This is a genomic window from Rhodanobacter sp. 7MK24 (assembly GCF_014842995.1).
Classification (GTDB): domain Bacteria; phylum Pseudomonadota; class Gammaproteobacteria; order Xanthomonadales; family Rhodanobacteraceae; genus Rhodanobacter_A.
The window spans coordinates 114,852-169,692 of sequence record NZ_JACYXL010000011.1; the positions used below are offsets into that span (position 1 = coordinate 114,852).

General features: G+C 65.7%; 54 protein-coding genes, 1 tRNA gene and 1 pseudogene (1 of these 56 running past the window's edge). 21 read left to right on the forward strand and 35 right to left on the reverse strand.

Going from position 1 to position 54,841, the window contains the following annotated elements:
- From IHE49_RS15975 to IHE49_RS15995, 5 genes are all read right to left on the reverse strand, one after another.
- Window positions 1-548 carry the 5' portion of a DoxX family membrane protein gene (locus tag IHE49_RS15975; RefSeq protein ID WP_192159729.1) on the reverse strand. It extends 238 nt beyond the left edge of the window, so only the first 548 of its 786 coding nucleotides appear in the window; its start codon is at window positions 546-548; the stop codon falls past the left edge of the window.
- Between the two features lie 34 nt (window positions 549-582).
- Complete coding sequence (locus IHE49_RS15980) at window positions 583-1,776, reverse strand: serine hydrolase domain-containing protein (protein ID WP_192159731.1); 1,194 nt, start codon at window positions 1,774-1,776, stop codon at window positions 583-585.
- A 110-nt stretch (window positions 1,777-1,886) separates the two neighbouring features.
- On the reverse strand, window positions 1,887-2,294 hold the full coding sequence (locus IHE49_RS15985) for a hypothetical protein (RefSeq protein ID WP_192159733.1): 408 nt from the start codon (window positions 2,292-2,294) through the stop codon (window positions 1,887-1,889).
- Window positions 2,295-2,433: 139 nt separating this feature from the next.
- Window positions 2,434-2,844 (reverse strand): GFA family protein, encoded by a 411-nt coding sequence (locus tag IHE49_RS15990; RefSeq protein ID WP_192159735.1) that lies wholly within the window; start codon window positions 2,842-2,844, stop codon window positions 2,434-2,436.
- 139 nt (window positions 2,845-2,983) lie between these two features.
- Entirely contained in the window at window positions 2,984-3,355 is a 372-nt protein-coding gene (locus tag IHE49_RS15995; protein ID WP_225578495.1) for a DNA-binding protein, read from the reverse strand.
- A gap of 552 nt (window positions 3,356-3,907) precedes the next feature.
- Between IHE49_RS15995 and IHE49_RS16000 the strand changes: the two genes are divergently transcribed.
- Together IHE49_RS16000 and IHE49_RS16005 are read left to right on the forward strand one after the other, a co-directional pair.
- Window positions 3,908-6,316 carry a TonB-dependent receptor gene (locus IHE49_RS16000; protein WP_192159737.1) on the forward strand — a complete coding sequence of 803 codons (2,409 nt, stop codon included), beginning with the start codon at window positions 3,908-3,910 and terminating at the stop codon, window positions 6,314-6,316.
- Between the two features lie 56 nt (window positions 6,317-6,372).
- On the forward strand, window positions 6,373-8,460 hold the full coding sequence (locus IHE49_RS16005) for an Atxe2 family lasso peptide isopeptidase (protein ID WP_225578496.1): 2,088 nt from the start codon (window positions 6,373-6,375) through the stop codon (window positions 8,458-8,460).
- Between the two features lie 17 nt (window positions 8,461-8,477).
- Here the strand turns inward: IHE49_RS16005 and IHE49_RS16010 are convergent, their stop codons facing one another.
- The 5 genes from IHE49_RS16010 to IHE49_RS16030 form a co-directional block, all read right to left on the reverse strand.
- Entirely contained in the window at window positions 8,478-10,193 is a 1,716-nt protein-coding gene (locus IHE49_RS16010) for a lasso peptide isopeptide bond-forming cyclase (protein WP_192159739.1), read from the reverse strand.
- A complete protein-coding gene (locus IHE49_RS16015; RefSeq protein ID WP_192159741.1) occupies window positions 10,193-10,870 on the reverse strand; it encodes a lasso peptide biosynthesis B2 protein in 678 nt (225 codons plus the stop codon). The genes IHE49_RS16010 and IHE49_RS16015 overlap by 1 nt, the downstream gene beginning before the upstream one ends.
- Before the next feature lie 54 nt (window positions 10,871-10,924).
- Window positions 10,925-11,065, reverse strand: a complete 141-nt coding sequence (locus tag IHE49_RS16020; RefSeq protein ID WP_192159743.1) for a benenodin family lasso peptide — start codon at window positions 11,063-11,065, stop codon at window positions 10,925-10,927.
- Window positions 11,066-11,365: 300 nt separating this feature from the next.
- A complete protein-coding gene (locus IHE49_RS16025) occupies window positions 11,366-11,995 on the reverse strand; it encodes a GntR family transcriptional regulator (RefSeq protein ID WP_192159745.1) in 630 nt (209 codons plus the stop codon).
- Between the two features lie 170 nt (window positions 11,996-12,165).
- A complete protein-coding gene (locus IHE49_RS16030; protein WP_225578497.1) occupies window positions 12,166-13,515 on the reverse strand; it encodes a glycoside hydrolase family 2 in 1,350 nt (449 codons plus the stop codon).
- Window positions 13,516-13,581: 66 nt separating this feature from the next.
- On the opposite strand from IHE49_RS16030, the gene IHE49_RS16035 reads away from it, so the two are divergent.
- From IHE49_RS16035 to IHE49_RS16045, 3 genes are all read left to right on the forward strand, one after another.
- Window positions 13,582-14,190, forward strand: a complete 609-nt coding sequence (locus IHE49_RS16035) for an ABATE domain-containing protein (protein WP_192159754.1) — start codon at window positions 13,582-13,584, stop codon at window positions 14,188-14,190.
- A 280-nt stretch (window positions 14,191-14,470) separates the two neighbouring features.
- Window positions 14,471-15,082: an OmpH family outer membrane protein gene (locus IHE49_RS16040; RefSeq protein WP_192159756.1), complete on the forward strand. Its 612-nt coding sequence runs from the start codon at window positions 14,471-14,473 to the stop codon at window positions 15,080-15,082.
- A gap of 179 nt (window positions 15,083-15,261) precedes the next feature.
- Window positions 15,262-16,197 carry a M14 family metallocarboxypeptidase gene (locus IHE49_RS16045; RefSeq protein ID WP_192159758.1) on the forward strand — a complete coding sequence of 312 codons (936 nt, stop codon included), beginning with the start codon at window positions 15,262-15,264 and terminating at the stop codon, window positions 16,195-16,197.
- 56 nt (window positions 16,198-16,253) lie between these two features.
- Here the strand turns inward: IHE49_RS16045 and IHE49_RS16050 are convergent, their stop codons facing one another.
- Window positions 16,254-16,664, reverse strand: coding sequence for a DUF4087 domain-containing protein (locus tag IHE49_RS16050; protein WP_225578498.1), 411 nt, complete (start codon window positions 16,662-16,664; stop codon window positions 16,254-16,256).
- Window positions 16,665-16,800: 136 nt separating this feature from the next.
- Between IHE49_RS16050 and IHE49_RS16055 the strand changes: the two genes are divergently transcribed.
- Together IHE49_RS16055 and IHE49_RS16060 are read left to right on the forward strand one after the other, a co-directional pair.
- Window positions 16,801-17,103, forward strand: coding sequence for a hypothetical protein (locus IHE49_RS16055; protein WP_192159760.1), 303 nt, complete (start codon window positions 16,801-16,803; stop codon window positions 17,101-17,103).
- Window positions 17,104-17,200: 97 nt separating this feature from the next.
- Window positions 17,201-17,575: a YciI family protein gene (locus IHE49_RS16060; protein WP_192159762.1), complete on the forward strand. Its 375-nt coding sequence runs from the start codon at window positions 17,201-17,203 to the stop codon at window positions 17,573-17,575.
- 25 nt (window positions 17,576-17,600) lie between these two features.
- Here IHE49_RS16060 and IHE49_RS16065 read toward each other — a convergent pair whose 3' ends face one another.
- A complete protein-coding gene (locus tag IHE49_RS16065) occupies window positions 17,601-18,365 on the reverse strand; it encodes an META and DUF4377 domain-containing protein (protein WP_192159764.1) in 765 nt (254 codons plus the stop codon).
- A gap of 107 nt (window positions 18,366-18,472) precedes the next feature.
- Here IHE49_RS16065 and IHE49_RS16070 point away from each other — a divergent pair, with 107 nt between their 5' ends.
- Both IHE49_RS16070 and IHE49_RS16075 read left to right on the forward strand, forming a co-directional pair.
- Complete coding sequence (locus tag IHE49_RS16070; RefSeq protein WP_192159766.1) at window positions 18,473-19,186, forward strand: HAD family hydrolase; 714 nt, start codon at window positions 18,473-18,475, stop codon at window positions 19,184-19,186.
- Window positions 19,186-19,635, forward strand: coding sequence for a PIN domain-containing protein (locus IHE49_RS16075; protein ID WP_192159768.1), 450 nt, complete (start codon window positions 19,186-19,188; stop codon window positions 19,633-19,635). The genes IHE49_RS16070 and IHE49_RS16075 overlap by 1 nt, the downstream gene beginning before the upstream one ends.
- An 8-nt stretch (window positions 19,636-19,643) precedes the next feature.
- Here the strand turns inward: IHE49_RS16075 and IHE49_RS16080 are convergent, their stop codons facing one another.
- The 3 genes from IHE49_RS16080 to pncA all read right to left on the reverse strand — a co-directional run bounded on the left by IHE49_RS16080 (window position 19,644) and on the right by pncA (window position 21,586).
- Window positions 19,644-19,919, reverse strand: a complete 276-nt coding sequence (locus IHE49_RS16080) for a hypothetical protein (protein WP_192159770.1) — start codon at window positions 19,917-19,919, stop codon at window positions 19,644-19,646.
- Between the two features lie 64 nt (window positions 19,920-19,983).
- Complete coding sequence (locus tag IHE49_RS16085; protein ID WP_192159772.1) at window positions 19,984-20,892, reverse strand: ion channel; 909 nt, start codon at window positions 20,890-20,892, stop codon at window positions 19,984-19,986.
- A 40-nt stretch (window positions 20,893-20,932) separates the two neighbouring features.
- Window positions 20,933-21,586: a bifunctional nicotinamidase/pyrazinamidase gene (gene pncA / locus IHE49_RS16090; RefSeq protein ID WP_192159773.1), complete on the reverse strand. Its 654-nt coding sequence runs from the start codon at window positions 21,584-21,586 to the stop codon at window positions 20,933-20,935.
- 80 nt (window positions 21,587-21,666) lie between these two features.
- Here pncA and IHE49_RS16095 point away from each other — a divergent pair, with 80 nt between their 5' ends.
- Window positions 21,667-22,038, forward strand: a complete 372-nt coding sequence (locus IHE49_RS16095) for a hypothetical protein (protein WP_192159775.1) — start codon at window positions 21,667-21,669, stop codon at window positions 22,036-22,038.
- A gap of 383 nt (window positions 22,039-22,421) precedes the next feature.
- On the opposite strand, the gene cls is transcribed toward IHE49_RS16095, so the two are convergent.
- From cls to IHE49_RS16115, 4 genes are all read right to left on the reverse strand, one after another.
- Window positions 22,422-23,801 carry a cardiolipin synthase gene (gene cls, locus IHE49_RS16100; protein ID WP_192159777.1) on the reverse strand — a complete coding sequence of 460 codons (1,380 nt, stop codon included), beginning with the start codon at window positions 23,799-23,801 and terminating at the stop codon, window positions 22,422-22,424.
- Between the two features lie 14 nt (window positions 23,802-23,815).
- Entirely contained in the window at window positions 23,816-25,192 is a 1,377-nt protein-coding gene (locus tag IHE49_RS16105) for an FAD/NAD(P)-binding protein (protein ID WP_192159779.1), read from the reverse strand.
- Window positions 25,193-25,211: 19 nt separating this feature from the next.
- A complete protein-coding gene (locus IHE49_RS16110; protein ID WP_192159781.1) occupies window positions 25,212-25,778 on the reverse strand; it encodes a cysteine dioxygenase in 567 nt (188 codons plus the stop codon).
- Window positions 25,779-25,873: 95 nt separating this feature from the next.
- A complete protein-coding gene (locus tag IHE49_RS16115) occupies window positions 25,874-26,530 on the reverse strand; it encodes an energy transducer TonB (RefSeq protein WP_192159783.1) in 657 nt (218 codons plus the stop codon).
- A gap of 206 nt (window positions 26,531-26,736) precedes the next feature.
- Here IHE49_RS16115 and IHE49_RS16120 point away from each other — a divergent pair, with 206 nt between their 5' ends.
- On the forward strand, window positions 26,737-27,390 hold the full coding sequence (locus IHE49_RS16120; protein ID WP_192159785.1) for a hemolysin III family protein: 654 nt from the start codon (window positions 26,737-26,739) through the stop codon (window positions 27,388-27,390).
- A 14-nt stretch (window positions 27,391-27,404) separates the two neighbouring features.
- Window positions 27,405-27,713, forward strand: coding sequence for a hypothetical protein (locus IHE49_RS16125; RefSeq protein ID WP_192159786.1), 309 nt, complete (start codon window positions 27,405-27,407; stop codon window positions 27,711-27,713).
- Window positions 27,714-27,915: 202 nt separating this feature from the next.
- Here the strand turns inward: IHE49_RS16125 and IHE49_RS18535 are convergent, their stop codons facing one another.
- The 7 genes from IHE49_RS18535 to lptF all read right to left on the reverse strand — a co-directional run bounded on the left by IHE49_RS18535 (window position 27,916) and on the right by lptF (window position 33,200).
- Entirely contained in the window at window positions 27,916-28,098 is a 183-nt protein-coding gene (locus IHE49_RS18535; RefSeq protein WP_225578499.1) for a hypothetical protein, read from the reverse strand.
- Window positions 28,095-28,385, reverse strand: a complete 291-nt coding sequence (locus tag IHE49_RS16135; RefSeq protein WP_192159787.1) for a CopG family transcriptional regulator — start codon at window positions 28,383-28,385, stop codon at window positions 28,095-28,097. The genes IHE49_RS18535 and IHE49_RS16135 overlap by 4 nt, the downstream gene beginning before the upstream one ends.
- A 71-nt stretch (window positions 28,386-28,456) precedes the next feature.
- Window positions 28,457-28,945, reverse strand: a complete 489-nt coding sequence (locus IHE49_RS16140; protein WP_192159788.1) for a DUF456 family protein — start codon at window positions 28,943-28,945, stop codon at window positions 28,457-28,459.
- Between the two features lie 139 nt (window positions 28,946-29,084).
- Window positions 29,085-29,546, reverse strand: coding sequence for a DUF1456 family protein (locus IHE49_RS16145; protein WP_192159789.1), 462 nt, complete (start codon window positions 29,544-29,546; stop codon window positions 29,085-29,087).
- A 399-nt stretch (window positions 29,547-29,945) separates the two neighbouring features.
- Complete coding sequence (gene ltaE / locus IHE49_RS16150) at window positions 29,946-30,965, reverse strand: low-specificity L-threonine aldolase (RefSeq protein WP_192159790.1); 1,020 nt, start codon at window positions 30,963-30,965, stop codon at window positions 29,946-29,948.
- A 19-nt stretch (window positions 30,966-30,984) separates the two neighbouring features.
- The gene (gene lptG, locus IHE49_RS16155) at window positions 30,985-32,076 is read right to left on the reverse strand and encodes an LPS export ABC transporter permease LptG (RefSeq protein WP_192159791.1); all 1,092 of its coding nucleotides are present in this window, start codon (window positions 32,074-32,076) and stop codon (window positions 30,985-30,987) included.
- Window positions 32,073-33,200 (reverse strand): LPS export ABC transporter permease LptF, encoded by a 1,128-nt coding sequence (gene lptF / locus IHE49_RS16160; RefSeq protein WP_192159792.1) that lies wholly within the window; start codon window positions 33,198-33,200, stop codon window positions 32,073-32,075. The genes lptG and lptF overlap by 4 nt, the downstream gene beginning before the upstream one ends.
- Window positions 33,201-33,297: 97 nt before the next feature.
- Between lptF and IHE49_RS16165 the strand changes: the two genes are divergently transcribed.
- From IHE49_RS16165 to IHE49_RS16175, 3 genes and pseudogenes are all read left to right on the forward strand, one after another.
- Window positions 33,298-34,785 carry a leucyl aminopeptidase gene (locus IHE49_RS16165; RefSeq protein WP_192159793.1) on the forward strand — a complete coding sequence of 496 codons (1,488 nt, stop codon included), beginning with the start codon at window positions 33,298-33,300 and terminating at the stop codon, window positions 34,783-34,785.
- A 165-nt stretch (window positions 34,786-34,950) separates the two neighbouring features.
- Window positions 34,951-35,373 carry a DNA polymerase III subunit chi gene (locus IHE49_RS16170; RefSeq protein ID WP_192159795.1) on the forward strand — a complete coding sequence of 141 codons (423 nt, stop codon included), beginning with the start codon at window positions 34,951-34,953 and terminating at the stop codon, window positions 35,371-35,373.
- A gap of 331 nt (window positions 35,374-35,704) precedes the next feature.
- Window positions 35,705-35,926 (forward strand): annotated as a pseudogene (locus IHE49_RS16175) (transposase); the annotation flags it as partial.
- Here the strand turns inward: IHE49_RS16175 and IHE49_RS16180 are convergent.
- Entirely contained in the window at window positions 35,923-39,423 is a 3,501-nt protein-coding gene (locus tag IHE49_RS16180) for a hybrid sensor histidine kinase/response regulator (protein ID WP_225578515.1), read from the reverse strand. The pseudogene IHE49_RS16175 and the gene IHE49_RS16180 sit on opposite strands and share 4 nt — an antisense overlap.
- A 273-nt stretch (window positions 39,424-39,696) precedes the next feature.
- Between IHE49_RS16180 and IHE49_RS16185 the strand changes: the two genes are divergently transcribed.
- The gene (locus IHE49_RS16185; protein ID WP_192159797.1) at window positions 39,697-40,269 is read left to right on the forward strand and encodes a cytochrome b; all 573 of its coding nucleotides are present in this window, start codon (window positions 39,697-39,699) and stop codon (window positions 40,267-40,269) included.
- On the forward strand, window positions 40,266-40,823 hold the full coding sequence (locus IHE49_RS16190; protein WP_192159799.1) for a YceI family protein: 558 nt from the start codon (window positions 40,266-40,268) through the stop codon (window positions 40,821-40,823). Before IHE49_RS16185 ends, IHE49_RS16190 begins: the two co-directional genes overlap by 4 nt.
- 80 nt (window positions 40,824-40,903) lie before the next feature.
- Here IHE49_RS16190 and IHE49_RS16195 read toward each other — a convergent pair whose 3' ends face one another.
- Window positions 40,904-41,137, reverse strand: a complete 234-nt coding sequence (locus tag IHE49_RS16195) for a glutaredoxin family protein (RefSeq protein ID WP_192159801.1) — start codon at window positions 41,135-41,137, stop codon at window positions 40,904-40,906.
- A 74-nt stretch (window positions 41,138-41,211) separates the two neighbouring features.
- Between IHE49_RS16195 and IHE49_RS16200 the strand changes: the two genes are divergently transcribed.
- From IHE49_RS16200 to ybaL, 4 genes are all read left to right on the forward strand, one after another.
- Window positions 41,212-42,594 carry an L-serine ammonia-lyase gene (locus IHE49_RS16200; protein ID WP_192159803.1) on the forward strand — a complete coding sequence of 461 codons (1,383 nt, stop codon included), beginning with the start codon at window positions 41,212-41,214 and terminating at the stop codon, window positions 42,592-42,594.
- Between the two features lie 481 nt (window positions 42,595-43,075).
- On the forward strand, window positions 43,076-44,689 hold the full coding sequence (locus tag IHE49_RS16205) for an APC family permease (RefSeq protein ID WP_192159805.1): 1,614 nt from the start codon (window positions 43,076-43,078) through the stop codon (window positions 44,687-44,689).
- 811 nt (window positions 44,690-45,500) lie between these two features.
- A complete protein-coding gene (gene recQ / locus IHE49_RS16210; RefSeq protein WP_192159807.1) occupies window positions 45,501-47,315 on the forward strand; it encodes a DNA helicase RecQ in 1,815 nt (604 codons plus the stop codon).
- A gap of 82 nt (window positions 47,316-47,397) precedes the next feature.
- Window positions 47,398-49,077: a YbaL family putative K(+) efflux transporter gene (ybaL, locus tag IHE49_RS16215; RefSeq protein ID WP_192159809.1), complete on the forward strand. Its 1,680-nt coding sequence runs from the start codon at window positions 47,398-47,400 to the stop codon at window positions 49,075-49,077.
- A 182-nt stretch (window positions 49,078-49,259) separates the two neighbouring features.
- Here the strand turns inward: ybaL and IHE49_RS16220 are convergent, their stop codons facing one another.
- The 7 genes from IHE49_RS16220 to ftsY form a co-directional block, all read right to left on the reverse strand.
- Complete coding sequence (locus IHE49_RS16220; RefSeq protein WP_192159811.1) at window positions 49,260-49,517, reverse strand: hypothetical protein; 258 nt, start codon at window positions 49,515-49,517, stop codon at window positions 49,260-49,262.
- An 86-nt stretch (window positions 49,518-49,603) separates the two neighbouring features.
- On the reverse strand, window positions 49,604-50,695 hold the full coding sequence (locus IHE49_RS16225) for a diguanylate cyclase (protein ID WP_343227591.1): 1,092 nt from the start codon (window positions 50,693-50,695) through the stop codon (window positions 49,604-49,606).
- Between the two features lie 118 nt (window positions 50,696-50,813).
- Window positions 50,814-50,889, reverse strand: a tRNA-Phe gene (locus tag IHE49_RS16230).
- A 180-nt stretch (window positions 50,890-51,069) separates the two neighbouring features.
- Window positions 51,070-51,348 carry an oxidative damage protection protein gene (locus IHE49_RS16235; protein ID WP_192159822.1) on the reverse strand — a complete coding sequence of 93 codons (279 nt, stop codon included), beginning with the start codon at window positions 51,346-51,348 and terminating at the stop codon, window positions 51,070-51,072.
- Window positions 51,345-52,403, reverse strand: coding sequence for an A/G-specific adenine glycosylase (gene mutY / locus IHE49_RS16240; protein WP_192159824.1), 1,059 nt, complete (start codon window positions 52,401-52,403; stop codon window positions 51,345-51,347). The genes IHE49_RS16235 and mutY overlap by 4 nt, the downstream gene beginning before the upstream one ends.
- Complete coding sequence (locus tag IHE49_RS16245; protein WP_192159826.1) at window positions 52,400-53,476, reverse strand: membrane assembly protein AsmA; 1,077 nt, start codon at window positions 53,474-53,476, stop codon at window positions 52,400-52,402. The genes mutY and IHE49_RS16245 overlap by 4 nt, the downstream gene beginning before the upstream one ends.
- A gap of 12 nt (window positions 53,477-53,488) precedes the next feature.
- Window positions 53,489-54,544 (reverse strand): signal recognition particle-docking protein FtsY, encoded by a 1,056-nt coding sequence (ftsY, locus tag IHE49_RS16250; RefSeq protein WP_192159828.1) that lies wholly within the window; start codon window positions 54,542-54,544, stop codon window positions 53,489-53,491.
- Window positions 54,545-54,841: the final 297 nt, after the last annotated feature.

Sequence of the window (54,841 nt, forward strand, 5' to 3'; positions counted from 1 at the left end):
GCGGCACCGGTCAGGTAGGCCCAGAACACCGGTACATGTAGCCAGTGGGGAATCAGCGGGGCGGTGAGGTTGAGATAGACGAAGTGCGAGAAGCCGAAGGCGATTAACGCCAGGCCGTAGAGTACGCGTGCCATGCGCAGGCCTCGGTTGCCGACAGCGAAGTCGAGACGGCGCCGGTCTGCATCGGTGGCGAACCACGCATACAGTATCCATGCACCTGCCACGATCACTGCCATCTCACTGCAGTATTGATACGAGCCTTCCGTGAGCGGTGCCTGGGCGATCAGCGGCAACTTGAACACCAGCAGCCACAACAGCGCATAGAAAAACAGCACGCGCGCGGCCAGCGCAGTCGAGCGTGGCCAGAACAGGCCGAGGCCGCATGCCAGCGAAACCGCGGCGCAGAGATAGGCAAGAGGTTTTGCGGCCGGCACGTGATCGAACACCGGCTGCCATATGACAGTGAATCCGCCCTCGATCAGGCCCAGGATGCCGAGGGCAATCAGGGTCGCCGCAAACACTGTATGTCCCACGCTCGCAATACGCATCGCTTGATCCTCTCAATGATGTCGTGCTGCCACCCTAATGCGCCAACTCTTCTTCCACGGCACTGAAGGCCGATTTGCCGCCGATGCGTTGGTCTGGCATGCCGGTCGCAAACCACACCACGCCGGTCCCGTTTTTGCGGTCTACCCACAGGCCGGCTTGCAGCCCATAGGCCGAACCGGAATGCCCCACGCGCGCCACGCCGTCGCCGAACGGATCGTCGCGGCAGCCTTTTACTGGCGTGGCCAATGTCTGCACGGCGAGGCCGTAGCGGCAGAAGAAGCCTTGGTCGACGTCGCCGCTGTCTTCCTCGTAGGTCAGGCCGTCGCCGGGACGGTATTGCCACTCCGGGGTGATCATCGCCTGGATGGAGCTGGATTTGAGCAGGCGCTTGCCGTCGATCGTGCCATTGCCCAGCAGCAGTTCGCCGATGCGCGCCAGGCCCTTGGCGGAAATGCGCAAGCCACCCTGCGGCGAGAACAATGCGCCGTTGGTGCCGGCGTGCCAGCGCTTGAGGTCGCAGCTGCCGTCGCTGGCCGGTGTCACCGGGCAGGCGGGCTTCCGGCCGTGGTTGTCGTCCTTCACCGGCTTGCCACCGGCGTCGTACAGCACCACCGCACGGGAGGCGGTGGCGTCGCTGCACAACGCCCAGTTGAAGCAGGCGTCGATACCCAGCGGCCGCAGCACCAGACGCGCCATCAGTTGGTCGAAGCGCTCGCCGGTGGCGCGCTCCATGATCTGCGCCACCAGCGGAAAGTTGAGGTTGGTGTAGTGGAAGTAGCTGCCCGGCGCATGCCTGGTGTCCCAGGCGCGCGGGTCCTTGACGATGTCGCGCAGCTCGCCGCCCAACGGTGATTGCCAGTAGCCGGCGTTGTCGGTGAGGCTGGAGCGGTGCGACAGCAGCATGCGCAGGGTGATTGGCACCTGCGGAAAAGCTGGGTTGCGCAGCCGCCAGCCGAGCAGGCCGGATGCATCCGCATCCAGGTTCAGCTTGCCTGCCTCCACCAGGCGCATCACGCCCAGCGTGGTGACCAGCTTGGAGATGGAGGCGATGCGTACCGGGTCGTCCGCGGTGACCTCGCGACCCGCGGCCTTGTCGGCATAGCCGTGCACGCGGATGGCGGTGATGCCGTCGCGGTTGAAGGCGACGCGCACCGTGGCAACGGGGTCGCCGGCCCATGCATCGGCGCAAAGCAGGAGCAACAGACAGACGATCCAGCGCAAGGCCATGATCCGCTCCGCTCGCGGCAACAGGGGCGGAACGGATTAAGGCATAGCGGGGCGGCGATGGGAATCCGCCGGCGCGCGTCTATTCCGCGCCAGCTATCGCCACGGTTATCTCACGCGCCTGCAGAACCGCTGGCGGCCGTCGCGCTCGCGGGTGCGCCAGCGGAGGCCGGTGCGCCGGTCGTGGGGTTCTTGTGCGACTTCTTGTTCTTGCGCTTCGCTGCCTTCGTCCCCTTGGTCCTTTGCTTGTCGGCCTTCGCCGCCTGCTTGGCGGCCTTGCTGGCCTGCTTGGCAGCCTGCTTCTTGGCCTTCAGGGTTTGCTTGTTGGCTTTGGCGGTTTGCTTGGCGGCCTTGGAGGCGGCCTTGGAGGCGGCCTTGGAGGCGGAGTTCGATGTCGTCGCTGGTGCAGCGGCAGCCGGGGCGGACTGGGCCTGTTGAGCCTGTTGGGTCTGCGCCAGTGCAGGAACGGAAAGAGCCACGCCCGCGGCGAGCAGGGAGGCTATTGCAAGAGTGCGGATCATGGTTATCGGTCTCGGATTTTTTGGGGATTGCCGCGGAACCGGCGCAACATGCAAGCAAGCGCGGCAGGATCCGTCAACATTGCATGGGTGTCGACGTACCGTGACTGAACCGTCAATCGTGAGACCGAAGCCCTTCCCGCTACAGGTGCCGCGTCTCGGCGGGCGTTTCGTCCCAGTTGTCGTTGAGGCCGTCGTAATACGTTACGGGTGCCCGCAGCAACTCATCGACGTCGAGGCCGTCGAGGCACATGACGTTGATGTTGTAGTACTTGCTGCCGCTCATGTTGGGCATGTCGACCCATTCGAACGCCCGGATGCCGCAGTGCCTGCAGAACTGATGGTGCGCGACCGAGTTTCCGCGCCCCCGATAGTCCGTGAGATCGCTTTCGCCTGACAGCAGCCGGAATGCCTGCGGAAGGGCGTTGATCGACCATAGACGCATCTTGGTGCAGATCGTGCAGTTGCACTTGCCGGTGCCGGCGCTGACATCGAGATCCGCTTCGAAGCGGACGGCGCCGCAGTGACAGCTTCCGGTGTACGTCTTGAGCATGGGAACCCGCTGATCTTTTTTCAGAAACGTGCCAGGGATGTTTCTTGCGACAACGCGCGCTCCTTCGACGAGCCGTGTCTTGGCCGCAGAAAGCTATTGCGGGTACGACGGGCTCCGGGAGCTTGTCGTGCCCTGCGGTTCAATGCTCGCAGAGAAAGGCTATCAGGCCAGCGCGGCGCTTCGCGCTGAGCCCGCGCATGGCCGTGATCACGCTGCGCTCCTGCGGCGACAGCGTTTCGTAGCTGGAGGCTTGCTCGCCCACACCGGAAGTCGCCGGCTCGCGTCCCATCGCCAGCCAGTCCAGGCTGCAGCGGTATTCCACGGCCATCTCGATCAGTCGCGACAGTTCCGGCAGGGCGCGTCCGGCGAACCACAGTCTGGCGGTTTCACGGGCTACGCCGAAATGCGCGGCAACCGTGACCACGCGCTGGCGCCCGCCAGGCACGCCGGCTTCGTTGCAGGCGTGCTGCAGGCGGCCGGCGAAATCGACATAGGGTGCGGGACGGGGCATGCGGACCAGGACGTACAACGGGAACCCAAGTCATTCTTGCAAGCCGACCAATCACGTTTGGCAAGTTTTGCTTGTCAATACAAATTTGAATTGCTATTCTATAACCCTAACGTGACGCCGTTGCAGACAGAGCCAGTACTGCTCTTGATCGGCACACGCGCACGAACAGCTTCGGTGACAACGCCGGTGCGGGTCGGTACGGGGAATGTCCCTGCCTGAGGGCGGGGTGGCAGCCAGCAGCGAGCCGTCCAAGCACGGTTTGCGCGAGGGAAAACAATGGAAAGGCAATCGGAGAAGCCGCCTGGGCGCGGCTGGCGCGTCCGCGCGCGCCTCGAAGCAGCCGGCCCGGCACGAGCGGCCGGGTTGGCGGCGGCTGCTGTGTGTCGATCCGCGCCTGCAATGGGTACGACGACGAATGCCCATGGCTGGCGACCCCGTGCTGCCCATGCATGCCGGATGCCGTACCGGTCGCACCGAACGACTTTGCCTGGCTCGACTCGGGATCAACCCGGGTGCGGGCAGGGCCAACCTGGGGAAAGCAAAGGACGCAGCATGAAGACAAGCACGCTACGCAATGCCATTTCCATCGCCCTGCTCGTCGCCGCTGGCGGTGCGAGCGATTGGGCCGCAGCCCAAGACACCACGACAGAAGCAAGTGCGCAAGGCGCGGTATCGACAGTCGACACTCCGGCCAACAAGCAACCAAAAAAGGCGGCGAGCAAGACGGCGGTGCCAGCGGTGACGAACCTGGAGGCCACAACGGTCACCGGCACGCGTATCCGCGGCGGCAGCACACCATCGCCGGTCATCACGATCGGCAGCGAGCAGATGCAGGACGAGGGTTTCACGGATCTCGGTGAGGTGATTCGCAGCCTGCCGCAGAACTTCTCGGGAGGACAGAACCCAGGCGTGCTCAGCGGCAACCTGGCCGGCGCAGGCAACGCCAACCAGAACCTGACGGGCGGTTCGAGCCTGAACCTGCGTGGTCTCGGCGCCGATGCAACGTTGACGTTGCTCGACGGACGCCGCATGGCCTATGGCGGCTTCACCCAGGCGGTGGATATCAGCGCGATACCGGTGGCGGCGGTGGAGCGTATCGAGATAGTCCCGGATGGTGCGTCGGCGATCTACGGTTCCGATGCGGTGGGTGGCGTGGGCAACGTGATCCTCAAGCGAGACTACGACGGTGTAACTGTGGGCACGCGCTATGGCGAAGCCACCGACGGTGGGCTGATTACGCGGGAGTACGACATCACCGCCGGCACCACCTGGCGCAGCGGCGGTCTGATCGCAACCTACAAGGACGAATCGGTCGATCCCGTCTACAGCAGCCAGCGCAGCTACACCACGCAGCTGGTCAATCCGACGACCCTGTATCCGGGTAGTGACCTGCACAGCGGCCTGCTCAGCGTCCACCAGTCGCTTGGAGACTCTGCCGAATTGCGCCTGGATGCGTTGCGTACCGCGCGCGACCAACTGTTTCTGTACAACAACAGCGGTATCAACAGCCGGGCCGCGCCGGACACGACGACGACCCTCGTCTCGCCCAGTCTGGAGATCTGGCTGCCGAATGACTGGACGCTGTCGCTCGCTGCGACTTCCGGCTGGGACGAGCACCACGAATATCTGGTGCAGACCGTGGTCGCCAGCGGTGTGGCGGCGATCACCGATGCCTGCTACTGCAACGAAAGCCGCAGCTACGAGCTTGGCGCGGAAGGGCCCTTGTTCGCATTGCCCGGAGGCGACGCACGGTTGGCGGCCGGCATCGGCTACCGGGAGAACACGTTCCGCGATGTCGACCACGTCAATACGGTCGACACCTTCCGCGGTAGCGAAGGCGCCCGCTTTGCGTACGCGGAATTCAACCTTCCGCTGATCGGTCCCGACCAGCAGGTCCGCGGTGTCCAGCGCCTGGAGGTGACAGCTGCGGTGCGTGGCGAGGACTACAGCACTTTCGGTGGCGTGACCACGCCGAAGCTGGGCGTGATCTACGGTCCCAGTCCCGACTTCACCTTGAAGGCGTCCTGGGGCAAGTCCTTCAAAGCACCCACGCTCTTCGAGCAGGACTACGCGCAGAACGCATATCTCTTTTCGCCGCGCAGCTTCGGCGGCGTCGGCTATCCGGCCGATGCCACCGTGCTGGTTCTGGACGGCGGCAACCGGCAACTAAAGCCGGAACGTGCCTCCACGCAGTCGGCGTCGCTGGCGTTCCATCCCGAGTCGGTGCGCGAGCTGGAAGCGGAGTTGAGCTGGTTTCGCATCGACTACCACGATCGGGTGATCCAGCCGATCGCCAACTCCAGCCAGGCTTTGAACAACGCGATCTACGCACCGTACGTCGATCTTGCACCGACGCCGCAGGCGCAGGCGCAGGTGATTGCCAGTGCGCAATCGCTCTACGACTTTGCCGGAGCACCTTACGACCCGAGCAAGGTGGCAGCGATCATCTACACGCAATACGCCAACACCGCTCAGCAGCGTATTCAGGGCATCGACCTGTCGGGATCGTATCGGCTCGAACTGGGGCAGGGTGCGTTGATCCTGCGCGGGTCGACAAGCTGGCTGGACAGCACGCAGCAAACCCTTCCCACTGCGCCGGCCTATGCCTTGTCGGGCACGCTTTTCAATCCGCCGAAGGTCAGCGGACGCCTCGGCACGGACTGGAAGCGGGGAGGATTCACCGCGTCGCTCTTTGCCAACTACCGGAGCGGGGTCATCAACCGGATCGACAGCGTGAAATCCGCCTCGTTCACCACGTTCGATGCGGCGCTTCGCTATTCCGTCGGCAAGCGTGACGACGCATGGTCGGGAATGGAGTTCGCCCTGTCGCTGGACAATGCACTGGATCGCCATCCGCCGCTGTACCGCGTGGTCTCGCCTCGCTACGTGGCGCCCTACGACTCGACCAACTATTCGGCGATCGGTCGCTTCCTGAGTCTCTCCGTGTCCAAGCACTGGTGATGACTGCCGGCTGCCGGATGCAGTCCATGTTTCCTCGTTGTCGAAGAGGGCCGATCATGTCCATGCCGAAGTGCATCGTGTGGCACCTGCTGATTGCAGGTGCCTTGCTGGCAACCTCCGCGTCCGCGTGTCATGCGTCCGCGATCTCACCCCGCCGGCTGCTGGAAGTGGCCGATATCGCTGGTCCGACGATATCGCCGGATGGCCACAGTGTGGCGTTCCGGATCGAACGCGCGTCCGTGGGGCGGAATACCTACGACACTGTCTGGTACGTACAGGGTCTGGACGATGCGTTGCCTAGACGTGTCGCGGATGGCGGCATTCCGTTGCGCGATTCGGCAGGCGGATCCTTGCCGCCCAAGGTGGTTTGGTCCCCCGACAGTCGTTGGATCTACTACCGCGCCGTGGTCGACGGAAAAATCGACATATGGCGCGCGGAAGCCGACGGCTCCAGCGCGGAACCACTGACGCATGATGCGGCTGACGTGCGCGATTTCGCCTTGGTCGATGGCGGTCATGCCCTCAGATACAGTGTCGGTGCGATGCGCGAAGAGGTGTTGGCGGCGGAGCTGGCCGAATACGACAGCGGCATCCATATCGACGATACCGTGCCGATCGGCCAGGGGCTGTTCCGCTCCGGCGACGTCGCGGGCCGCCTGGTGACACAGCGCTTCGGCAAGGTCTGGTTCGACCGCGCTCCGCTGCTCGGCGATGTGCCGGATCGCTGGATGGAGATCGACCTCGCCTCAGGAACGAAACGAGCGCTTGCAGGCCCGGATGTGCCTGCAGAGCCATCGCTGGCTCCAGGCAAGGCAGGTGTCGATGGCGATCCCTGGGAATCCGTCCGCAATCCGCAGGACGGCAGAGTGGCCTGGCTTACGCGTATCGGCGATCGTGGCGGACAACAGCAGCGTCCGGATGTCCTGCTATCCGCGTTGCCCCGTGCACATGCGAGTCGCGCCGTTCGCTGCATCTCGGAGCTGTGTACGGGCAGGGCCATCAGCGGGATGCAGTGGCGTCCGGATCATGACGAAGTGCTGTTCACCGTCACCGATCCCCACCAAGGCCAGGCGCAGTCGATCCTTCGATGGAATGTGGCGACGGGGCAGGTACGCGTAGTCGTGGAGACCACGGGATTGGTCAACGGTGGCCGCGATCCAGCATGGAGCTGCGGCGTATCGGACGGCGCGCTGGCGTGTGTGACGGCAGAAGCCGACCAGCCGCCGCGATTGGAGAGGGTTGATCTGGAAAGTGGGGAGCGTCATGTCCTGTTCGATCCCAATGCAGCGCTCGCAAAGGACATGGCAGCGGTCGCGCCCGCACGCCTGCTGCGATGGCAGGACAAGCAAGGGCGATGGTTCGCCGGCCAGTTCTATTCGGCCCGACATGGTGGCGCTGGACCCGCTCCGCTGTTCGTCACCTATTACAGCTGCCCGGGATTTGTACGGGGCGGGGTAGGGGACGAATGGCCGCTAGCCACGTTGGCGCAGGCCGGCATCTCGGCGCTGTGCATCAACCACCCACCGGGTTACATCATGGACGCAGTGGCGCGATATGGAGAGGGATTGGCGGCGGTTGAAAGTGCGGTTGAGCTGCTGTCCCGGGAAGGTGAGATCGACCCCTCGCGCGTGGGGATGGGCGGATTGAGCTTTGGCAGCGAGGTGACAATGTGGACGCTCAGCCAATCCAATGTGCTTGCGGCTGCATCCGTCTCGACCCCGGTGCTGTCACCGTTTTACTACGTGATGGGCAGCATCAAGGGCAAAGCCTTCTTCAAAGGCCTGCGGGATCTGTGGGGGCTGGGTTCACCGAACGAGACACCGGAGCGCTGGAAGGTACTCTCGCCGGTTTTCCAAGTGGACAGGATCCACGCCCCGATCCTCTTTCAGCACTCCGAACAGGAGTACATGCTCGCGTTGGACTATGAGATTCCGTTGATCCGGAAGCACAAGGCGGATCTCTATGTGTTCCCGAACGAACCGCATCAGAAGTTCCAGCCGCGGCACAAGCTGGCCGTGTACGAAAGAAACCTCGACTGGTTTCGGTTCTGGCTGCAGGGCTACGAAGACCCGGACCCCTCGAAGAAGGTGCAGTACGCCCGCTGGCGGCAGATGAAGGCGGCCATGGCGGCGCGCGCACCGTGAGCTGGGCCGCATGACTTTCAGGTTTGATGTCGGACCCAGTTCTCGACAGCGCACAGGTCGAATATCCGCATGAACCTGTCGTCTCGCGAGGCCAGGTCGCGATCGAAGAATTGCCGGAGGGAGTCGGTGTCGAGAAGGCCTTGTCCTTCGAGCTGGCCAGTCAGGAGGTAATCCTGGAACAGGCGCTTGTTCCGGCGATAGACCGCGCCGGAGTAGTTCATGAAGCTTCCTTTGCTGCGTCGATGCAGAATTTCGGAGGGAAGCAGATCCGCAAACGCGTCACGGGCCACAGCTCGATTCCGGCCTCCGGTTATCCACATCCAGCTTGGAACCTTGAGGCAGGCTTCCACGACGGGTTGGGACAGCAGAGGCATTCGCAGATGCCACTTCGCGCCGCGCGCCAGCCCGTCCCTGAAGACCTGGGTGCCGGCCAGGTCGAAGATGCGTTCCCGATCGCCAGCCAACGCGTCGTCGGGCGCCTCAAACCAGGGATGGGGTTCCAGCATCGCTGGCGCTGGCTTGGTGGACAGGAATGACATGTCGGGCCTTCGCGGAGGCTTCGGCCGAACGAGCAGTTTCCTGAGGGACAGCCTGCCTGCCTTCCAGAAAGTGCATTGGTGGAGTTCGGCGAGATCGCGGATCGCACGGATGCCGGCAATCGTTCCACGTTCCCTGAGCGCGTCGGCTGCCGGTGCGGCGGTTCGTGTGTAGCAGAAGACGGTATCGCCGCCACCGCCGGAAAAGAAGCTGTTGATGCCAAGCCGCTTGCCGAACGCCTCGTTCAATTCATTGGCCGCATGCTGCAGGAACCACGTGCTCGGTGCTACCGCGTGCGCTGGAATCCGGAAGCCGGGCTGCGTTTCGTCGAAGCCCAGTCTTTCGACATGCAGTTCCGCACCCAGCACATCCGCCATCAATGACGCGTACCTTCGTTCATCGGCACCGGGTACGGGCGTGACTAGATTGCAACATGCCACGCGTGCGTTCGCGTCTTGCAGGCAGGCGGCGACGATGGAGGAGTCCAGTCCTCCGGACAGCTCAAGCAGAAGGGATTGATCCGTCTCGGCCCAGCGCTTCACCGTGGATGACACCGCACTTCGAACGTCGGCTTGAGCCTCAAACCTGTCGCGATGTCTGCGCGATGGGGCGACGAATGGCCATGGCGACCACGCTTGCTCCAAGGAATACCGGTTTCCCCGTACGTGGAGTTGGCAACCCGGCAGCAGTTCGCGCAGACCGGCAAGACCGGTGCGCCCGGCCTTGTGGTGCGGGTAGATCAGGTGGCCGCCGATGAAATCCCAGTCAATTGCCCTGCTGTACAGACCCGACCGCTCCGCGATCGTTATGTCCGAGGTGATGAAGCGCTTGCTGGGCGAGTAGACGCAGTCGACACCGCCAGACGGATCGCGCATGACCGTCGCGGCATCCGAATCACGTCCGGATGGCTGCAGAAGCAAGTATTCGCCCCAGAAATTGTCGACGAAGAAATCGACGAGTCGGCGTGGGGAGGAAAGGCGGGACAAATCCGAACTTCCATCCGCGCGCGGAAAGGCATGTCCGACCAGCGCGCCAACGGATGCAAGAGAGAGTACGGGTGTGTCTCCATCGGCATACAGGTCGATACACCCCAAGGCCAGCTTGTGGTGAAGCCCGAGCTCTTGCAGTCTCTCATCGATACATGCGCCATCCTCTCTCCGGCCACACCCGTCGAGCAATGCGATGTATCGGTACATCACACGATCCGTATCGGCGTGTGCGTGATGGCATTGCCCACGGTATCGTTCAAGACGATGTCATCCACCTGCACCCAGCAGTGTGCGGAGAAGGGATCGAGAGCGATTCCGAACACGACATGCGCATGAATCCGCCTTCTGAGCAGGAATTTCGTCATCGCGACGGAATCCAGCAGGCAACGCATCTCAATCGGTACATAAAGGCGTGCACGACGGAATATGGCGGCTGCTTCAGAGAGTCGTCGCTCCGAAAATTCTGCAAGCGCCCCAGTGCCCGCGGTCTGGATGCGCCTTTCAGCTGCAAGGCCGTCGAGGAGGTTCTTGAGCGTGGAAATCTTCAGCTTTATCCGTGTGATCAGGACGATTGCGAAAACCTCCATCAGCTCTGAGACGCGAAGTTTCCGCGACGGAAGCGATGCTTCCATGGCGCTGCGAATGACGGGCTCGATGCTTGGACTGTCGCCAGTCATCGGATGCAATGGTTCAACGAGGATGCGGCGTTCCACCAATGTGCTTATGTCCGGACCGGGACACTCAGCTCCATCCAGGTAGGCAACCAGCGCCTGTTCCATCAGGAATGGCAACTGGAAGTACCGATCATCGCCGACGTCCAGAAAGACCAGCCTATCGTCGACCCTGCAGTACGAAAGATCGTCACGCAACACGTAGCGGGTCATGCCCATATCCCTCGAAGGAGAAGGGACGCGCCCGGCGGGGCGCGTCCCTTGGACTCAGTCCTGAGAAATTCCCGCGGGGCTGAAGCCGCCAATGACTTCGTTCGTCAGCGGGCCGCCCTGGGTTTCGACGCTGGCGATGCCGAGCACGGTGACGTCTTCCGACGCGGTGGTGTCGATGTTTTCGTTTGTGTTCATCTCAGTCTCCTGCAGTCGCGTCATGGCAATTCCATGACGCATGCAGCGTAGGAGCCGGGAATTTTGATTTTCAAATGATTATTGCGCTGTCAGACGATGATTATTCCGGAGGCGTGATGGCTGTCCTCCTTACGGCGGATTCTGCCTCGATGCTTCTTCGGTTGGCGTGCGCCGGAGAGGTCTGACCAAGGCGTCGCATCGTCTTTCATATGCAAGCAATGGAAGCATCTTCAATGCCCTGGGTCGTCCTATGCCTTTCCGCGACACAACGATCCACAAGAGCATGGAATGGGATGTTGTTTAGTGCAGGTAATCGCTGCGGTCATTCAGCAACGCCACGATGCGCGGAACGATTTTCTTCCTGCGTTCGTGATAATCGCGCAGCGCGGATTTCAGCGACGGGATATCGCGTGTCTGCCAATACCGGTTCAATTCCGAGAGTTCTTCGAAACCGTGCCCGAGCAATCCCTGCTTGGCGCGACGTATTGGCGCCAGTCGGTCGTTGGCCTGCTTTACGGCATGGTGCAGGGATCGGTGGGCAGTCGCGCGCGCGATCGCATCGAACAATTGCCACGTCGACTTGGCCAGATCGCTGTCGGCAGACACAGGCTCCAGCCGCTCTGCTTTTCGTGCCGCCGGTGCTGCACCGATATCGCATGCCATCAGCAGCAGGCGTTCCATCCAGTCATAGAGGTCGCGCATGCCGACTTCGGTGAGCAACGGAACATGCAGTCCGCCGCGGGCATGGTCGACGACCAGCGCCTCACCGACCAGGCGGTACAGGGCAAATCGAACCGGCGTAGGGCTGGTCTTGAACTCTGTGGCGAGCCCGGTCGGATCAATCCGTTGCCCGGGTGCGTAGCGTCCTGAGCGCAGGGCACGCCGGACCTGTTCGTAGACAAATGCGCTCTTGGAGTGGATCGCATCCATTGCTTGACTCCATGTCTGCGGATGGTTGACTCCTTGGCGGATGGTACACGGATCCGGCGTTTCGCAAGATATTTCGACTTTCGTTTGACGGAAAGTGCAGACGAAGGCATGCGCAGCCAACCCCGCTACGCCGATGGCTCGCTGTGGAATCGCGCAAGCGCAACGCTGGCCTATCGATGCGCTCTCTTTGAAAAGAGTGTTCGCACGATCAGAAAGCCCAGCAGCGGAATGGCGATCGCGTAGACGTACTGCGTACGCGACACACCGATGCCGAACGGAAACCAGATGCCCGGGATGCCGATCGTATCGAGCAGTTCGCTGCCGAACAGCGCGGCCATGATCGCGGCCAGCGTGACGAGCGACAGGACGCACATCGGGCCGCCACGGGCGATGCGCACGCCGATCACGACGAACAGCGCGATCGAGGCCAGCCGGCTGGCGCTGGTCCAGCTCGCCGAGTGGATTGCCACGCCGATCATTCCGACGACTGCCAGTGCCAGCGCCGCTGCATCGACGCTTGACCACGGACGTGGGCACCAGCGGTTCCACGCGCATGTCCAGGCGGCCACTGTCGGTATCCACATCACCGACGCCAGCCACGCATAGGTGGCCAGGCCTTCCAGATCGGTCCACGCGACGATCGCGTTGTTGAGGCGCGCGGCTGCCATGAGCGCGAGCGCAATGCCGGCGAAGAACAGGAAGCCCCTGCGGCGGCTGCGCGACCGGCACCCGATCGCCAGGGCGACGAGCGCCAGCATGGCGATCGGTTCGACCACCTCGACGATGTAGCCGGCGATGGTCCGTTCCCATTGCACGCGGTGCAGTGCGTCGCTGACGGGACGAGGAGCCAGCATGGGAGCGGTATGCATGCCGCCGCCGTCGGGGCTGGCCGCCGAACTTGGATCCATGTAGGTGCGGACCGCGAGCACGCCGCGGCTGCCTGCCGCATCGGCAGGCAGGGCGAACTGCAGCGGCCGCGTGCCGACGACGCGCGGCGTCCCGCCGAGCCGGCCCGATCCGCCCAGCAACCGGCCATTCCAATACAGTTCGTAACCATCTTCGACGAGGGTGGGTCCGAGGATGTCCCACGACGCGCGTCCGGCCGGTACGGTTACCGTGCGCCGGTACCAGGCGTAGCCGTGATAGCCGGGATGGCCGTGCGCCATCCAGCCGCCCACGTAGTCGGGCAGGCCCACGTCGCCGTCGTGGCTGCCCGGCAGGGTGGTCATGTCGACGGTCTCCCAGCCGCTGTCGTCGGTGCCGGCAGCGGCCCAACGCGAGTCGTCGCCGATGTGGAATCGCCAGGTGCCGTCGAGCAGGATGGCGGAGGCGCGCAGCGCCGGCGGATCGGGTCGGCCGCCGCTCGCCAGATCGGCGATCACGATGGCCAGGGCTGCCAGCGTTGCCATGACGATGCCGACGATGAGCTTGCGTTGGGGCGCGTCCATCGACGGTGCCGTCGCTATCGGTTGGGACATTCTGCAATGACCTCGTCGCAGGATTTCGATGCCAGCCAGCAAGCTACCGTTGAAAATCACTTAGATAGTAGCATTGGGATCGCAGTCTGAAGGCTCAGGCAATCCCGCATGTCGCCCGCGCACGGTCATCTGACGCCACGGCCGGTTGCCGCCATCCGCTTGGATGGCGGGCGGTTGTGCCTGGATTTCGTCAACACCATCCATGACCGCCATGCGGTGCAGATCGAGGACTACCTGCAGGAGCCGCGACGCTTCATCGAATGGTGTGCCCACAGCGGAGCGCTGCATGTGGCCGAAGGCATCCCTGTGCCGCGCGCCGCGCGCGAACGCACCGCATTGATGCGCGAGGTGACGACCCTGCGTGATCAGCTGCATGCGTTGTTCGCCGCGCGGATCGATGGTCTGAGGCTACCTGCGAGTGCCGTGCGTGGCCTCGACCACTGGTTGCATCTGGCTTGGGCCGGGCAGTCGCTCGGCGCGGACGCTCGGCTGCATTGGCGCGCCGATGCCCGTAACGCGCGGTTGCCGCTGAAGCGCATCGCGCTCGATGCGTTGGACTTGCTTGGCGATCCGGCCGCCTCGCGGCTTCGTCGCTGCGCCAATACCGCTTCGTGCGGCTGGCTGTTCCTCGATACCAGCAAGAATCAACGACGCCGCTGGTGCGCCATGGAAACTTGCGGTACCGCCGACAAGATGCGGCGTTACCGCCAAGACTGACAAACGGCTGCTGATCCCGGTGCTCGCAGGCGAGCGGATTGCTGTCTGGTCGCCAACAGGCCGGGTTCTTGCCGAGGCGGTCAAGCAAGAGGGCTGCCTCTTCAAGTTCTTTCGCTTCCCCGTGGCAGGCCCGCGCAGTGAGGGATGGCGGTACTTCCCTTCATGGCGAGGACTATTGAGCGCAGCTATCCCGCAGACAGCTCTGCCCTAGTAGGATTGCGGTTCGCCGTGGGCCATCGCAGCCCTCGGCATCCTTGAACCTTGCCATCGGATACTACCCATGAATCTGCACCGCACCTTGCTTGTCGCCGCGCTGGCTGCCGCTACCGGCCTTTCCTTCGCCCCTGCCGCGTCGGCGCAGGGCGCTGCCGCCCCTGCCGCCAACCCGCTGGGTGGCAGCGCGGTGCCGGGCGTGTGCATGCTCTCGCGCGAGGCGGTGTTCGCGCAGTCCAAGGTGGGCCAGGCCGCGAGCGATCACCTGAAGTCGCTGGCGCAGCAGCAGCAGCAGTCGCTGGAAGCCCAAGGCAAGCCGCTGGACGCAGACATCCAGGCGTTCCAGCAGAAGGCTGCCTCGTTGACCGAGGCGCAGCGCCAGCAGCAGGGCCAGGCGCTGCAGCAGCGCATGCAGACCCTCAAGGCACAGGAGGATGAGCTCAACCAGCGCATCCAGCTGACCCGCGGCAAGGTGATGGAGCAGATCGGCCAGCAGGCGCAGCCCATCGTCAACAGCACATACAGCAGCCACCATTGCGGCCTGCTGCTGAACCGCGACGCGGTGCTTGGCGGCAACACCACCAATGACCTCACGCCCGAAGTGGTGAGCGGTCTGGACGGCAGGATCACCACGCTCAATTTCAACCTGGAACCGCTGCCGGCCAATACCGGCAAGTAAGCGCCAGCGACGATGCAGCGAAACCGGATGGCTGTCGCACTGTGTGCGGCGGCCATTCTTTTTGTCTGCGCTACCACCATGAGGGGACGGTGCGATGGGCGCGGAATCGCGCACAACTGCCGGCAGCATGCGGCCCCGGTGCTAGAGTCGTCGACCAACCCCCCGCCGTGGAGCGCCTCATGATCGCAAATGCCCTCTATCCCATCGGTACGCCCGGCCAACCCTGGGGGGCGGCTGAAGTTGCCGAGTGGCGCACATGGCAGCGCCGTCTGCGCAGTTACGGGGATGAAGTGCAGGACCGCATCATGGCGTTGCGCGCGAACTTCGAGGTGGCCGAATACGGCCGGCTGGAGTATTCGCCGGAAAGCTACCCGCTGTTCTTCGTGAAGAGCCGCGACTGGAGCGACGCGCTGCCCGTGATGCTGCTCACCGGTGGCGTGCACGGCTACGAAACCAGTGGCGTGCATGGCGCGTTGCAATTCCTCGAACACGAAGCAGCCCGCTACGAGGGGCGCATCAACCTGCTGGCCGTGCCTTGCGTGAGTCCGTGGGGCTACGAGCGCATCCATCGCTGGAACGCGGATGCGCTCGATCCCAACCGCAATTTCCGTGCGGACAGCCCGGCGCAGGAGTCCGCTGCGTTGTGGCGCCTGCTTTCGCCGTTGCGTGACACGGCGTGCATGCACATCGACCTGCATGAGACCACCGACACCGACGAGAGCGAATACCGCCCCGCGCTGGCCGCGCGCGACGGCAAGCCATTCCAGCCAGGCACCATTCCGGACGGCTTCTACCTGTGCGCGGACAGCGCGCGGCCGGAGCCGGACTTCCAGCAGGCGGTGATCGCCGAGGTGGCCAAGGTCACCCACATCGCACCGGCCGATCCCGACGGCACCATCATCGGCTCGCCGGTGGTGGCGCATGGCGTGATCGAGTACGACTGCCGCAAGCTCGGCCTGTGCGCCGGCATCACCGATGCGCCTTACCGCACCACCACCGAGGTCTACCCGGACAGCCCGCGTGCCACGCCCGCGCAGTGCAACGATGCACAGGCCGCGGCTGTGCGTGCGGCGATCGACTACGCGCTGGCGTATCCGGCAAAGGCTTCCGCCTAACGGCAAGGAGGGCGGAACACAGCCGGCTGGTTTCCACGTCGTGGATGCCCGATGACTCAGTTCGTGATGTCCCGACCCTGCGCGGGCTCGTTCAGCGACTTGTCGCGCCGGCAGACGGTCAGCGGCTCCGCCATCGCCTTGCGGATCAGCTGCACGCTGCGGGTACGTAGGTCGGCTTGCATGGACAGGCAGGCGCAACCGTAGCCGTGGTGGCCGCTGTTGGTCTCGACCCATTGTGCGTCGCCGAACTCGGGCCAGTCGCCCTTCGCCTGATGGCCGCCTTGCGTGGCGATGATCCAGGTGCCGTCGCGATCGGTCAGGCTGGCGTTTCCCGGCGTGGGGTTCTCGAACCAGCCGCAGCGTCGCTGCAGCTGTTGCGAGCTTGCTGCGATGGCTGGTGCCAGGGCGAGTCCGGACAGCAGGATGACGACGGGCATGATGACGCGACGAGTCGACAGCTGGCGCATGGACGTCCTCCGGACAGGGCCGGGCGTGAGCATAGCGGGGGAAGATGGCCACGGGAGCCAGCGGCGGCGCATGTCGAGGTTCGGGGCATACTTGAATGACCATCCGGGGCACCCGGAGATATGGAGGAAGGCCGGCATGTCGTTCGGATGGACGTTGTTTGGCACGATTGCACAGCTGCTGCTGGCGTACTTCCTGTTCATGCTCGTCGTTTTCTCCGCGGCCGGCGTCGCGAACGGCAGCCAGCTGGGCAAGCTCCAGCTCGGCATCCTGAACCTGTCGATCTATCTGCTGCCGTCGCTGTGCGTGTTGAGCGCGGCCATCGTGGTGTACCTGTATCGGCACGGCGGCAGTGCGGCGTCGTATGGGTGGTATGCGATGCCGCTGGCTGCCACGGTGCTGTACCTGGGTTATGCCATCATCTTGGGTCACCGCACCTAGCCTGCTTCCGAGGCAACTCACGCAAACGCGGCCGATCGCCGATGCCGCCGATGTCGACGGACTGGTAGATCGGCGCCCCCGGATCACGGAGAGCACCATGAAATTCCTGCTGATGGTCTACAGCGACGACGCCTTGCTGGACGCCCTGCCGCCGGGCGAGTTCGACACGCGCATGCATGCCTGCATCACCCATGCGGACGAGTTGCGCGCCGAGGGGCGGCTGCTCGATGCGCAGCAGCTGGAGGCGCCGGCCACCGCGAAGTCGGTGCGCACCCGGCTGGGCAAGACCGTGGTGCTGGACGGCCCGTTCGCGGAAACCAAGGAATACCTCGCCGGTTTCAATCTGGTCGAGGCGGACAGCGAAGAGGAGGCGATCCGGATGGCTGCCGAGCTGCCATGGGCGCAGACGGGCTGCATCGAAGTGCGTGCCTTGCGCGATTTCGAGGCGGTGCGCCGGCGCGTGGGCGCGTGACCATCGCTGCGCGGCGTCGTCCCGGTTACGGGATGCTGGTCTCCACCACCGTGTCCAGCACGTAGGCCGCAGGCGCATTGCTGCTGGAGTAACGTTTCACGCGCACGACGTTGTGCACGCCGTTCTGATGCGTGTAGCCCTCGATGGCTGGCAGGGCATGCCAGTCACCGGGCGTGCCGGTCTTGAGGCCGCTGGCGTCGTAGTGGACCTCGCGCACGTTCAGGCAGGTCTGGCTCTGCTGGCAAGGCACGGTCTGTGCCGCCACCTCCAGGAACACGAGAGTGCCGGGGCCGCCGTAGCGGGTTTCGGCAGTGGGCACGCCGGTGAAATCCAGCGTGTCGCCGGTGGCGGTACGCAATTGCAGTTGCGGCATGTCGCCGTTTTTCGTCACCACGATGACGGGGTGGCTTGCGAGGCGCTGGCCGATCAGGCCGTCCAACTGGTTCAGTCCCGGCTCGCGGCAGGCCATCATGGTGTGCATCATCGGACCGACCATGAGTCGGCCGTCCTCGATCCGATAGCTGCCGCCCATGCCGTTGCAGGCATTGCGCACGCTGAGGCGCCCGTCGACGAAGTCGAGCTGCACCGGCTTGCCCGGGCGCACGAACAAGGCATTGATGCGCTGGCCGCCCTGGTCGGTGGCCAACGCCAATTGCCAGTGGTAGCTGGCCAGCAGCGTGGCATCCGGCGGGGTGTCGTCCGGCATGGTCGCGCCCTTGGCGGGCAGCGCGGATGCGCAGATGGCGAGGGCGACGGCGAGAGGCGGCAGCAACGGCAGATGGCGGCGCATGGCGTTCTCCACGCAGGGAATGGCGCGAGCTTAGGCCATGCGCCATGCCCTGGCGATGTCGCGGATAATGCGGCGCTTCTCCGCGATTCAGGCACAGCGAGGCGATCATGCTGAAAGTGGTGGGTTTCGACGGCGACGACACCCTGTGGCGCAGCGAGGATTATTACCGCGAGGCCAGCGCCGAGTTTGCCGCCATCGTGGGCAACTACGCCGACCTTGCCGACAGTGCGGTGCATGCGCGCATGCTGGCCACCGAGCGCAGCAACCTCGCGTTGTTCGGCTACGGCGCCAAGGGCATGACGTTGTCGATGGTGGAAACCGCCATCGTGCTCAGCGATGGCCGTATCGGCGCGCGCGACATCCATCGCCTCGTCGAGATCGGCAAACGCGTGCTGCAGCATCCGGTGGAACTGCTGCCCGGCATCCGCGAAGCGGTGTCGGCGGTCGCCGAAACGCACACGGTGGTGCTGGTCACGAAGGGCGATCTTTTCCATCAGGAAAAGAAGGTGGCCGAATCGGGACTCGCCGGGTTGTTCCGCCGTATCGAGATCGTTTCCGAGAAGGACACGGCTACCTACCGGCGCCTGCTGGACGAGTTCGGCATCGCGCCGCACGAGTTCGCCATGGTCGGCAATTCGCTGCGCTCGGACATCGAGCCGGTGCTGCGCCTCGGTGGCTGGGGCGTACACATGCCCTACCACGTGACCTGGGCGCACGAGCTGGAGAACGGGCTGGGCGCCCAGGATGCGCAGCGTATGCGCGAGGTGGCGGAGGCTTCGGAAATCCCAGCCGCGCTGGCGCAACTGGATGCGCTGGCCTGATGCAGCCGCCGCGCCTGGTGCTGGACACCAACGTCTGCCTGGACCTGTTCGTGTTCGGCGATGCGCAGTGCCTGGCTTTGCGCGAGGCGTTGCGTGCCGGGACGGTGGAGGCGGTTACCGACGCGGTCTGCCGCGACGAATGGCTGAAGGTGCTCGGCTATCCGCAACTGGCGCTGGACGCGGTGCGACGCGATCTCGCGATTGCCGCGTTCGATGCGTGCTTGCGCATGCTGCCGGAGATGGAACGCAGGCCGTCTCCGGCATTGCCGGCACTGCCGCGCTGCGCCGATCCCGACGACCAGAAGTTTCTCGAACTGGCGCAGGCCTGCGGCGCGCAGTGGCTGCTCAGCCGCGACAACGAACTCTTGAAGCTGGCGCGCCGAGCGCGGCGCGATCATGGCTTCGGCATCGCCACGCCACTGGACTGGTCGCGCGCCGGGAGACCTTGAGCAGGCCCTCACGCCGGATTGGCGGGAGCCTCGTCGGCAAAACCGGTGTAGTTGTCCGGGAACACGGGGGCGCCGTCGTCTTCCAGCGCCAGCACTGCAGCCAGGGCATCGTCCGCCGCACGCTCGGCGATATCCTGGTGGCGGAAGCTGCGGTTTTCGCAGATCGCGTAATACACGGGGAATCCATGCCCGTGCGGCACCACGCACAGCCATGCCGTGTAGCGCGAGCCTTCCAGGCTGGCGCCGGAGCGCACGGTGTAATCCGGGAATTCGCGTTCGGCCATGGGCGTGGGTCCGGGGTGGGGAAAACGCAGTGTATCGCGCCAGGTGCCCGGGCCGTGACCCGCGCTAGCCGGATGGTTCGCGATCCACCATCGGCACCACGTCGTGGAAGACGCCGTAATCGATGATGTTGAGGCCGTGCCCGTCGTCGGTGACAAGGTCGACGTAGCGGTGGTTCCAGCGCAATTCGTCGTGGCGCCACTGGTGGCGCGCCAGCATGGATTGCGCGGTGGTCTCGTCGATGCCTTCGATGGTCAGCAGCAGCGTCATCTGTGTCTGCTCCATCGCTTCGGCATCGAGGCCATACAGCGGGCTGCTCTCGTCGATCACATGCATCAGCAGCCAGCTGAGGATGAAGATCGGGTGACGGTCGCGTACCAGCTTCAGATCGTAGATCTTGCGCATCTTCAGTCCCTCGGACGAAGACTCCATGCGGATCATGTGCAGTTGGGCGGACGCTTCGCTGATCACGTTCTGCCGCATGTTGGCCGTGCGGACCATCAACGTCTGCTGGCCGTTGATCGTATGTACGATCGGATTGTTGGAGAAGATCATCTTGGCGCGCGGCCGAGAGAAGCGCGCGAAGATCAGCCCGGTGGTCACCGCGATGCAGGCCATGCCGGTGAAGATTTCCACCGTGGCGACGCAGTGCGCATAGATGGTCTGCGGATGCATGTCACCGTAGCCGACCGTGGCCAGGGTTTCCACGCTGAAGAAGAATGCACCGCCGAAGCCATGCGGGAACTGGTTGGCGATCGGCCGGTCGCCGAGCAGGTAGAGCGACGCGAAGATCGTGTTGAGCAGCAGGAAAGCCGCGCCGGCGGTCAGGAAGAACACCGGCCAGCGCATGGTCAGCGCCTGGTGGTAGATGTCGTCCCAGATGCGCTGGGACAACCCGCGGCTGACGAACGGCCGGCCACCGATGGTGATGATGCGCGGACGGCGCCACAGGGTCAGCAGATGCTTGAGGTTCATTGCGGCGACGCCGTTCCGGCAAATGTGGCGAGTATGGAACCTAGGCGATGCCGACGTCCGTGGAGTCGACCACGCCGATGCCTAGCGCCCGCAGGGTCGAGCGGGTGGCGTCGTCGGAGTCCGGTGTGACCGGCCGGCTGAGATCCCAGGCGAGCCAGGCGCGGAAGCCCAGTGTGGCGGCATCCTGCGCCGTCCACAGCACGCAGACTTCGCGTGCGAGGCCGCACACCAGCACTTCGTCCACGCCGCGTTCGCGCAGCCACCCTGCGAGTCCCGTGGCGGGCCGCGTGCCATGCGGGCCGTGGTTCTCGCGAAAGCCGCTGTAGGAATCCACCTGGGGGTCGCTGCCCTTGCGCAGGATCAGGTCGGCCGCCGACCAGGCTATGCCCGGGTGCAGCGCGGCGCCCGGCGTGTCCTGCACGCAGTGGTCCGGCCACAGTGTCTGCGGGTGACCGTGGAGATCGATCTGCTGGAACGCCTGGGCATCCGGATGCGAACTGGCGAACGAAGCGTGGCCCGGTGGATGCCAGTCCTGCGTGGCCACCACGTGGCGGAAGCGGCGCGCGCGTAGCAGGCGGTCGATGCGTGGCACGATCGCGTCGCCCTCGTGGCAGGCCAACGTGCCGCCGGGCATGAAATCCGGCTGCACGTCTACCACGATGAGGGCAGTGCGTTCGGTAATGGCGAAGGACATGGCGTTCCCGCGTGCGTGGCAAGGGCGGAAGTCTAGCGCGCAGGCATAATGCGGGCTCGATGCGGACGGAACAGGGTGCGATGAACTACGACCAATCGTGGATGGGGTACGGCTGGACCGGCGGTCTGGAGGCCGGCGCGATCAGCCTCGCCGTTGGCTTCGTGCTTTATCTCGCATTCCACGGGCTCGGCCGGCGCAATGGCTGGAGCGACGCGAAGCAGATCGCCTGGTCGTATCTCCTTGCCATGGTGCTCACCGGGCGCGTGGACTTCTGGAACCTGTTCTATTTCAACTACGCGCGTTTGCAGTCGCTGCAACTGCTGCAGGCCAAGCTGGCCGAAGTCCACGATCCGGACGGCATCGGCACGCGTGCCTTGTGCGAGCTGGTGGGCGCCGCGGTAGGCGTGTTCATCGCATGGCTGCTGTGCGGCAGGCATTGGCGGCAAAGCTGAGGTATCGGGGGCTTGTTCGAAAGCTGACGCCGGGAGTTGGTTCGCGCCGAGCTCCGCTTGCCCTCGCGGGCGTTTTGCGCACCGCGCATGTGTTCGGACTGCGCTGGAATGACGAGCGGGAAACCCTCGGTTCTGGATAGGGCGCGTAGCGGCTGCCACGTCTATCGCATAGGCGGGAGCGGCTCCCGAACTCTCGACATGGCCTGCCGGTAGTTTCGGCGTGAACCAGGCCACTCTCCGGGTCACCTCTCTCCGGCCCATACAGATTCATGCAGGCCAGCCAAGAGAGGTGACTTGGGCGTCGGCAGGCATTCGAAAGCGCCTTGTTCCTTGCGATCACTCGGAACATCCATGTCGCAAGCTGGAAAGGGTGAGCGGGAGATCTAAAGGATCGGATCGAACAATCGCGCCACATGCATGGCCACCCGGCGCAGGTAGGACGCATCGAGGTACTCGCGCGCATCCACCTCCCGCGACTGTGCGAAGTCGCGCTCCAGCATCCCCTCGACCTGTTGCGCGAAATCGCGGTCCAGCACCAGCGCATTGGCCTCGAAGTTGAGCCGGAACGAGCGTGAATCGAGATTGAGGCTGCCCACCGAGGCGCAGTCGTCATCCACCAGCACCACCTTCTGGTGCATGAAGCCGGGCTGGTAGCGGAACAGGCGCACTCCGGCCCGCACGGCGTAATAGGCGTGCATGGTCGAGGCCAGGAACACGGTATGGTGGTCCGGTCGCGATGGGATCAGCACACGCACGTCCACGCCGCGGAAGACGGCCAGCTGCAGCGCGGCGCGTACCGAATGGTCGGGCACGAAGTAGGGTGTCGCGAGCCAGATGCGCTGCCGCGCCGCGTTGATCGCGGCGGTGATGAACAACGAGCCGGTTTCCTGCAGATCGGCCGGGCCGCTGGCGACCACCAGTACGCGTGCGCTGCCATCCGGCGCCGGCGCTGGGTGCAGCGGCAACGGCGCGCCGGTGATCCATTCCCAGTCGTCGGCGAACAGTTGCTGCAGGTCGGTCACTGCGGGGCCGGCCAGTTCCATGTGGGTGTCGCGCCACGGCGCCAGCGGCGGCTTCAGCCCCAGGTATTCGTCGCCCACGTTGAGGCCGCCGATGAAGGCGCGCTCGCCGTCCACCACCACGATCTTGCGATGGTTGCGGAAGTTGAGCTGGAAGCGGTTGCGCAGCCGGTGGGTGGCGAAGGGGTGGATCGCCACGCCGCCCGCGCGCAGCGTTTCCACGTAGTGGCGCGGCAGGTCGTGGCTGCCCACGCCGTCGTAGAGCACGCATACGCGCACGCCGGCAGCCGCGCGTTCCAGCAGCGCCTGCTGCATGCGCCTGCCAAGGCCGTCGTCGTGGAAGATGAAGAACTGCACCAGCAGCGTGTGCCGTGACTCGGCGATGGCGGCGAAGATCGCCTCGAACGCCGCGTCGCCGTCGACTAGCAGGCGCAACCGGTGGCCGGCGCGGAACGGGCGGCAAAGCATCGCCACCAGCGCGGCGTAGCGGCCCTCATCGTCCTCCGATGGACCGGCCGACCGCTCGCGCGGCGCGGCACCGCGATGCCGCCTGAGGTAACCGCGAAAACGGCTGGCGCCCAGGAACAGATAGGGCACCAGGGTAAGCGCGGGCAGCAGCAGCAGACCCAGCACCCAGCCAATCGCGCCCTGTGGCGTGCGCGTGTGCATCAGCGCGTGCGCGGCGGCGAGGATGCCGAGCACTTGCAGGAGCAGGACGACATCGCCGAACAGGCTGAGGGTCATGGAGTTGTCGTGCGTTACCCCGCCAGCAACTGGTCGGCCACGGCGCGCGCCTGCTGGCGGATTTCCGGCATCGCGGTGGATTCCCACAGCGTACCGCGCAACAGGCTGCCGATGGCGAACAGCCGTGACCACTCGCCGCCGTCGTGCAGCAGGCGGCCCTGCGGCGTGGCCCGGCAACCCAGCCCCAGCGGATCGGGCAGCACATGCCGGTTTACCACCAACTGGCGCATCAGCGGGTGCGGCGTGCGCGCGACGTCGAAGTCCATGCCCACCGATTGCACCACCAGTCCAGCATGCAGCGTCTGCATCTTCGACGCGTCGCGGTCGTGCGGATGCAACTCCAGCCGCAGGCCATTACCGTCGTCGTCGGCATCGACGCGATACAGCTGTCCGCGCTGGCGGTGCAGGCGGCCCGAGCGCTCCAGTTCGGCGAGGCCTTCATGCACCGATGGCGGCATGCGATGGCGCGCGCGCTCCCACGCCCAGCGGGCATGGCGCTGGAAGCGTGCGCGCTGGTCAAGCGGCAACGCGGCCCACAGCCCGGGCGTATATGGGCGCAGGCTGTCGATCACGCTGCGCCAGTCTTCTTCCTGCGCAATCGCCTCGCGCAGCAGTCGCAGCCAGCGGCGCACATCGGGTTCGTCCTGCATCGCCTCGACCAACAGCGCGCTGTCCTCGGCGGGCAGCGAGGTGGTGTGCAGGTGCGGTTCGGGCAGCATGCCGTGGCGGGAGATCGCAGTGAACCGGGTCTCGGGCCAGCGTGCGGCAAGCTCCAGCAGCACATCGGCAGCGGTGAGCCCGAGGCCGATCACCACCACGTGTTCGGGTACGTCGGCGGGCGGGTTTGCGAGGAGCGACCATGGATCGACCACGTAGCGGCCACCGGCCAGCGCGCCGTCGCTTACGCCTGCCAACGGTTGCGGTGGCAACGCGCCAAGCGCCAGCACAGCAGCGTCCACGCGGTGTACGTCCTCGCCGCGGAGCACGCTGACCCCGCCGGTCTCCGGCACCACGGCGTCCGCGGCGAACGGCACGATCTGCACGTCATGGCCGTGCAGTCTGCCAAACGCCAGGGCCTGGGCCACTTCGGCTTCGAGATAGTCGCCGTAGCGGCGGCGCGGCAGGAAGTCGGTGCCGGCAACGGAAGGGTCATCGCGCTGCACGAAATCGAGGAAACCCTGCGGTTTGCCGGCGAACATGCCCATCGACGCGGCACGCACATTGAGCAGGTGGCGCTCGGAACCGGTGGAATAGGCCACGCCGCGTGCAGGCGTGCCGCCGCCGGTATACCAGTCGAGGTGCAGCGGTTGCGGCGGGCGGCGCGCCAGCAGTTCGCCGAGCAGCGCGGCGGAAGCGGCGCCGCCGCCGATGATGGCGACACGTCGATGCATGCGTTGCTCCGGTGGAGGATCAGGGAGCCAGCTGGCCTGCAAGCCGGCGGTGCCGTGCCTGTGCGATCCACGCCGGCTGCTGCGGATTGCCATCGCGATGGTTCAGCAGCTCGCCGCCGTAAATATGCAACGTGTATGCGGTGTCGTGGCGCGACAGGTTGCGGCAGCGATGCGCGCGACCGGCGTCGCGCTCGAACCAGCTGGCATCGCCCGGCCCCAGCCAGTTGCGCCCTTGCGCTTCCAGTTCGCCGTTGTGCGGGTCGCGCCGGTACGACTGCCACTCCAGCGCACCATGAAGAGCGAGCTCCAGTCCCCAGCCGCCCGCGTGGTCCAGCAGCGGCATGCGTTCGCCGGGCGGCCATGCGCGCACCAGCACGTGCAGTGCCGGGTGCCTGCGCTCGACCAGCACGCGGGTATCGATGCCACGGCGGTGCACGGCGGCCAGGCGTGCCGAAAGCGCCGGTGCGTTGCCATGCACCACACAGCCGAGGTCGCGCGCCATGGTTGCCAGGTCGGGATGCTCGACGCTGCCGTATTCAAGCGCGATGTCGCGCAAGGTCTTCAAGTTGTGCATGTACTTGCCCATGCGGAACCCGGCGTGGATACGGCGACGCAGTGGAGCACGGGCATCGTTAAACGGCCGTAAGGCATTCATATGCCTTACGGCCGTTCCTGATCACCTCACAAATTGTTCAACACGAAGTTGACCGGCACCTTGGCCCATGCGCGCACCGCGTGGCCGCCCGCCATCGCGGGCTGGAAGCGCCAATGCGCCAGTACCTGTTCGCGCGCGCTGCGGTCGAGCAGGGCGTAGCCGCTGCCGTGCTCGATCTCGACCTGCAATGGCGCGCCGTTCTCGTCGACCAGCACACGCAGCAGCACCGTGCCCTGCATGTGTCGACGCAATGCCTGCGTCGGGAACTGCAGCGGCGACGAACGATAGGCCAGCGTGGCTTCGATCGGCGCAGCGGTGTCCGCAGCGCCTGGCGCTGTGCTTGGTGGCGTCACTGGCGGCATCGCCTGCGTGCCTTCCGTGGTCGGCACCGCCGCCGGTGGCGTAGCGGCGGGATGCGGTTGCGTATGCACGGGCATGACGGGCGCGCGTGGCAACGGTTTCAGGTCAATGGGCGGTGGCGGCTTTACGGCGGGTGGTGGTTCGATGAAGATTATCTGCGGCACGGCGGTGATTTGATGCATCAACGCCAACGCCTGCGGTGCCAACGGGCGGGTGAGGATCAACAAGGCAGCGAGATTGAGTGCGATGGCCGCACTGAGCGCAGCGATGCGCGCGGCATCGGGTTGGGGGCGAACGGCAACAGCCAGGCTTGCGGACGACATAAGCGACCTCCTGACAGCGTTTCGGTTTTTGGGTTGTGGCGTCGGCGACGCTGCGGATGCAGGGGGATCGTCGTGGACGCGGCTTGAGCCTATGCCTGCACCCCCGCGGTGCGCAAGTGGACGGCCAAATGTCACGAGGCGCGGTAGCCAGGGGAGGCCTCCCGCGTTATGGTGCAACGCGGAATCATTGCCTCGCCGGAGCCGCCATGACCACCGCCATTGCCGCTTCGCCGCGCTACCGTCGCGGCGACGAATTCGCCAGCAGCCTGCTGCATGGCCTGGGCATCGTGCTCAGCATCGGCGGCCTCGCCACCCTGGTGGCGTTCGCCGCGACGCGCGGCGACGCGCGCGAAGTCGTCGCTTGCGCGGTGTACGGCGTTACGCTGATCCTGCTCTACACCGCCTCCACGCTGTACCACGCGATTCCCGTGGTCGCGGCCAAGCCGCTGTTGCGCACGCTGGACCACATCGCGATCTACCTGCTGATCGCCGGCACCTATACGCCGTTCACCCTGATCGCCTTGCCGGGCGCGTGGGGCTGGAGCCTGTTCGCCGCGGTGTGGACGCTGGCGCTGGCAGGCAGCGTGCTCGAACTGGGCTGGTTCCGCCGCTGGCACAAGCTGGCCGTGCTGCTCTACGTGGGCATGGGCTGGATCGGCATGCTCGCGTTCAAGCCGCTGGCCGCGCACCTGCAGGCGGGCGGCATGGCACTGCTGATCGGCGGCGGCGTGGCCTATACGCTGGGCGTGCCGTTCTATCTCTGGCGCAAATTGCCGTACCAGCACACGTTGTGGCACGCCTTCGTGCTTGCCGGCAGCGTGCTGCACTACTTTGCGGTGCTGTTGTATGTGTTGCCTTGATCTGGTTTAGAGCCATGCAAGACAGCAAGCGTTGGCATTTTCATGGAATGGCGAGCTTGCTGCTTGCCTGTCCGCTGGCGTTGTTCCTGTACTTCGGCAGATGTGCCGACGCAGCTATGGACAAGAGCGGTTTGGGTGACGTCGCGACTTGGCAGGTATACCAAATCAAAGCGGGTGTCGCCTTCTGGATTGCCTTGTGTACATGGATGCTGTTGCTGGTAGTTGCCGCATTCAAGCGATCTTTCCGATCGGCAGCTATCACGGCATGTGTGATCGTTCCAGTGGTGGGAGTGATTGCATGGCTTACCTTGCTGGTCTTATGAGCAGTCGAGACGACAGCTAGTCAAGCAGCATCGCCACACCGAACAAATCCACCACTCCCAGCGAGATTGCGCGGGAGTGCTCGATCGGATGCTATCGTGCAAATTCGGCTTCGCGTTGGGCGCGTACTGCCAGCACGAACACGGTGTCGATGCGCTCCACGTAGCGGTACAGCGCCCATGTAGCCATGCACGCCCCCACCGATCACGTGCTCGCGCTTGTCGTTGATGGCTGGGCCCCGATCAGCGGATTGCTTGCGAGCACGCCGATCGCTTCGATGATCCCCAGCCGCCGGTCTGCAGCATGGGCGACTTTGTGCGAGGTGAGGGGATCGAGGATGTGCTCGAAGTCTTCGCCGACTTCGGGCGCCGGCTCGATGCGGCTCACTTCCGTTTTGCCAGCGTGCGCGGTGCGGGGCGGCGCGCAGCCTTGCCGGCGATCCTGTCTTCGAGATGGCCGCGCATCTTGTCCCGTGAAATCGTCTCGCCTGTTTCGACGATGCGGGCGTAACGCTGCTTCGCCGCGGTATCGAATTCGGCGCGGCGCTCGGCCAACTCCGCTTTCTCGGCGACGGCGTCAAGGACGAACCCATGTACCGTCGTGCCGGCACGTTTGGTTGAGGCCGCAACGCGGGTCTTGAGTGCGTCGGGCAGGCGGACGGTGGTCGCGCCCATGGCGAGTTTCGGAAAGTTCTGGAATGGGCATGCAATCGCCGCAGCACAAATGTGCTACGCGGGCATGGCGATCAGCCGAACAGCATCGCCACCCCGAACAGCCCCACCATCACCAGCGAGATCACCAGCTTCACCAGCGTGCCGCACAGCAGGCCGATCCAGGTGCCGATGCCGACGTGGGCGGAGCGCAGCACGCTGGTGCCGGAAGAAAGCTCGCCGATCAGCGCCCCGATGAACGGGCCTAGCAGGATGCCAGGGACGCCGAAAAACATGCCGGCGAAGGTGCCCAGCGAGGCACCCCACAGCGCGCGTTTGCTGGCGCCGACGCGCTTGGCGCCCAGCGTGCCGGCAACGAAGTCCACGACCACCGCCACGGTACCCAAGGCGCCGATCAGCAACAGCCACCATAGGCCGAGGTGGCGGTAGTCGTTCACGGCGGCGACCAGCCAGATGCCGCCGAAGATCATCGGCACGCCGGGCAGGCTGGGCAGGACCGCGCCAACCAGGCCGCCCACGATCAGCGCAGCGCCCAGTGTGTAGAACACGATGTCGAACAGCATGCGTGGTCCTTGATCATTGCGGTCGTGCTTGATCGCAGAATCTGACTGGCGGCCGTTCGTGGCCGTACCCTTCATCTTGACCTTTACGATCATCCTTAGGTTGCGGAGTCGGACGAGTGGCCGCCCATGGCCGGATTCTTCAGTCGCGCAAGCGCTGGGTGAGGCCGCGCAGGAAATGCCGCAGCAGCTGGTCGCCGCAGGGTCGGTAGTTAGGGTGCTCGGGCTTGCGGAACAGCGCGGTGAGTTCCGATTTCGACAGCGGGAAACCCGCGGCGGCGAGGATCGCATGCAGGTCGTCGTCGCGCAGTTCGAAGGCAACGCGCAATTTCTTCAGTACGAGATTGTTGGTGACGCGCTTCGCCACCGGCAGCGGCGCCCGGCTTTCGTCGCGGCCGCGCAGATGCACCACCAGGCCATCGAGGAAATGCGCCATCACCTTGTCGGGACAGTCCTGGTAACCGGGCTCGTCGTCCTTCTTCAGGAACGCATCGAAATCGGCCTGCGGCACTGCAAGTCCGGCCAGCGCGGCGATAGACGCGAGCTTGCCGTCGGGCAGGTCGAGCATGTAGCGCACGCTGCGCAGGATGTCGTTGTTGATCATGGGGCAATTGTATCGGGGCTTGTTGGCAGTGTTTGTTGTGAGGGATGAATGGTGCAGGGGGTCGCTACGGGTGGCTTTGCGTTCACGGGCTGCAAACGACAAAGCGGCTTCGTACTGCTGCCGCGGCTCGCGCCGCTTCTCCTTGGAGCAGCCCGCTTCCTGCGCGCGGAAGCAACAACCGGAGCAAGGCCGAAGCAGAGCGGCATGAGGCGGTCTGTGCTTTCGCTTGTCATCCCGGCGTAGGCCGGGATCCAGCGACGATCAGGCTTGAGCAAGCCAAGACCACTTTGTCGCTTGCGACGGGCGCCTGAAAGCCCCTCGCAGACGAGTCCAGTCGCGGAAGCGGGAAGTCATTGCGAGCACCTGCCGTCCACCCTCAAAGACAGAGGGAAAGTCGAGTCAGCCGCGCGAGAAAAACGAACGGAATGTCTCCGCCACGCGTTCGATGCCATCGTCATCTACATCCAGATGCGTCACCAGCCGCAACGTGGGCAGATAACCGATGCTGATGCGAATGTTCGCCGCGTGCAGATGGGTGTCGAGTGCCTGCAGGCGCTCGACCGGCACATCGACGAAGACCATGTTGGTGTACTGGCCGAGCAGGTTCACGCCAGGGATTTCGCGCAGGCGGCCGGCAAGATAGGCGGCGCGCCGATGGTCGTCGGCCAGCCGCGTCACGTGGTGGTCGAGCGCATGCAGACATGCGGCCGCGAGCATGCCGCCCTGACGCCAGCCACCGCCGGCGACCTTGCGCCAGCGCCGTGCCTTTTCGATCAGCGGTGCGGAGCCGACCAGCACCGAGCCCACTGGCGCGCCGAGCCCCTTGGACAGGCACACGGACACGCTGTCGAAGTGCTGCGCGATGGCGCGCGCTGATACGCCGCCCGCAACGGCCGCGTTGTAGATGCGGGCACCGTCGAGGTGCAGCGCCAAGCCGCGCTGGCGGGCAAAGCCATGCGCGGCGTGCAGGTAGTCCTGCGGCAGCACGCGGCCGTGCCAGGTGTTTTCCAAGGCAAGCAGGCGCGTGCGCGCGAAGTGCGGATCCACCGGCTTGATCGCCGCGGCGAGGCGGTCCAACGGCAGCGTGCCGTCTTCGGCGTGCACGATGGGCTGGGGCTGGATTGAGCCCAGCACCGCCGCGCCGCCGCCTTCGAACTTGTAGGTGTGGGCGTCCATGCCGACCAGGTATTCGTCGCCGCGCTCGCAGTGGCTCATCAGCGCAAGCAGGTTGCTCTGCGTGCCGCTGGGCACGAACAGCGCGTCCTCGAAACCGAGGTCATCGGCGAGGCGGCACTGCAGCGTGTTGACGGTGGGGTCTTCGCCGTAGACGTCGTCGCCCACTTCGGCGTCCAGCATCGCGGCGCGCATGGCGGGGGTGGGGCGGGTGACGGTGTCGCTGCGCAGGTCGACCACGTTCATCACCGGCATTCCTTGTCGATCAAGCGTGTTTGCGGAAGTACAGCCATGCCGCCGCTGCCAGCAGGGCCGCGGGTAGCAGGTTGGCGAGCAGTGGCGGAATGCCGTAGACGGTGCCGAAATTCACCATTGCCTTCTGCAGGAAGTACCAGGTGATCGCCAGCAGCATGCCGATGAAGATGCGCTTGCCGAGGCCACCCGAACGCATGGTGCCGAAGGCGAACGGCATCGCGCACAGCACCAGCACCAGCACGTTGAGCGCGTACAGCGCGCGCGTCCAGAACGCCACCGCGTAGACGCCGGGGCTTTCGCCGTTGGCTTCCAGGTAGCGCATGTTGCGGCGCAGGTCGCGCATCGCCAGGTATTGCGGCTGGATCGCCGACTGCGCCAGCACCTGTGGGTTGAGGCTGGAATCCCATTGCTCGCTGGGCGCGGTATGGCCGTGCACGCCGGTGTCGTCCAGCGTAGTGCTGCGCACGTCGTGCATGACCCAGGTGCGCCCGTTGTGGTCGGCGGTCTTGGCCTGGTCGAAGCGGGTGAGCTGCTGGCCATCCTTGGTGAGGGTGAACACACGCACGTCGATGAGCTGCACGGTGTCGTGGTCGCCGGAGCGGATCGCCACGGCGCCGCCACGCGCGTTGATGATGCGGTCCCCGTCGCGGGCCCACAGGCCGCTGCCGGTGCTGCCGATGTTGTTGGCCTTCAGGCGCAATTGCATGGCGTTGCCCAGCTGGTCGCCCCATGGCGCTGCGGTCTCGCCTAGGATCACCACGCCCACGATCAGCACGGCGATCACGCCAGTGGCCGAAACCGCGATGCGCAACCGCGACATGCCGGAGGCGCGCAGCGCCGTGAGCTCGCTGGTGGCGGCCAAGCCGCCCAGGCCCAGCAGGCTGCCGATCAGCGCCGCATTGCCGAACATGTCGTAGGCGCGGCGCGGCGTGGTCACCAGCACGTACACCGCGGCGTCAGTCAGCGTGTAGCCGTTCTTGCCGATGTTGCCGAGCTGGCGCATGAACATCGTCACTGCATCGAAGCCGGTAAGCACCAGCCATACGCCGATCACCGAGCCGAGCACGCTGAGCGCTACCAGCTTGTCCACGCGCTTGATCATGCGGTTCGCGCCTTGTTGGCCGGCTTGCTGTCATGCACCTTGCGTGGCGAGTACTGCTTCCACCACATCCAACCGGCGAAAGCCATCATCACGATATGCAACAGCCACATCGCGGTCTGATGGTGCCAGCGGCCCTTGTCGAGCTGCGCGCGGCCAAGTGCCAGCAGCACGTAGTAGAGATAGAAGCTCGCCATCGCCAGCATCAGGCGGCCGTAGCGCGGCTCGCGCGGGCTTTGGCGCGACATCGGCAACGCCAGCATCAGCATCACCAGGGTCAGCGCCGGCGCGTTGACGCGCCAGGCCAGTTCGGCGCGGGCGTCCGGTGTTTCGGTATGCAGCAGTTGCAGCGTGGTCATGCTCTCGGCCGGATCGACGCTGTCGTCGCTGTCGGTCACGGTGGAAAGCGCGCTGTCGTTGCGTTCGTACTGCATGCGCCGCCAGTTGTCCGCACCCAACGGGATGTCGTACTGCCAGCCGGTGTGGAAGGCGATGAAGCGATTGGAGCCATTGCTCTCCTGGTACAGCTCGCCGCTATTGCCGGTGACCACCTTGACGTGGTCAGGGCCGCCCTTGGTTGGGCGCTGCGTGGAAACGAAGCTGCGTCCCAGCTTGCTGCCGTCCTGGCTCAGCGTGTCGGTGAAGACGATGCCGCCCTTGCCCGGCAGTTCGGTGAAACGGCCGGCGTCGAGGCCGGCGGCGATCACCGAGCGGTTTGCCACGGCTACCAGGTTGTCGCTGGTCGCGGCCGCCCATGGCCCCAGCCACAGCGCCACCACAGAAGTGAGCAATACCAGCGCCACGGCAAGGATGGCCGTGGGGCGCACCAGCCCATTCGGCCCCATGCCGGACGACATCAGCACGTGCATCTCGCTCTCGCGGTACATGCGGCCCAGTGCCATCAATACGCCGATCATGCTGGCCAATGGCAGCATGTTGGTGAGGCCTTCCAGCGTGCGCAGACCCAGCACCTGGAACATCACGCTGGCCGGGAAGCTGCCTTTGGCCACCTGCTGTAGTACGCCGGCGAACGCGGTGCCGGCGACGATCACCATCAGCACCACCACGGTGGCGGCCACGGTCTGCGCCAGTTCGCGCAATAAATAGCGGTCGAGAATGCTCAGCATGCGATAAACTTGAGGGCTTCCGTCAACGCCGAAAGGCAAGCGGGGAAACGCCAGTCTAGCCGGTTCCCCGCCCGTCGCGCCCATGCAGGATCGAACCATGCCTCTCCAGTTCAGCCTCGTCGCCACCACTCCCGAAACCGCCGACACAGCCTGCGTGCTGGTGGGGGTGTACGAACAGGGCGTGCTGACCAGCGCGGCGGCCCGCGTGGACAGCGCCACCGGCGGCGCGATCAAGCGCCAGGTGGAAAGCGGGGACATCAGCGGCAAGGCCGGCAGCACCACCGTGCTGTATGCGCCCGCCGGCATAGCCGCCAAGCGCGTGCTGGTGGTGGGCCTGGGCGCGCAGAAAGGTTTCGACGCGGCGCGCTACCAGAAGGTGGCCGTCGAGGCCGCTCGCGCACTAGGCAAGCTGCCGCTGACCGAGGCGGTTTCGTACCTTGCTGAAGTGGACGTACCCGGTCATGACGCGGCATGGCGCGTACGCACCGCCGTACTGGCCGCCGACCATGCCGCCTACCGCTACACCGCCACCTTCAAGCCGCGCGAGAAAGCCGCATCGCCGGAACTGGCTGGCGTGGCCTTCGCCGCCGGTGCCGAGGCGCAGGCTGGCCTCGACCAGGCCATCGCTATCGCCGAGGGCGTGCGCTTCGCCCGCGAGCTGGCCAACCTGCCGCCGAACATCTGCAACCCCGCCTATATCGCGGCGCAGGCGCAGGCTTTTGCGGACGCACACGATGCGGTTTCCTGCCGCGTGCTCGACCATGTGGAAATGGAAAAGCTGGGCTTCGGTTCGCTGCTCGCGGTGGGCCGCGGTTCGACCAACAAGCCCAAGCTGGTCGCGCTGGAATACCGGGGCGGTGCCGAAGGCACGGCGCCCTATGCCTTTGTCGGCAAGGGCATCACCTTCGATACCGGTGGCATCAGCCTCAAGCCCGGCCCGGGCATGGACGAGATGAAGTTCGACATGGGCGGTGCGGCGGGCGTGCTGGGCGCCTTCGTGGCCGCGGTGAAGATGGGCCTGAAGCACAACCTGGTCTGCGTGGTGCCCGCGGCGGAGAACATGCCCGACGGCGACAGCTACCGCCCCGGCGACGTGCTCACCAGCTTGTCCGGCCTCACCATCGAGGTGCTCAACACCGACGCCGAAGGCCGGTTGATCCTTTGCGACGCGCTCACCTGGACCGCACAGACCTTCAAGCCGCAGGCCATCATCGATGCCGCCACCTTGACCGGGGCCTGCGTGATCGCACTGGGCAAGCATGCCAGCGGCCTGTTCAGCAAGTACGACGACCTCGCCGGGGAGCTGCTTGCCGCGGGCGAGTACACGCTGGATCGTGCGTGGCGCATGCCGCTGTGGGACGACTACCAGGTGCAGCTCGACTCGGGTTTCGCCGACGTCGCCAACATCGGCGGCAAGAGCGCCGGTGCGATCACCGCCGCCTGCTTCCTCTCGCGCTTCGCCGAAGGCCAGCGCTGGGCGCACCTCGACATCGCCGGCACGGCGTGGGACGAGGGCCGCAAGGGCCAGGCCACCGGCCGCCCGGTGGCACTGCTGGCGCAGTGGCTGATCGATCGCTGCGCGTAAATTTCTGGGACGCCGTCATTCCGGCGCAGGCCGGAAGCGCTTCACGACGGCGAAGCCGGTCATCCAGTCCCCCCCGGGTTCCGGTCGAGCGGCAAGGGAACAACCGAGTATCGTCGTCACTGGATTCCGGCCTGCGCCGGAATGACGGTCAAGAGCCAACACACCATGCCTCGTGCCGACTTCTACCTGATCGACAAGCCGCGCTTCCGCGAGCAGCCGCTGCTGCTGGTGTGCGAGCTGGCGAAGCGTGCGTTCGCGGCGCAGCAGCCCACGCTGATCCTCGCCCGCGACCATGCGCAGGCCGAGGCCGTCGACGAGTGGCTGTGGGCCTTCGACGAGGATGCCTTCATCCCGCACCAGCTGGCCGGCGACGACGACGACGCGGACACCGCGGTGCTGATCGTGCCGCCAGGCGTGGACACGCCCGACCGGCCGATGGTGATCAACCTCCGCGAGGACTGCGCCAGCGGCAATTTCCAGCGCGTGCTGGAGGTAGTGGCGGCCGACCCGGACGAGCGCACCGGCTCGCGCGAACGCTGGGGCGAATACAAGCGACGCGGCTTCGAGTTGTCCAAGTACGACATGTGACCGCTACGCAAAAGGCCACAGCGGTCTCCGCAGCGTCTCGCAAAATCCGTTCAATACCTCCGCACGCTCATGCCTGCAGCAGTTTCGCGCCGGAGCTGCGCTTGCCTCTGCGGACGCTCCGCGCACTTTGCAGTTGTCCGGCTTGCGCTGGGATGAAGGGCGCTAGAGTTCTCATGAAGCGTCCTCCTTGATTCAAGCCGGTGAGAAGTAGAGTTTCCCTGCGAAGGAGCTCTCTGCTTGAAGAAGCCGAAGTTCGGCGACGGACAGATGGTCCGGATCCTCAACGAGGTCGAGGCTGGCGCGAAGATCGCCGAGACGCGCCGCAACACCGGAGGTCTTGGGCAAGCACGTGACGATGCAGATCGCCAAGCGCAGCGAACTGCACGCGTTCAAGGCCATGCCCAAGCGCTGGGCGATCGAGCGCAGTTTCGCTTGGCTGGAAAAGCACCGAAGGCTATGGAAGAACCGCGAGCGCAGGCTTCACGCCAGCCTGCGACTCATCCACCTGGCATTCCTTAGCCCTTCCTGCTCAAAGATTTCGGACAGGCCCTAAACCGTCACCGCACCTTCAAGTACGCCAGCCAACATTGCCGCCAATTGCTCGCCGCTGACCGGCTTGCGCAGGAACCCGTCCATCCCGGCTGCGCGCGCCAGCGCTTCGTCGCCATCACTGGTGCGTGCAGTGACCGCCACGATGGGCAGACGCCGGTCCGTTTCGCGCTGGCGGATCATGCGGGCGATCTGGAAGCCATTCAGGCTGGGCAGGTCGAGATCAAGCAGCACTGCGTCGTAGCGATCGCGCTCCAGCTCGGCCAATGCCTGCAGGCCGTTCACCACGTGGCGGATCGCATGCCCTTGCTGTTCCAGCAGCCCGGTAACGACGGCGGCGGCGATGGCATCGTCCTCCACCAGCAGCAGATGCAGGTGGCGTTCGTCGATCGGCTGCGGCGTGGCAGGTTCCGGTGGGGCAGGGCTTGCCTCGATCAGCGGCAGGCGCACGAGGAAGGTGCTGCCGTGACCCAGCCGCGACTGCAACTCGATGCTGCCACCCATCATCTCCACCAGCTCGCGACAGATCGCCAGGCCCAGTCCGCTGCCGGCGCGGCGTTGCGGGCTGTCTTCCTGTTCGAAGCGCTGGAACAATCGCGCCTGGCTGCTGCCGGGAATGCCGGGACCGGTGTCGCTGACGCTGAACAGCAGGTCGTCGCCGCTGCGCGTGGCGCGCAGGGTGATGCTGCCGTGTTCGGTGAATTTCAACGCGTTGCCGACCAGGTTCAGCAGCACCTGCTTGATGCGCACTGGGTCGCCCACGGCCTGTGCGGGAAAGTTGTCGGCGATTTCCAGCATGAACTGCAGGCCCTTGCTCCACGCCATGGCCTGTTCCAGTTGCGCCACGTCGAGCACCAGTTGGCGCGGGTCGTACGGCGACGGCTCCAGCTCGAAGCGGCCGGCGTCGATGCGCACCAGATCCAGCGCGTCATTGAGCAGCTTCAGCAGCATGCCGCCGGAGCGCTGCATGGCACGGGTGTAGTCGCGCTGCCGGCTGTCCAGCGGCGTGTTGAGCAGCAGTTCGGCCATGCCCATCACGCCGGTCATTGGCGTGCGGATCTCGTGGCTCAGCGTGGCGAGGAATTGCGTCTTCGCCGCGCTGGCCTGCTCGGCCAGCGCGCGTCGCTGCTCGATCAGTGCGACGTGGTGGCGTTGCGCCAATCGTCGTTGCCATTCCAGCATCAACAGGCCCGCCGCGGACACCAGCGCCAGCGCGTACAGCAGCCATGCCCACCAGCGCAGCCATGGCGGCGACTCCACGTGGATGTGCAGCGGTTGTGCAAGGCGCGTCCACACGCCTTCCGCGCCCGCCGCCATCACTTCCAGCGTGTAATTGCCGCTGCTGAGGCCGGACAGGTCGCGTTCGCCCGGGTTGCCCACGTCTACCCAGCCAGGATCGAAGCCATGCAGGAAGAAGCGGTAATGGTTGGCGTAGGGGTCGAGGTAGGAGAACACGCGTGCCTGGATGCTCAGCTGGCGGTCGCGCCAACCCACCTTCACCACACCGTGGTCGATGGCCAGCGCCTGCCGCACGCCCCGACGGCGCACGTAGATGCCGGTGATCGCCAGCGGCGGTGGCGCTTTCTGCGCGCCGATGTTGTCGGGGTCGAACGCCACCACGCCGCCCAGGGTCGCAGCGTAAAGGTAGCCGCTGGGCATCTCGGCGTAGCCGCGCGAGAACTCGCCGTTGGCCAGGCCGTCCTGCAAGCCGAAGGAGCGGAAGTGGCCGTTCGCCGGATCGAAGCGCCACAGTCCGTCGTGGCCGAATACCCACACGCGATCCTGCGCATCGACCTTGAGGTCCACCACGTTGATCGATGGCCAGCCCTGCGTGGAATCCACCGTGCGGTCGAGCGCCATCGCATTGCCTTCGATGCGGTAATGCGACAGGCCATTCGCGTTGGCCGTCCACATGCCGTCCACCGCAAAGGCGAAGGCGTCCACGCTTTGCCCGGGCGTCGCGCCCGGCGCCATCGCGAAGCGACCACGCACCTGATCCAGTTGCATCATGCCGCCGTCGCTGGCGTACCAGAACACGCCATCGCGCAGCGTCATCTGGCTGCCCCAGCGCACCCTCTCGTTGGGCTGGTCCATCGGCACCGCCGTCACCGCCAGCGTGTTCGGATCGATGCGGAAGATGCCCTCGCCGAAAGTGCGCGCGTACAGTTGTCCGTCAGGGCCCGGTTCCACTTCCAGCGGGTGGCGCATGACATCGCGGCCCGGGTCGATGCGCGTGCAGCGGTGCTGCGCGACATCGCACACGTCGATGTAGCCCTGCAGCACCACCCACAGGCGGCCCCGCGTGTCTTCGGTCATCCCGGCGACGTCGCCGCCGAGGTTCGAGAAGAAGTGCTCCACCCCTCCCGTGGCGGGGTCGAGCCGGTCCACCCGGCCGGCGCGTTCGCCCACCCAGATATGCAGGCCGTCCTTGCCGCGTGCCATGGCGGTGGCGACGGCATCGCGCAGGCTGGCGGGATCGTCCGGAACATGGGTGAAGCGGCTGAAGCTGTCCCAGCCCGGCGCCAGGTATCCCACGCCGCCATCGAACACGGCGAGCCACAGGCCGCCTGCGCGGTCGACCAGCATCTGCCATACCCAGCTGCCGGGCAGGTTGCCGTCGAGCACGGGGCGGTTGGCGATCGCCATCACCGGCGCGCCTGCGCGCGGCTGCATGAACAGCCCGCGTTGCGTGCCTATCCACAGCCGACCGGCCTGGTCGCGCTTGCTGTCCATCACGTTGGTGGAGGGAATCGCCGTGCCGCCGAAATGTCGCGCCAGACCGTCTGCGCCCACCACCATCAGGCTGCGGTCGGTGGCGATGCGCACTTCGTTGCCGTCGCTGTCGATGTTCCAGGCCGCCATCGAATCGCGCGGATCGGCGGCCAGCACCTTGTGTATCCGGCCCTGTCCGTCGCGGAGGAACACGCCGAGGTCGCTGCCTATCCACAGCTGTCCGTGCGCATCGACATGGAGTGCACCGACCGGTCCGAAGTTTTCGGCCTTGCCATCAGGCGCCTGGTATTCGACGTGGTCGAAGCCGTGGCCATCCGGCCGCATGCGATCCAGTCCATTGCCGGTACCCACCCACAGCGCGCCGTCCGGTGTCTGCGCGAGCGACCAGATGCGGATGCTGGACAGACTGGCCGGGTCGGCCGGGTCATGCCCCCAGTGCACGAACTTGCCGGTGGCCGCGTCGTAGCGGTTCAGCCCGGCGTTGAGGCCGCCCGCCCAAAGACGGTCCTGGCTGTCCACCAGCAGGGTGGCGATGCCGTTGTCGAACAACGAGCCGGGATCGTTCGATACGTGGCGGAAAACCTTGAACTGCACGCCGTCGAAGCGTGCGATGCCCCCCTTGGTGCCGAACCAGATCGCCCCGCCCCGATCCTGCGCCACGGCGTATACGTTGGAACTCGGCAAGCCGTCGGCTACCCCATAGCGGCGGAACTGTGGCGTGACCAGCGGGATCGCCGAAGTCGCCGCGGGCACCGGCACGGCTGGCATCCGTGCCGGCACAGGCATTGCGATGAGCAGCAGCAGGCCGAACAAGCCTGCAGACACCAACGGCCCGCGCCCCATCATTGCCCCCGCTACGGCGGTGTTCCGGCTTGCGCGGCGATCCGCGCGGCCGCACCACGTCAGGCGGCAAATCATGCCAAAACGGGACAAGGGAAGCTAACGCCGGGTGAACGGTGCGTCCTGTTCCGGGTGCTGGCATCCGCTCCGATGTTCCTCCAGACTCTGCCGCACCCACAGCCACGCGACCGAGGATTCGCCATGACGCTGCGCAGCGACGCCCGCCAATGGGGCGCGATCGCCAAGGCTTTCCACTGGATCGTGGCGCTGGCCATCCTGGGCAACGGCGTGTTCGGCTTGTGCATGGATCTGGCCAGCAATCCGATGCAGAAGATCAACTGGCTGGCGCTGCACAAGTCCATCGGACTGACCGTGCTGGCGCTGGTGTTGCTGCGCCTGGCGTGGCGCATGGGCGACGGCCGTCCGCGCGAGCTGCCCGCGCCGCGTTGGCAGCAGGCCGCCGCACGCGCCACACACGTGGTGCTCTACCTGCTGGCGCTGGTGCTTCCGCTCTCCGGCTGGTGGTTCAACTCCGTTGCCGGCAAGCCCTTGCAATGGTTCAAGCTGTTCAACCTGCCGAGCATTGCGGCGAAGAGCAACGACCTGCGCCATTTCGCGCATGCCGTACACGAATACCTGTTCTGGTTCCTCGTACTGGTGCTGGTGGGTCATGTGGGCGCCGCGCTCAAACATCATGTGTTCGACGGCGACGACGTGCTGCGGCGCATGCTGCCGTTCGGCAAGCCACGCAACGACAAGGGAGACAACCGATGAAAACCGTCCATCGCTTCGCTGCCGGCGCATTGCTCATGTTCGCTTTGCCGTGCGCCGCTTTCGCTGCCGACTACGCCGTGCAACCCGCCAGCACGCTGGGCTTCAGCGGCAGCTTCCAGGGCAGCAGCTTCGACGGCGGCTTCAAGCAGTGGCAGGCCACGATCAGCTACGACCCGGCGCAACTCGCCCAATCGAAGTTCGACGTCAACGTGACGATGGCCAGTGTCGCGGTGAGCGACAAGGACCAGCAGGGCGCGCTGCCCGGCAAGGATTTCTTCGACGTGGCGCAATACCCCACGGCGCACTTCGTCACCACCGGTTTCCGCAACGTCGGCGGCAAGGTGGTTGCCGATGGTCGGCTCACCCTGCGCGGCGTGACCAAGCCGGTAAGCCTCGCGGTGGACTTCAAGTCCCAGGGCAAGAACGCCACGCTGGACGTGAGCGGCACCCTGCAGCGCCTGGCCTTTGGCGTCGGCGGTGGCGATTACGCCGATACATCGGTGATCGGCGCCGACGTGAAGGTGCATGCGCACTTGGTGCTGGTGGGGAAATGACGCACCTGTAGGAGCGCACCCTGTGCGCAATGGCTTTTCACTTTGATCGAAGCAAGAGCGTTCGCGCGCAGGGTGTGTTCCTACATGGCGGAAAGGAACGTCCGCACGGCCGGAGCGTCGAATGGCCAGTCCAGTTCGCGGCCGTCGCGCGCGTCGCGCAGCACCGGCACGCGCGTGCCGTAGCGCGCTTCGAGTTCCGGGGCATCGTCCACCCACACACTGTCGAATTCCGGTGCCTGCGCTTCGGCCATCACGGCCAGCGCCATGTCGCAGAGGTGGCAGTAGTCGCGCTGGTAGAGAGTGAGATGGGACATGCGTCTGCGCATGGACTGCCAAGCGGAAGGTGCCCGCGTAGAATAGCGGCTTCCTTTCCGCAAGCAGCGCAACCATGGCCGTCAGCGTATTCGACCTGTTCAAGATCGGCATTGGTCCGTCTTCCTCGCACACGGTGGGCCCGATGCGCGCCGCGGCGCGTTTCGCCGAACGCTGGCTGGAAGAGAAGGGCGTGCTGGACCGCGTGGTGCGCGTGCGCGCCGAGCTGTACGGCTCGCTGGCGATGACCGGCCGCGGCCACGGCACCGACAAGGCGGTGCTGCTGGGCTTCGAGGGCCAGCATCCCGACACGGTGGACCCCGACGCCATCCCGGGCATTCTCGAGCGCATTCGCAAGACGCACCGCATGAGCCTGCTCGGCAAGCGCGAGATCGATTTCGAGGAAAAGCGCGACCTGGTGTTCAACAAGCGCCAGAAGCTGCCGTTCCACACCAACGGCATGCGTTTTTCCGCCTACGATGCCGACGGCAACGAACTGGCCACGCGCGACTACTACTCCGTCGGCGGCGGCTTCGTGGTGAACACCGACGAGGCGGCGGAAGACCGCATCGTCGCCGATACCACCGAGCAGCCCTATCCGTTCTCCACCGGCGACCAGATGCTCGCATTGTGCGAGAAGCACCATCTCAGCATCGCGCAATTGATGATGGCGAACGAGAGCGTGTGGCGCCCGGAGGCCGAGACCCGCGCCGGCCTGCTGACGATCTGGAAGGCGATGCAGGACTGCGTCACCCGTGGCCTGCGTTCGCCCGGTACCCTGCCGGGTGGCCTGCACGTGGCGCGCCGCGCGCCGGCGATGGCCGAGGAGCTGCGCAACCAGCCCGAGGCCGCACTGAAGGATCCGCTGACCATCCTCGACTGGGTGAACCTCTACGCGCTGGCGGTGAACGAGGAGAACGCCGCCGGTGGCCGCGTAGTCACCGCGCCGACCAACGGCGCCGCCGGCATCGTGCCCGCGGTGGGCCATTACTACCTGCGTTTCTGCCCCAAGGCCGACGAGAACGGCATCATCGACTACCTGCTCACCGCCGCCGCGATTGGCATCCTGTACAAGGAGAACGCCTCGATCTCCGGCGCCGAAGTGGGTTGCCAGGGCGAAGTGGGCGTGGCCTGCTCGATGGCCGCCGGCGGACTCACCGCCGCACTGGGCGGCAGTGTGCACCAGGTGGAGAACGCTGCCGAGATCGGCATGGAACACAACCTCGGCCTCACCTGCGACCCGATCGGCGGGCTGGTGCAGATCCCCTGCATCGAGCGCAACGCGATGGGCTCGGTGAAGGCGATCAACGCCAGCCGCATGGCGCTGAAGAGCGACGGCAAGCACCGTGTCTCGCTGGACAAGGTGATCGCCACCATGCGCGACACCGGGCGCGACATGAAGGACAAGTACAAGGAAACTTCGCGCGGCGGCCTCGCCGTCAACGTGATCGAGTGCTGATCGCACGATTGCGCATATTTTCGAGTATGACCATCGAGCACGTCATTGCTGAGCGAGCCATGTTCTTTGTACGGAACACTGGCGAGCGAGAAACCGCATCGTTGCGTGTTGGGCTGCCCGTGATGATCGGAGACGAGACTTGGTATTGCCCCTATGAGCTTCGCACGGACACTAGGACCAAGGTGTTCGGAATGCATGGCGTTGATGCCCTCCAAAGCTCTGGAACTCACCATGAAGACATTGAGTGTCGAGGTTGACTATTGGGAGAGGTCGCAGAACGGGAAGTTCTATTTCCTCGACGAAGAAGGGGCTGGCATCTAGCGTTCGCCCGCACAAAATGCCTTAGCTACCCTCGACTTCGCCCGAATCGGCATACGCTTCAATAGCCGCGTGACCTGTGGCGGGTGGCGTCCGGAGGCCGGGTCTGCAACCATTCCCCTCTTGTTTCGGGGAATGCGCGGTACGCGCCTCAGGAGTTTCCATGTCTTCCAGCTCGATCCGACGCGACGTCAGCCCGTTCGCCCTGATGCTCACTGGCCTGGGTTCGATCATCGGCTCCGGCTGGCTGTTCGGCGCGTGGCGCGCGGCCGGCCTGGCGGGACCGGGGGCGATCTGGGCGTGGGTGCTGGGCGCGGCGATCATCATGACCATCGCGCTGACCTACGCGGAACTCGGCTCCATGTTCCCCGAATCCGGCGGCATGGTGCGCTACAGCCATTACTCGCACGGCTCGCTGGTCGGCTTCATCGGCGCCTGGGCCAACTGGATCGCCATCGTCTCGGTGATCCCGGTGGAAGCCGAGGCCTCGGTGCAGTACATGGCCGGCTGGAAGTGGCAGTGGGCGCAGAACCTGTACATGCATGCCGCGGGCGGCCACGGCGAATTGACCGTGCCTGGCCTGTGGATCGCCGCGGCCCTGGTGCTGCTCTACTTCCTGCTGAACTTCTGGAGCGTGAAGCTGTTCGCGCACTCCAACACCGCCATCACCGTGTTCAAGCTGATCGTGCCGGCCGCCACCGGCATCGCGCTGATCGCCAGTGGCTTCCACCACGAGAACTTCTCGGTGGGCGTGCATGGCGACGCGCACGCGATCGATTTCGCCGCCGTGCTCACCGCCGTGGCGACCGCGGGCATCGTCTTCAGCTTCAACGGCTTCCAGAGTCCGGTGAACCTGGCCGGCGAAGCGCGCAACCCGGGCAAGAGCATCCCGTTCGCGATCGTCGGCTCCATCGCGCTGGCCACCGTGATCTACATCATCCTGCAGGTGGCCTATCTCGGCGCGGTTCCGCCCGACCTGCTGGCCAAGGCCGGCTGGCACGGCATCGATTTCAGCTCGCCGTTCGCGCAGCTGGCGGTCATCGTCAACCTCAACTGGCTCGCGCTGCTGCTTTACGCCGATGCCTTCATCAGCCCCAGCGGCACCGGCATGACCTACACCGCCACCACCGCGCGCATGCTGTACGGCATGGAGCGCAACGGCACGATGCCGAAGATCTTCGGCCACATCGATCCGAAGTCGGGCGTGCCGCGCCCGGCCATGTGGTTCAACCTGGTGGTGTCGTACCTGTTCCTGTTCCAGTTCCGCGGCTGGGGCACGCTGGCGGCGGTGATCTCGGTGGCGACGATCATTTCCTACCTTACCGGCCCGGTCAGCGTGATGACGCTGCGCCGCACGGCCCCCAGCCTGCATCGTCCGCTGCGCCTCGCCGGCCTGCCGGTGCTCGCCGGCGTCGCGTTCGTGATGTCCACCGAGCTGCTGTACTGGGCGAAGTGGCCGCTCACCGGGCAGATCATCCTGCTGATGGTCGTCGCGCTGCCGGTGTACCTGTACTACCAGGCGAAGAGCGGCTGGCACGACTTCGGCCGCCAGCTCAAGGGTGCGTGGTGGCTGATCGCCTACCTGCCTGTCGTCGCCCTCGTCTCCTGGGCGGGCAGCACCACCTTCGGCGGGCAGGGTTATCTGCCCTATGGCTGGGATCTGGTGGTGGTCGCGGCGATCAGCCTGGTGTTCTACGTGTGGGGCGTGAAGTCGGGGTGGCGTACGCCTTCGGTGGAAGCGGCCGAGCGCGAGGCGAGTGAGCATTCGCACGGTTAGGGAAGGTCTGGTCAATCGGGTTCTTGCTCGTCATTCCTGCGAAGGCCGGGATCCAGCGTCTTTGCAGTCGATGGCCTGCAGACGCTGGATCCCGGCCTTCGCCGGGATGACGAGCAAAATCAGAGTTTCCTTAGTTGGTTGGCTGCTTTGATCGCAAGCGACAGAGCGGTTTCGTGCTGCCGCCGCCGCCCGAGATACTTTTCTCTTGCGTGGCCACGCCCGTGCCTGGAGCGCGGGCGAACAGCGCAGCTGGCCCGAAGGGCGGAGGGCAGGATGCCCGGAGTCAGAGAAAAGTAACCCAAAGAGAAGGCCACTCCGCGGTGGCGCTCTCCAGGCATCCTGCCCGGTCGAAAAGGCGAGTCCATCCCTGGACTCGCCCGCTGCGCGGCCTGATCGTCTACGCCTCACCGCCCCCGAGGGGCCCGGGTAAAGCAGCGCGCTCCAAGCGCACAGAAGCAACGGCCAGAACCAGAGCCGGAGCAGCACCAAGTCCGAGCGGGGCGTCCAAGGTATAGCGCGTCATTCCGGCATAAGCCGGACAAGCGCGAAGTGCGCGGAACGCACGTGGGACGACCCCGGAGCGTGCGCAGCGACTCATCCGGTAGCGATCATGCTTGCTCGGGTCCGGGGCTACTGGATGATCGATGTCGTGACCTGCCGCTCAGTTGCTTGCGTGAATGCACAAGCAAAACTTTCATCTGCACACGATGAAGCGCCAACCGTTATCCAAACCCCGAAGGGCAGTGGGGATTACAGGTTTTGTCAGTGCAGCGACAACTGCCGCAACACCCCATTTGCTAGCATTTCCCGAATGCACCACACCCCACTCGATATTCTCCGCAACGTCTTCGGCTATCCCGGCTTCCGCGGCCAGCAACAGGCCATCGTCGAACACATGGCGGAAGGCGGCGACGCGCTGGTGCTGATGCCCACAGGCGGCGGCAAGTCCCTGTGTTACCAGATTCCCGCGCTGCTGCGCCAAGGCACCGGCATCGTGGTGTCGCCGCTGATCGCATTGATGCAGGACCAGGTGGATGCATTATGCGCTGCAGGCGTCGCCGCGGCCTACCTCAACTCCAGCCTGGATGCGCAGTCGCAGCGCGAGGTGGAGCGCCAGTTCATGGCAGGCGAGCTGGACCTGCTCTATGTGGCGCCGGAGCGTCTGCTCACCTCACGCTTTCTCGGCCTGATCGAGCAAACGGAAGTCGCGCTGTTCGCCATCGACGAGGCGCATTGCGTATCGCAGTGGGGCCACGACTTCCGCCCCGAGTATCGCGGGCTCACGGTTCTGCACGAGCGCTTCCCGCAGGTGCCGCGCATCGCGCTCACCGCCACCGCGGATCCGCGCACGCGCGAGGAGATCGTCGAGCGGTTGGCGCTGCACGACGCGCGCCAGTTTGTCTCCAGCTTCGACCGGCCCAACATCCGCTACCGCGTGATGCTGAAGCACAACCCGCGTACGCAGTTGATGCAATTCATCGATGGCCATCGTGGCGCGGCGGGCATCGTGTATGCGCTCAGCCGCAAGAAGGTGGACGAAACCGCCGCGTGGCTGGCCGAGGCCGGCATCGAGGCGCTGCCGTACCACGCCGGACTCGACGCAGCCACGCGCGCGAGGAACCAGCAGCGCTTCCTGCGCGAGGACGGTGTGGTGATGGTGGCCACGGTGGCCTTCGGCATGGGCATCGACAAGCCGGACGTGCGCTTCGTGGCGCATCTCGACCTGCCGCGCAGCATGGAAGGCTATTACCAGGAAACCGGCCGCGCGGGCCGCGATGGCCTGCCCGCCGAGGCATGGATGATCTATGGCCTCGCCGACGTGGTGACGATGAGCCAGATGATCGCGCAGTCGGAGTCGGCGGATGAGCGCAAGCGCATCGAGCGGCAGAAGCTTGAATCGCTGCTGGCCTATGCGGAGGCCACGCGCTGCCGCCGCGAGCTGTTGCTGGGTGCGTTCGGCGAGGACTACCACGGTCCCTGCGGCCGCTGCGACAACTGCATGGAACCGCCCAGGACCTGGGATGCCACCGTGCCCGCGCAGAAAGCCTTGTCGGCGGTGTACCGCAGCGGCCAACGTTTCGGCGCCGGCCACGTGATCGACATCCTGCGTGGCGTGGACAACGAGCGCATGGGTCAACTTGGGCACGAACAGCTCAGCACCTTCGGCATCGGGGCCGAGATCGACGAAAAGGGCTGGCGCTCGGTGTTCCGCCAACTGCTCGCCGCGGGCCTGCTGGCCACCGACGCGGAGGGCTACGGCACCTTGCGGCTCACGTCGGCCAGCCGCGACGTGCTGCTGGGCAAGCAGGTCGTGCATCTGCGCGAAGACGCGAAGCCCGTCCGGTCCGCACGTCGTCGCCGCGACAGCCAGCTGGTCACCGGTGCCAATCTGGGCATCGAGGCTTACGAGCAGACGCTGTGGGATGCGTTGCGTGCGCTGCGCACGCAGCTCGCGCGACAGCAGGGCGTGCCGCCTTACGTGGTGTTCCACGATGCGACCTTGCTGGCGATGCTGCGCGCGATGCCTGCGAACGAAGGCGAGCTTGCCCAGGTCAGCGGCGTGGGCGAGGCCAAGCTCGCCCGCTACGGGCGCGATTTCCTTGCGGTGATCAACGCGGCAGAGTGAGGCGGCGCGGCGGCGCTTGTGCCCGTCACCGGATGTGCTTACAACGGATGCCGTACGCCATGCGCGGAACCCAGGAGCCGTCATGCAAGAAGCACCGCTCATCGCCACCCTGGTCAGCGGCATCGTGCTGGCTTTCGTGTTCGCCGCACTGGCGCACCGGTTGAAATTGCCTGCCTTGGCCGGGTACCTGCTGGCCGGCGTGGTGGTGGGACCGTTCACGCCGGGCTACGTGGCGGACGGGCATATCGCGCACGAGCTGGCCGAGGTCGGCGTGGTGCTGCTGATGTTCGGCGTGGGACTGCACTTCTCGCTGAAGGACTTGCTGTCGGTGAAGTCGCTCGCCATTCCCGGCGCGCTGATCCAGATGGCGGTGGCTACCGTGCTGGGCGTGCTGCTTGGCATGGCGCTGAGTTGGCCGTTCGCCCAGGGCTTCGTGTTCGGCCTGGCGTTGTCGGTGGCCAGTACCGTGGTGTTGCTGCGTGCGATGGAGGAGCGCCGGCTGCTGGAGACGGAGCGTGGCCGCATCGCGGTGGGTTGGCTGATCGTCGAAGATCTCGCGATGGTGCTGGCACTGGTGCTGGTGCCTGCGGTGGGCGGTGCGCTGGCGGCCGGGCAGGGCGTTTCGGTGGGCGCGCTGGCCGGCACGGTGGGCATCGCCATCGGTAAGGTGATCCTGTTCGTGGCGCTGATGCTGGTGGTGGGCGCGCGGTTGATCCCATGGCTGCTCGCGCGGGTGGCGGTCAGCGGTTCGCGCGAGCTGTTCCGGCTTGCGGTGCTGGCGATCGCGCTGGGCGTGGCATTCGGTGTCGCCGGCCTGTTCGGCGTGTCGTTCGAACTGGGCGCGTTCTTCGCCGGCATGATGATGGGCGAGTCCAAGCTGGCGCACGACGCAGCCGAGGAAACGCTGCCGCTGCGCGATGCCTTTGCGGTGCTGTTCTTCGTTTCCGTCGGAATGCTGTTCAATTATCACGTGCTGCTGGCCGAGCCGCTGGTGGTATTGGCCGCGCTGGCGATCATCGTGCTGGGCAAGTCGCTGGCGGCGCTGCTCATCGTGCTGGTCTCGCGGCGGCCGCTGCGCACCGCGCTCACCATCGCGGTGAGCCTGGCGCAGATCGGCGAGTTCTCCTTTATCTTGATCGGCGTGGGCGTGGCCCAGCACATGGTGTCGAAGGAAGCGCAGGACGTGCTGCTGGCGGCAGCCATCGTGTCCATCCTGCTCAACCCCTTGCTGTTCAAGCTGCTCGATCACGCGAAGCCCTGGCTGGATGCGCGCGAAGCAACGCATGCTGCCACGGCGGCGGCGCCGCCCGACGAACCGGTGCACGACGACGATCTGTCCGGCCATGTCGTGGTGGCGGGTTACGGTCGGGTAGGGCGTCTGTTGTGCGACGCATTGCGTGCGGATGGCGTCCCGCTGCTGGCGATGGAAATGGAGCACGATCGCGTCGAAGATCTGCGCTCGCAAGGCATCCGAACGATCTCCGGCCAGGCTTCGCGGGATGACGCGCTGGCTGCTGCCAACCTCGGTGCGGCGAAGGCGTTGCTGGTGACCGTGCCGGACGTGTTCGAGGCGGGCGAGATCGTGCGCGTGGCGCGTCAGATCAATCCGGGGCTGACGATTTGCGCACGTGCGGGTTCCGGTGCCGGGGTCGCGCATTTGCGCGGGCAGGGCGCGAGCCTGGTGGTGTCCGGCGAGCGGGAGATCGCACGCGGCATGCTCGATCGGCTCTCAGCCGATGGGATGGCAGCAGCTACCGCTTGATAGCCCGTTCAACATGTACGCGAGGCCCACCCTGTCTGTCTGGACCTTCGCCACCGCGATGGCATGGTCGGCAAAGAAAGGGAGCCGCGGTAACGGCAGGCGGCTGAAGTCGCGGCATGGACCGCGATAACGCGGAGCATCTTCGTCGCCAGTTGGAAAGATGGCTTTGAGCGGGCTCCGGGTCAGCCCGTCAGCAACCAGTCTTCGTCGTTGCTGCTGGCCTGCGCCAGTCGGGGCGGCGGCCCGGCTAGATAACGCCATTCATCCAACACAACCGGCAATCGTGCGCGCGGGCAACTGGATTGCAGATACGCCAGCGCGGCGATCGCGTCCTCGTGGCGCGCCAGCTCGCAACCTTCCAGCAGAGTGCGCCAGCGCCGCCCGTGTCGCACGATGCGGAACAAACCGAACTTCGAAGGGGTGACGTACTGCGCTGGCACGGCTGCGGTACTCGCGGGGCGGTGCGCGAAAGTCTCGTCTACGAGCGTGGCGCGCCGATGATTCGTCGATGGCAGCGCAGTGACAGTCAGGAAGCGTTCGACTTGTCGCTGGCGATACGGTTGCGGCCGGAATGCTTGGCCCGATACATGGCACGGTCGGCGGCTTCGCTCCAGCCGTGCAGCGTGCCCTCGACCGCGCCGGTCTCGGTCAGGCCCATGCTGATCGTGCAATGCAGGCCCGGGCGCAGCGGCCAGCGTGCGCTGGCCATGGCCTCGCGCAGTCGCTCGGCTATGGTCTCGGCGTCTGACTTTCCACAAGGCAGCATGACGCAGAATTCGTCGCCGCCCAGCCGGCCGGCCAGCGTCTCCGGCCCAGCATGCTCGCGGATCAGCGTGGCCAGCCGGCACAGCGCGTCGTCGCCTGCGCCATGGCCGTATTTGTCATTGATCGCCTTGAGTTTGTCGACGTCGATCATCAGCAGTGTACTGGGCAGTCCCTCTGTACTGCGTTCGGCCAGCAACCGGGCGCTCTCCTCGCGCCAGTACCGGCGATTAGCGAGGCCGGTCAACGGATCCTGCCGGCTCAGTTCGGCCAATTGCCGGTTGCGCCCCTGCACCGTGCGTACCAGGTGGAAGGTGCCCAGACTGACTGCCAAGGTATGCACGACCAGCAGTGGCAGGCAGGCGAGCATCACCAGCATGCTGGTTCGCGGCACGACGGCGAAACCGGTCAGCAGGCCGCCGCCCAATACGCCGATCAGCATGACCGGCAGCGAACGCAGCCACAGGCCGCGAATGCCGGTATTGATCTTGTCGGCTGTGGCCACGGTGGGCAGCAGCACGGCCGGCAGCAGGTTGAAGTGCATCAACGGCACCCATAAGCCTGCGAGCAGCGAATCGATCATCAGATTGCGCTGCTCGGCCTGGAACGGCGTGGCGCTGCGTTTGGCCAGCCACCAGGCCAGTTGCGGCCAGAGCAGGCAGGTGAACACGACCAGGGCCAGCAGCCAGGGCGTCCAGCCGTTTTCATGCAGCACCGCCGCGATCGGCAGTGCGGCTACGCCCATGCCCAGCATGCGGAAGCGATGGACGCGCTCCGACAGCGTCGTCCGCGCGACATGCCTCGATTCCTGCGTGGATTTGATTTGTCCTGCCGACTGCTCTGCCACACCGTCCACTCTGACTTGCGGATGCTCGAACCCTTTATGGATTCGCCGGACTGCGTTTGCGAAAGCCGGCCAGTAGCGACAGTAGCGCAAATAAAAACGGCCCGCATCGCTGCGGGCCGTTCGAACATGGTGGCCGGGGACGGAATCGAACCGCCGACACGGGGATTTTCAATCCCCTGCTCTACCAACTGAGCTACCCGGCCAGGGTATTTCGGCAAGCCGCGTATTAAAGCGGCGGGTGCCAGGGTTGTCAAGGGAATGTATTGGCCCAGTACATCCTGCACTGCTGATCAAGTTGTTGGGAAAGTATATCGAGCGGGGTGCGCAAGGCGACGCTGTGTCGCCCGTCTATTGCGGGCCACGCCGGCCTGCTCGATCCGGCGTCAATGTTCCGCGTCAGGCGCTGTGTAGCCGGCGGCCAGGTCGACATCCCCACCGAACAGGAATTTCTCCATCTGTTCCGCGAGGTACTTGCGCGTGCCCGGGTCGAGCGGGTTGAGCCGGTTTTCGTTGATCAGCATGGTCTGGTGCGCCAGCCACTGCTGCCAGGCGGGCTTGGATATTTCGGCGTAGATGCGCTGACCCAACGGACCGGGCCAAGGGGCGAAGGCCAGGCCTTCGGCGTCGATGCCGAGCTTGGCGCAGTGAACGGTACGGCTCATGCGAGGTGTCCTTCGAGGTTCTGCAGCAGCTTGCGCACGGGTGCGGGCAGGCCGAGCGCGACCAGTTCGCTGGTGTCGCACCAGCGTGATTCGGGGGTAGGTGCGGCATTATCCGCGATGCTGCGCGTCGGCGTCGCACCGTCGAACAGCAGCGGTTCGATGCGCAACTTGTAATGGCTGAACATATGGGTGAACGGAGGTAACGCCTGCGCGTCGTCGATGCGTGCGCATTGCCGCGCGCTACGCCAGGCGGCATCGACGTCCGCGGCTTCGGGCAGGCTCCACAAGCCCGGCCATACGCCTTGCGGGCCGCGTCGTTCCAGCAGCACCCGGCCGCGCGCGTCGCGCAGGACCAGCATCACGGTTTCCCGAGTAGGCGTGGTTTTCGCCGGCTTCGGTGACGGCAGCAGCGTGACGAGGCCGTCGCGCAAGGCGATGCAACTATCGGCCAGCGGGCAGGTTCCGCAACGTGGCTTGGTGCGTGTGCACACGGTGGCGCCCAGGTCCATGATCGCTTGCGTGTAGTCGGCCACGCGCATGGTCGGCGTGTGTGCGTCGGCGCGCTGCCAGAGCGATTTTTCCACCGCACTCTCGCCGGGATGGCCGTGGATGCCGTGGTAACGCGTCAGCACGCGCTTGACGTTGCCGTCCAGAATGGGGAAGCGCAACCCGTGCGCCTGCGCGAGGATGGCGCCTCCGGTGGATCGACCGATGCCGGGCAGCGCGACCAGTGCGTCGAAGTCGCGCGGCAGTTGGCCATCGTGGCGCTCGACGCATAGTTGTGCGGCGCGATGCAGGAAGCGCGCACGGCGGTAGTAGCCGAGTCCGGACCACAGCGCTAGCACCTGGTCTTCGGGCGCGGCGGCGAGTTCGCGCAGGGTTGGCAACGCTTCGACGAAGCGTTCGAAGTAGCCGACCACGGTGGCAACCTGCGTCTGTTGCAGCATGGTTTCCGACAGCCATACGCGGTAGGCGTCGCGCGGGTGTTGCCAGGGCAGGTCGTGGCGGCCATGGTCGTCGAACCAGGCCAGCAACGCGTTGGCGAACGGCTTCACTTCGACCTGCCACCGCTGCCCGGCTTGCTTGCCGCACTGCTGGCTGCGGCTGGCGCGGCGTCGCCGGCCTGCACGCTGAGGCCGGTGATGGCGAGGCTGCCGACCTGCAGCTTCGCCATCTGCAAGGTGCCGTTGCCGGGCGGCAATTCGGGCTGCGATGCTGTTTGCGGGGCGCCCGATGCGTCCAGTGCGCTCCACCAATGCACCAGCGCCAGCGGCGGCATGCTCATGTCGGCATGGTTGCCCGGACCGTCCAGCTTCAGGTGCAGCAGCAGCGGATTGGTCTGATCGGCGGGAGTGAGCGTGAGTGCGATGTCGTAGTTGCCGGCACCCGCTCGGTCGAGCTTGCCGTCGAGTTGTGCGTCCGCGTTCGCCCCGCCGTGCCAGCGGGCGTTGCCGTGCAGCACGAGCGCGGTGCCGTTGCCCTGCGACAGGTGCAGTTGGATGTCGTCGAGTTGCAGCGCGGCGCCGTGCATGCGTGGCGTGGTGGTCAGTAGTGCCTGCAATGGTGCGCCTGCGGCGGTGGTAGCCGATATGGCCAGCGGGAACCGGCGATCGGGCGCCAGCGTGCCCGCGGTCAACCTGACGTTGCTGAGCAGCAACTGGTCACCGTGCACCAGGCTGCCGTGCTCGATGCTGATGCCGGTGTCGATGCGCGGGATCATGGGCACGGCGTTCGCCGGTTGCGATGGCTGTGCGGCGAGCCAGCTCTGCAAGGCGTCCAGGTCGACGCGCGGCGCGTCGATTTCCATCTGCGTGATGGCGACGGGGCCGCCAAGCAGGGTGCTCCACGGCAACACCAGCCGCCCGCTGGATGCCAGCAGGATGGGGTTTTCCTCACCTTTGGCGTTGAGCGTGATCCCGCGCAGATCCAGCGCCGGGCGCGGGAGCAGCGTGGGGCTGGCGGGGCTGCCCAGGTTGAGCACCAGGCCGGCCTGCCGCGCCTGGCCTTGCAACATCGCGGTGAAGCGGTCGGGCTGCAGCAGCAGGTAGACCGAGCCCGCCATGCCCAACAGCACGGCGAGCACCAGCGCGCTCGCAGCCATCAGCAGGCGTCGCACTCCACGCGTCATGTCAGCTCCGCATCAGCCGTGGGCCGCCGGCAGCAGGCCGTCGACAAAGGCGGCGGCGTCGAAGGTGCGCAGATCGGTGGCGGTTTCGCCCAGGCCGACGAAGCGGATCGGCAGGCCGAACTCGCGCGCCAGCGCGAACACCACGCCGCCCTTGGCGGTGCCGTCGAGCTTGGTGACCACGAGGCCGGTGACGCCCACGATCTGGCGGAACTGGCGCACCTGGTTCACCGCGTTCTGGCCGGTGGTGCCGTCGATCACCATCAGCACCTCGTGCGGCGCCGCGGGATCGAGCTTCTTCAGCACGCGGGCGATCTTGCCCAGTTCGTCCATCAGGCCGCCCTGGGTATGCAGTCGGCCTGCGGTGTCGGCCACCAGCACGTCGGCGCCGCGCGAGCGCGCGGCCTGCAACGCGTCGAAGATCACGCTGGCGGCGTCGGCGTCCTGGCCCTGCGAGATCACCGGCACGGCGTTGCGTTCGCCCCAGGTCTTGAGTTGTTCCACGGCGGCGGCGCGGAAGGTGTCGCCTGCGGCCAGCAGCACGTTGCGTCCCTCGTCGCGCCACTTGCGCGCGAGTTTGCCGATGGTGGTGGTCTTGCCTACGCCGTTGATGCCCACGGTGAGCACTACGAAGGGTTTGTGGCCGGAGGGGTCCAGCGGCTGCTGCACCGGCTTGAGCAGGGCCACCAGTGCCTCGCGCAGCGCGTTGCGCAGTGCTGCGGCATCGGTGAACTCGCGCTTGTGCATGCGCTTGCGCAGGTCTTCCACCAGCGCGGTGCTGGCTTCCACGCCCACGTCGGCGGTGATCAGGGTGGTTTCCAGTTCGTCGAGCAGGTCGTCGTCGAGCTTGGGGTTGCGGCTGAACAGCGAACCCAGGCCACGACCCAGCGCGCTGCCGGCGAGGCGATCTCGCCAGCTGCGCCTGGCCAGGGCGCTTTCGGCCGGCTCGCCGGCGGTGGTTTCGACGGGTGCCTCGACCGGCGCGACGGCTTCCGATGTATCCGTCACAGGCGCTTCGGTTGCGTCCGTGGGCGGCGTCTCGGCAGGTTTCTTCTTCCAGAAATTGAGCATTGCGGGGCGATTCAAAGACAATGGGCGGCATGCTAACACCCCGATCCGTACCGGCCGCTGAGCCTAAGAGCCTGTTCACGACCCCATGGCCAGGGTTGCCTTGCCGTGGTCGCAAGGTGCTGGTGCGTGGCGCAGCGCCCGCCAGGGTGTCGGGTCAAGCTGGGCGCCGTTGCGGGGTGGCCACGGCAAGGCAACTCGCAGGGTCGGATCCACTGGCCCGCATGCTCGCGTCATCACTCGATCGTGGACGGACGTGCGCTCCCTCTATCTTCCTTGGCCTGCGCGCAAGCAGTCCTC

Excerpts from the sequence above, each read along its gene's own strand:
- IHE49_RS15980 (WP_192159731.1), bottom strand. The coding sequence starts at position 1,776 with ATGGCCTTGCGCTGGATCGTCTGTCTGTTGCTCCTGCTTTGCGCCGAT.
- IHE49_RS15985 (WP_192159733.1), bottom strand. The coding sequence starts at position 2,294 with ATGATCCGCACTCTTGCAATAGCCTCCCTGCTCGCCGCGGGCGTGGCT.
- IHE49_RS15990 (WP_192159735.1), bottom strand. The coding sequence starts at position 2,844 with ATGCTCAAGACGTACACCGGAAGCTGTCACTGCGGCGCCGTCCGCTTC.
- IHE49_RS15995 (WP_225578495.1), bottom strand. The coding sequence starts at position 3,355 with ATGCCCCGTCCCGCACCCTATGTCGATTTCGCCGGCCGCCTGCAGCAC.
- IHE49_RS16000 (WP_192159737.1), top strand. The coding sequence starts at position 3,908 with ATGAAGACAAGCACGCTACGCAATGCCATTTCCATCGCCCTGCTCGTC.
- IHE49_RS16005 (WP_225578496.1), top strand. The coding sequence starts at position 6,373 with ATGTCCATGCCGAAGTGCATCGTGTGGCACCTGCTGATTGCAGGTGCC.
- IHE49_RS16010 (WP_192159739.1), bottom strand. The coding sequence starts at position 10,193 with ATGTACCGATACATCGCATTGCTCGACGGGTGTGGCCGGAGAGAGGAT.
- IHE49_RS16015 (WP_192159741.1), bottom strand. The coding sequence starts at position 10,870 with ATGACCCGCTACGTGTTGCGTGACGATCTTTCGTACTGCAGGGTCGAC.
- IHE49_RS16020 (WP_192159743.1), bottom strand. The coding sequence starts at position 11,065 with ATGAACACAAACGAAAACATCGACACCACCGCGTCGGAAGACGTCACC.
- IHE49_RS16025 (WP_192159745.1), bottom strand. The coding sequence starts at position 11,995 with ATGGATGCGATCCACTCCAAGAGCGCATTTGTCTACGAACAGGTCCGG.
- IHE49_RS16035 (WP_192159754.1), top strand. The coding sequence starts at position 13,582 with ATGTCGCCCGCGCACGGTCATCTGACGCCACGGCCGGTTGCCGCCATC.
- IHE49_RS16040 (WP_192159756.1), top strand. The coding sequence starts at position 14,471 with ATGAATCTGCACCGCACCTTGCTTGTCGCCGCGCTGGCTGCCGCTACC.
- IHE49_RS16045 (WP_192159758.1), top strand. The coding sequence starts at position 15,262 with ATGATCGCAAATGCCCTCTATCCCATCGGTACGCCCGGCCAACCCTGG.
- IHE49_RS16050 (WP_225578498.1), bottom strand. The coding sequence starts at position 16,664 with ATGCGCCAGCTGTCGACTCGTCGCGTCATCATGCCCGTCGTCATCCTG.
- IHE49_RS16055 (WP_192159760.1), top strand. The coding sequence starts at position 16,801 with ATGTCGTTCGGATGGACGTTGTTTGGCACGATTGCACAGCTGCTGCTG.
- IHE49_RS16060 (WP_192159762.1), top strand. The coding sequence starts at position 17,201 with ATGAAATTCCTGCTGATGGTCTACAGCGACGACGCCTTGCTGGACGCC.
- IHE49_RS16065 (WP_192159764.1), bottom strand. The coding sequence starts at position 18,365 with ATGCGCCGCCATCTGCCGTTGCTGCCGCCTCTCGCCGTCGCCCTCGCC.
- IHE49_RS16070 (WP_192159766.1), top strand. The coding sequence starts at position 18,473 with ATGCTGAAAGTGGTGGGTTTCGACGGCGACGACACCCTGTGGCGCAGC.
- IHE49_RS16075 (WP_192159768.1), top strand. The coding sequence starts at position 19,186 with ATGCAGCCGCCGCGCCTGGTGCTGGACACCAACGTCTGCCTGGACCTG.
- IHE49_RS16080 (WP_192159770.1), bottom strand. The coding sequence starts at position 19,919 with ATGGCCGAACGCGAATTCCCGGATTACACCGTGCGCTCCGGCGCCAGC.
- IHE49_RS16085 (WP_192159772.1), bottom strand. The coding sequence starts at position 20,892 with ATGAACCTCAAGCATCTGCTGACCCTGTGGCGCCGTCCGCGCATCATC.
- pncA (WP_192159773.1), bottom strand. The coding sequence starts at position 21,586 with ATGTCCTTCGCCATTACCGAACGCACTGCCCTCATCGTGGTAGACGTG.
- IHE49_RS16095 (WP_192159775.1), top strand. The coding sequence starts at position 21,667 with ATGAACTACGACCAATCGTGGATGGGGTACGGCTGGACCGGCGGTCTG.
- cls (WP_192159777.1), bottom strand. The coding sequence starts at position 23,801 with ATGACCCTCAGCCTGTTCGGCGATGTCGTCCTGCTCCTGCAAGTGCTC.
- IHE49_RS16105 (WP_192159779.1), bottom strand. The coding sequence starts at position 25,192 with ATGCATCGACGTGTCGCCATCATCGGCGGCGGCGCCGCTTCCGCCGCG.
- IHE49_RS16110 (WP_192159781.1), bottom strand. The coding sequence starts at position 25,778 with ATGGGCAAGTACATGCACAACTTGAAGACCTTGCGCGACATCGCGCTT.
- IHE49_RS16115 (WP_192159783.1), bottom strand. The coding sequence starts at position 26,530 with ATGTCGTCCGCAAGCCTGGCTGTTGCCGTTCGCCCCCAACCCGATGCC.
- IHE49_RS16120 (WP_192159785.1), top strand. The coding sequence starts at position 26,737 with ATGACCACCGCCATTGCCGCTTCGCCGCGCTACCGTCGCGGCGACGAA.
- IHE49_RS16125 (WP_192159786.1), top strand. The coding sequence starts at position 27,405 with ATGCAAGACAGCAAGCGTTGGCATTTTCATGGAATGGCGAGCTTGCTG.
- IHE49_RS16135 (WP_192159787.1), bottom strand. The coding sequence starts at position 28,385 with ATGGGCGCGACCACCGTCCGCCTGCCCGACGCACTCAAGACCCGCGTT.
- IHE49_RS16140 (WP_192159788.1), bottom strand. The coding sequence starts at position 28,945 with ATGCTGTTCGACATCGTGTTCTACACACTGGGCGCTGCGCTGATCGTG.
- IHE49_RS16145 (WP_192159789.1), bottom strand. The coding sequence starts at position 29,546 with ATGATCAACAACGACATCCTGCGCAGCGTGCGCTACATGCTCGACCTG.
- ltaE (WP_192159790.1), bottom strand. The coding sequence starts at position 30,965 with ATGAACGTGGTCGACCTGCGCAGCGACACCGTCACCCGCCCCACCCCC.
- lptG (WP_192159791.1), bottom strand. The coding sequence starts at position 32,076 with ATGATCAAGCGCGTGGACAAGCTGGTAGCGCTCAGCGTGCTCGGCTCG.
- lptF (WP_192159792.1), bottom strand. The coding sequence starts at position 33,200 with ATGCTGAGCATTCTCGACCGCTATTTATTGCGCGAACTGGCGCAGACC.
- IHE49_RS16165 (WP_192159793.1), top strand. The coding sequence starts at position 33,298 with ATGCCTCTCCAGTTCAGCCTCGTCGCCACCACTCCCGAAACCGCCGAC.
- IHE49_RS16170 (WP_192159795.1), top strand. The coding sequence starts at position 34,951 with ATGCCTCGTGCCGACTTCTACCTGATCGACAAGCCGCGCTTCCGCGAG.
- IHE49_RS16180 (WP_225578515.1), bottom strand. The coding sequence starts at position 39,423 with ATGCCAGCCGTGCCGGTGCCCGCGGCGACTTCGGCGATCCCGCTGGTC.
- IHE49_RS16185 (WP_192159797.1), top strand. The coding sequence starts at position 39,697 with ATGACGCTGCGCAGCGACGCCCGCCAATGGGGCGCGATCGCCAAGGCT.
- IHE49_RS16190 (WP_192159799.1), top strand. The coding sequence starts at position 40,266 with ATGAAAACCGTCCATCGCTTCGCTGCCGGCGCATTGCTCATGTTCGCT.
- IHE49_RS16195 (WP_192159801.1), bottom strand. The coding sequence starts at position 41,137 with ATGTCCCATCTCACTCTCTACCAGCGCGACTACTGCCACCTCTGCGAC.
- IHE49_RS16200 (WP_192159803.1), top strand. The coding sequence starts at position 41,212 with ATGGCCGTCAGCGTATTCGACCTGTTCAAGATCGGCATTGGTCCGTCT.
- IHE49_RS16205 (WP_192159805.1), top strand. The coding sequence starts at position 43,076 with ATGTCTTCCAGCTCGATCCGACGCGACGTCAGCCCGTTCGCCCTGATG.
- recQ (WP_192159807.1), top strand. The coding sequence starts at position 45,501 with ATGCACCACACCCCACTCGATATTCTCCGCAACGTCTTCGGCTATCCC.
- ybaL (WP_192159809.1), top strand. The coding sequence starts at position 47,398 with ATGCAAGAAGCACCGCTCATCGCCACCCTGGTCAGCGGCATCGTGCTG.
- IHE49_RS16235 (WP_192159822.1), bottom strand. The coding sequence starts at position 51,348 with ATGAGCCGTACCGTTCACTGCGCCAAGCTCGGCATCGACGCCGAAGGC.
- IHE49_RS16245 (WP_192159826.1), bottom strand. The coding sequence starts at position 53,476 with ATGACGCGTGGAGTGCGACGCCTGCTGATGGCTGCGAGCGCGCTGGTG.
- ftsY (WP_192159828.1), bottom strand. The coding sequence starts at position 54,544 with ATGCTCAATTTCTGGAAGAAGAAACCTGCCGAGACGCCGCCCACGGAC.